This is a genomic window from Pseudomonas cremoricolorata (genome assembly GCF_000759535.1).
GTDB lineage: Bacteria > Pseudomonadota > Gammaproteobacteria > Pseudomonadales > Pseudomonadaceae > Aquipseudomonas > Aquipseudomonas cremoricolorata_A.
In genome coordinates this window covers 4,343,667-4,401,337 of the sequence record NZ_CP009455.1, presented here as the reverse complement: position 1 = coordinate 4,401,337, position 57,671 = coordinate 4,343,667, and the positions used below count along the sequence as shown (strand labels likewise).

Here is a 57,671-nt window from a genome sequence, read left to right as displayed (position 1 = left end):
CCCAAGCTCGATGGCTTGGCGGTCAGCCTGCTCTACCGCGACGGCCAGCTGGTGCAAGGCGCCACCCGCGGCGACGGCAGTACCGGCGAAGACATCAGCAGCAACGTGCGCACCATCCGCAACGTGCCGCTCAAGCTGCATGGCCGCGGCTGGCCGCAGGTGCTGGAAGTGCGTGGCGAGGTGTTCATCAGCAAGGCTGGCTTCGAGCGCCTCAACGCCGCCCAGGCCGAAGTCGGCGGCAAGACCTTCGCCAACCCGCGCAACGCTGCCGCCGGCAGCCTGCGCCAGCTCGACTCGAAGATCACCGCCAGCCGCCCGCTGGAGTTCTGCTGCTACGGCGTCGGTCAGATCTCCAAGCCCATCGCCCTTAGCCATATCGACACCCTGCAGCAGCTCAAGGCCTGGGGCCTGCCGATCAGTCGCGAGCTCAGGCACGCCGCCGGCGTCGAAGAGTGCCTGGCCTACTACCGCGACATCGGTGAGCGACGCAATGCGCTGGCCTACGAAATCGATGGCGTGGTGTTCAAGGTCAACAGCCTGGCCTCGCAGCGCGAACTGGGCTTTCGTGCCCGCGAACCGCGCTGGGCCATCGCCCACAAGTTTCCGGCGCTCGAAGAGCTCACCGAAGTGCTCGACGTCGAGTTCCAGGTGGGCCGCACTGGCGCGGTCACGCCGGTAGCGCGCCTGCGCCCGGTCAAAGTGGCAGGGGTCACGGTGTCCAACGCCACCTTGCACAACATGGATGAAATCGCCCGCCTGGATGTGCACATCGGCGACACGGTAATCATCCGCCGTGCCGGTGATGTCATCCCGCAAGTCATGCAGGTGGTGCTCGAACGCCGCCCGGACGACGCTCGCGCGGTGCAGATTCCCCACCAGTGCCCGGTGTGCGGTTCCCACGTCGAGCGCACTCAACTGGTCAAGCGCAGCAAGGGCAGGACGACCATCAGCGAAGGCGCGGTGTACCGCTGCGTCGGCCGGCTGAGCTGCGCGGCGCAGCTCAAGCAGGCGATCATCCACTATGTGTCGCGGCGGGCCATGGACATCGACGGCATCGGCGAGAAGAGCGTCGAGCAGTTGGTTGACGAAGGGCTGATTCGTTCCCCGGCCGACCTCTATCAGTTGACCTTCGACCAGGTAGTGGCGCTGGAAGGCTTTGCCGAGGTCTCGAGCAATAAGCTGCTCGAGGCGATCAAGGCCAGCCAGAAGCCGACCCTGGCGCGCTTCATCTATGCCCTGGGCATTCCCGATGTCGGCGAGGAAACCGCCAAGGTGCTGGCCCGCTCGCTTGGGAGTCTGGCGCGGGTGCAGGCGGCGCTGCCGCAGGTGCTCACCTACCTGCCGGACATCGGCCTGGAAGTGGCCCACGAAATCCACAACTTCTTCCAGGACCCGCACAACCAGCAGGTCATTGAACAGTTGCTCGCCAGTGGTATGCAGTTGCAGGACGAAGGCGAGCTGGCGGCCGAGTTCGCTGCCAGCACCACGCTCGCCGGGCTGATCGCTAAGCTCGACATCGCCTCGGTCGGCCCCACCGGGGCGGAAAAGCTGGTCGCCAAGCTCGGCTCCCTCGACGCCATCATCGCCGCCGACGGCATCGATTTGCGCCAGGCCCTGTCAGCCAAACCCGCCGAGGCGGTACGGGAATTCTTCAAGGACCCCGAGCACCAGCAACTGGCGCGCGCCATCGAGGCCCAACTGCTGGACTTCGGCATGCACTGGAGCAGCGAGAAAAAGACCGCCGCAGGCCTGCCACTGGCCGGCCAGACGTGGGTGCTGACCGGCAGCCTCGAGCGCATGAGCCGCGACATCGCCAAGGATCATCTCGAAGGGCTTGGCGCCAAGGTCGCAGGCTCGGTATCGAGCAAGACCCACTGCGTGGTCGCCGGCCCCGGCGCCGGCTCCAAGCTGACCAAGGCCAATGAACTGGGCCTGAAGGTGCTCGATGAAGACGCCTTCATCACCTTCCTTGGCGAGCACAGCATCACCCTCTGACCCGGCTGCGCAGACAAGTCATTGAGAAATGATGGTTTTTTCTTAAGACAGAGGTTGTAACTTCGCCTCAGAGCGGTACAATGGCGCGGTTCGTCACATGGCGAACCGCGTAGTGGTGGCCCCACCGGTCCCCCCGCAATGATTACCCGTTAACCTGGTCAGATCCGGAAGGAAGCAGCCATAGCGGGAACATCGTGTGCCGGGGTGTGGCTGGTGGGGCTGCCTCCATTCTACAAGTCCTTAATTCTAAAGGGCTTTTCTCTCTCAAAATCTCGAAGCGGACCAGTGCTGTAGTACACCTGAGTGGTGTGCCGTGGCTTCATTCTATCGTCCATCCTTTTGGGTTCTGTACGGACCGGAAACATCGCTGACACGTGTGCGGGGACATGGTTGACGCATTATCGTCTGCCGTCGGGTTTGGTGAAATCAATCGTTCTCAGTTTGTGATGGCAGAAGAACACGTCGAAGTGATCAGCGCCTTTCGTGCTCGGCCGTAAAGCCACGATGTGACCCGCCAATGACTTGGCAATACGGAATGACTGTTTCTTGAAGCGGAACTGACTCTCGTAGGGCCAGGGTGCGCCATTGTCAACATTGATCCGGAACGTCATGCCATAGCGGCTGAACACTTCTGTCAGATGCTCTTGAACCAGCGGTGCGCGCTGATGAGCGCAGGCTTGAATCGCCAAGTTGAAGCGCGAATGGTCATATATCACTGTCAACGGGTGGCAGGTTCCCTGACCTGTCTGGAAGTGCCCTTTGAAATCCATCTGCCAGAGATCGTTGGGCGCAGCGTGTTCGAAGCGTTTCCAGTGGGTGGCTGCGGTGCTGGCTTGCGGTGATATCAGCCCGTGCCGATGCAGGACGCTGGTAACCGTACTGGGCGAGATACGCTGGTCCAGCATGTAACTGATCTTGTGACCGCCCCATCCCGGATGGGCTTTGCGCAACATAACGACCTCTGCTTCAAGAGCTGGGTGCGTTTGCTTTGGGCTGCTGGCAGTCTTGCGAGACTTCTCCTTCAAACCCGTCTCGCCCTCCTGCGCAATGCGCCTTAGCCACTTGTACCCGGTTTGCGGGGTGATGCCGTAGTTGCGGCATAACGCTCTGATGTTGGCGCTGGGATGGCGCGCCAGGGCAATGAACTCTTCTCTCAGGCTCATGGTGTCTCTCGTGTTCCAAGGCATGGTCGAATTTCCCGGCAATGTGAGTGCCGAAAGTGTCAACCATGTCTCCGCACACCTGTCCACCATGTGTCCGGTCCGTACAGGTGCCACGGGCAGATACATGACTACCATGCGCGAGCTAATTGATAACGATATCGTATGACCATTAGACTCTCTCGCTCCGACTACAAGCGAGCGAATATGATGGGCAGCCCGGTAGAAATGCATTTCACTACAGCGCGTGACCTGCTGGAGCACCTTTCTCCATTGAACTCTTTTTGGGATGACGGTGCACACATATTCCGAGGGCAGGCCAGCGATCAATTCAAACTTACTCCAGCAGTATGTCGCCGTGGCCCAGGATCGTTTGCTAATGGGTCTCCAAGAAAGATCTTTTCAGATACCGTTGGGAGGCAGGTCCACTACGAATTGGAGGTACTCAGTCGATTCCTTGAAGGCTGCGATAGATCAGGGCTGGCTGTACCGGGCTACACAAAGGAAATCAAGCGACGCCTTGCCCGCGATCGCGACATGTTTTTGAGTGCTGCCATACCATGGCCGCAGGACGACATGCATGAAATCATGGCTGTAGCCCAGCATTACGATGTGCCTACCCGCCTGCTTGATTGGACGGAAAGGAGCTTGGTTGCATGTTACTTCGCCGCATCGTCAGCTAATTTCGAAGTGAATAGTCATTTTGACAGAATTGCGATATGGGCACTTAACACGCGTCACTCTAAAGACTGGCAATCGGTTTCGATTATTAGAACCCCGGGCGGAACGAGCGGTAACCAAGCAGCACAATCAGGTTTGTTCACCACTCACAAAGTCAAAGGCTCCAGATTTTACGACCCCTATCAACCAGAAGCGCTTGAAGAGGTGGATGAAATTTATGGTGAAAGTGGAGGAGTGGACACCCTGTTCAAAATGACACTACCTGTCACAGAAGCCCACAAGCTGCTTGAGCTTTGCTCAAAACTTGGGATTGAAGCATCAACACTATTCCCTGGATATCATGGTGTAGCCAAAAGCGTTAGGGATTCTCCGATCAAGTCAGCACAGGCCATCTGACCTGTGCTGAAATAGCCCCTCGTCCAACTGCCTTCTACAAGCCCGCCATCCCATGAGTCAGATGAGCTTTTCCGATTTCGAGTACGCCGGTAAGCGCAAGCAAACCCGTCGCGAGCGTTTCCTGGCTGAGATGGAGCAGGTGGTGCCGTGGAGCGGTTTGGTGGCGTTGATCGAGCCGCATTACCCGAAGGCTGGCGGTGGCCGCAAGCCGTATCCACTAGACACCATGCTGCGTATTCACCTGCTGCAGAACTGGTTCTCGTTGAGCGATCCAGCCATGGAAGAGGCGCTGTACGAGATCACTTCGATGCGCCAGTTTGCTCGTCTGACGCTCAGCGCTCCGATCCCCGAAGACACGACGATCATGAATTTCCGACACCTGCTGGAAAAGCATCAGTTGGCGGCGGGCATTCTGGAAACCATCAACAATTACCTGCGAGACAAAGGCTTGTCGTTGCGCCAGGGCACCATTGTCGACGCGACCATCATCCACGCACCCACTTCGACCAAGAACAAGGATGGCAAGCGCGATCCTGAAATGCATCAGACGAAGAAAGGTAATCAGTATTTCTTCGGCATGAAGGCGCATATCGGTGCCGATGCTGAGTCGGGCCTGGTGCACCACGTCCACGGTACAGCGGCGAATGTGGCCGATGTAACGGAGGTCGCTCACCTGTTGCATGGCGACGAAAATGTTATCTGTGCCGATGCGGGTTATACCGGCGTGGAGAAGCGACCGGAGCATGAAGGGCGGCCGGTGATCTGGCAGGTCGCAGCCCGCCGCAGTACCTACAAGCACTTGAGCAAACGCAGCGTGCTCTACAAAGCCAGACGCAAGATCGAGAAGCTCAAAGCGCAGACGCGAGCGAAAGTCGAACATCCATTTCGTGTGATCAAGCGTCAGTTCGGCTATGTGAAAACCCGCTTCCGTGGCTTGGCCAAGAACACGGCGCAACTGACCACGCTGTTTGCCCTGTCGAATCTGTGGATGGTGCGCCGGCAATTATTGCCGGCTACGGGAGAGATGCGCCCGTGAGGGCAGAAAACCAAGGCTATGCCTTGGTTTTCCAATAATCAGCGACTGAAAATCGGGCTTTTCGGCATCCCTCAACCGCTCACTTCCGGCTGATGAGCAACTTGTTCGGAGTTTCCTTAGAGACTGGGCGAATCTAGAGGTTGGGATAAGGCCAACGCCAGCCTACTACAATGAGTACCATGGGAACGAGTAATTGCCCACTCTCGCGGGCACATAGTCTTTCAGATGGTATTTGTGTGTTCAGTATCTGCTTCACTGGCCACACTAGAAACTGCTTGGCATTGGGATGTTGCAGTGATAGCTTTGTGCCTTTACTCAAGCAAGGAAGGGACTCATGCGCATACTTATTGCCGCTGCCACTACTGTCATGCTGGGTGGTTGTGCCGCACCGCCCACTTTAGGAGAGGCGACACCAGTTGCAAGCAATCGACTGCTGGCCTTCAAGGCAGAAGAGCACGGCAAAGACGCGAGCGTCACAGTGCTCAGAGAAAGCGCGATTCCTTCAGCCCAGTGCTTTTTTGCCGTATATGTGGATGGTGTGCTTGCTGCAAGGCTCGACAACAACGAAAAAGCCAGTTTCTACCTGAAGCCGGGCAGGCATTTGATTGGCGTTGGCTCAGACCCAAAAGGTGCTGGAAACTGCTCAGGAAATAGTGGGTACAGACGAGAGGTGGCTACTTGGGTGCAGATTGGTGAAAGCCAAACATTCCGCATTGCATTCCAACCAATGTTGGACATTCGCCCATCGTCTTACTGACCATTTCCTTGCGCGTGCAGGGGGTGGTAGTTCGCACCGTTCGATGGTGAGGATGAAGACAAGGTTTTTGTGGGTTCGTTCCTCTCTACCTCGCTTTCGAATGATCTAGGGCTATTGAATCACCCCTGGTTTCCTAAACACTCTTCAAACTCAGAAAATAGCGTTTCTCATACTCTACTGGAGACATCTGCATAGCATTGCTATGTCGACGTTTGGGGTGATAGAACATCTCGATGTAATCGAAAATATAACTTCGGGCTTCGTTATGCGTTGCGTAGATCTTTCGTCGGATTAGCTCCCGCTTCAAAAGCTGGAAAAAGCTCTCGGCTATAGTATTGTCGTGGCCGTTTCACCGTCGGCTCACGCTGCTGATCACATTGTTGGCCTTCAGGAAGCTTTGCCAATCTGAGCTACTGAACTGACTGCCTTGGTCTGAGTGAATCATCACTTGCTGCTGTGGCTTGCTGGTCATCGTCTTGCTGACGCTGCTCTTGGGTTTTGATATACAGCTGGATCCAGGCCTAGAGGCTGTGAACGGACATGACTAGGCGCTGGGCAACATCGGCGACAGACTTGCCTTTCTCGGTCACCTGCTTGACCGCTTCGATCTTGAATTCTTCAGGGTAACGCTGACGACTCATGGCACCTGCTGTTTGGGCATCATCATGAGGGTTCGAGGCGTCTACGAAACCAGGGGCGATTCTCCCCATTGCATCTTCATCCAGCCGGCAACCCCTTGCCCGGCTTGTACGTTTGCGTGCGCCTGTTCTTACGCTCACTCACCGCCGCAACCTTCATCAAACGCCGAAACGTCGAACACGCCAGATGATTCTCTTCGGGGCACTGGGCCGCGTGCCGTAGGCCCTTGCTCATGGCTTGCAGTTGGCGAATGCGGGCATCCAGGGCGTCGGCCTTGGTGGACAGCAGGGCGCGGTCGACTTGCTGTTCGGCGAGCATCGCGGCGATTTCGTCCAGCGAGAAACCAGCGGCCTGGCCTAGAGCGATCAATGCCAGGCGTTCGATGACGGTGGCCGGGAACTGGCGGCGTTGGCCGTGCGCAGACAGCGCAGTGATCAGGCCTTTGTTGGCGTAGTAGCGCAGGGTCGAGGCGGGTACGCCGCTGCGGCGGGCGACGTCGGCAATGTCCATGGGCAGTCCTTGACTTGAAGTTGACTTCAACTTGCATGCTGCGCGGCAGGTTGCTTGTGGTCAATTGTCGGAGACGCTTATGAATACCCTATCGCTCATGTTCGCCAGCCTGCCGATCGGTGTCGGCGCCACCTTGCTCATGGATGCCTGGACCTGGCTGCTCAAACGCCGGGGCGTGCGCACCCTCGATTACGCCATGGTCGGGCGCTGGGTCGGGCATGTGCGGCGGGGGGTGTGGCGGCATGCTTCGATTGCCACTGTGGCGCCGGTGGCATACGAGGGTTTGGTCGGATGGTCGATTCACTACCTGGCGGGTGTGGTGTTCGCGCTGGTGTTCGTGCTGCTGGCCGGGGAGGGCTGGCTGATGGCGCCTACACTGTGGCCAGCGCTGGCGTTCGGGGTTTGTACGGTGCTGCTGCCACTGTGTCTGATGCAGCCAGCGTTGGGGGCGGGGCTGTTTGCCCGCCGCACGGCCACGCCGCTGCGCAATTGCCTGCGCAGTGTGGCGACGCATTCGTTGTTTGGGGTGGGCTTGTTCCTGGCCGCGTGGGTATTACGCGGGTGAATGGCGCTGTGAACTGCGTGACAGTTCACAGCGCGCTGGCTCACGTGTCCAGCGTTACAGCGTCCACTTCAGGCTGAACATCAGGTTGCGCGGATCGCCATAGGTGCCCATGCCGGTGCCGGTGGGAATACCCTGCCAGTACTTCTCGTCGGTCACGTTGTTGAGGTTGACACGGCCATCCCAGTGCTCGTCGAAGCGGTAGCCGGCCATCAGGCCCAGCACGGCATAGCTGTCCTGCACGGCGTGGCCGGTGCCGACGCGGTTGTAGGTGTCGCTCTGGGCGAATACGTCAGCGCCGACGCGCCATTTGCTCAGGTCACCGGTGAGGTTGTAGGTGGTGGCAGCCTTGAACAGGTGTTTGGGCTGTTCCGGGGCGAAGCGCTTGTCCTCGAAGGTGTTGTCCTTGGTGTATTGACTCAGCAACAGGGTGTAGGAGGCCGAGAAGTTCCAGTTCGGCGTGAGTGCGCCGCTGATCTCGGTATCGATGCCGCGGCTACGCACTTCGCCTGCTGCGGCATAGCAAGTGACCTGCGGGTTGCAGCCTGACACGCTCGATGCCAGGGCATAGGGACGGTTCTGTTGGGTCATGTCGAACAAGGCGACCGAAGCGTTCAGCGCGCCGTTGAAGTACTCACCTTTCAGGCCGATTTCGTAGCTGTCGCCGGTCATCGGGTCGAGCACATTGCCGGCCGAGTCCTGGACGTCCTGGGGCTTGTAGATCTCGGTGTAGCTGGCGTAGGCCGAATAGGTGTCGTTGAGGTCGTAGATCACGCCCGCGTAGGGGGTGAATTCGCCGGTTGCCTTGTAGCCCGAACCAGAGGTTTCGTTCTTAAATTCGAACCAGTTCACCCGCCCGCCCAGAATCACGTGCAGAGGGTCGATGGGGTTGAGGCGAACCACTGCGTAAGCCGCTTCTTCGGTGGTCGTGGTCTTGTTCGCATAAGGACTGAGCGCCTCAGGCTTCTTCACACTGCCCGGATCGAAGTTGTAGATATCGATTGGCGTCAGGCCCGAGTAGCCGCCACGGATGTGGTAGTCCTCTTTGCGTCGGCTCACACCTGCCTGGAATTCGTGCTCACGGCCCAGGGCGTCGAAGGCGCCGCTGAGCGAGGCGTCGACGTTGAACAGGTCGTCGTCGGTGAGGTAGTGCCCGGACGCTGTGCCCAGATCGTCCACCGAAGTGTAGGCCCAGGTGCTGTTGGTCGAGCCGAGGTAGTTGGAGAACGTGTCGGAATCGTTCCACATCTTCTGCAGGGCCAGCTTGGTTTTCCAGCCGTTGGCGAAGGTGTGGGTGATGTCGCCGAACAGCGTGTAGTTGTCCTGGTCCCAGTAGGCCCATTTGCCTGCGAGGTAGGTCGAGCGCGACAGGCCGAGGTTTTCGCCATTGGGGCCGCTGGGCAGGCCGCCCCAGTCCGAGGTCTTGTCCTGACGCTGTTTCGAGGCGCCGAGGGTGACGGTGGTCGCGGCGTCGAGGTCGGCTTCCAGCACGCCGTAGAAGGTCTGGTTCTTGCTCTCGCGTACATCGACGAAGCTGTGGTTGTCGGCATAGGCGGCCACCACGCGGCCACGCACGGTTCCGCTTGCGTTGAGCCTGTTGGACGCATCGACTTCGGTGCGGTAGCGATCCCAGCTGCCGGCGCTGGTGGTCACGCTCACCTGCGGGGTGTCGGTGGGCCGCTTGCGTACCAGGTTCAGCGTTGCCGACGGATCACCCGCACCGGTGGTCAAACCGGTCGCGCCGCGCACCACTTCGATGCGGTCGTAGATGGCCAGATCCGGCGAGGCCATGGTGTCGAGGGCGAAGGTGCTCAGCGAGCTGGGCAGGCCATCGAACATGACGTTGTCGATGCGAAAGCCGCGGGCGAGAAACTCCTGACGGTCCGAGCCGAACTTGCGCAGGGTGACGCCGGGGGCTGACTTCACGACGTCGTTGAGGTCGTTGAGCCCCTGGTCTTCGATGCGTTGGCGGGTGATGACGCTGACCGACTGCGGGGTCTGGCGAACCGACAGCGGCAGGCCCGCCGAGGTGCTCATCGCGCCTGTGGTGTACGAGCGGCTGCCTTCGGTGGTCGTCTGGTTCTTCAGGCTGTCGGCGTCGGCGGTGATGTTGCTGGCACCGAGTTCGACCACCTGCGCAGCGTGGAGCAGAGCGCTGGCGCTGGCCAGCGAGACGAACAGCGCCAGACGGCACAGGGGAAAACGATTCATGCTGGAAAATCCTCAGGCACAGCCCAAGCGGACCTACGCCGTGAACAGGGCGGGGTCGAGGTTCGACAGGAAAGAACATCCGTTTCAGGGGGGAGGGCACTGGGCCGTCAGTGCAGGCAGAAGGCTATGAGTTTGTGAAAAAAATGTAAATAAAAAGTTTTCGCATTCTCAGTTGTGTTTAGTTTCGCGTGGTCGATGGCTGTCTGATCGGCCGCGCGGGCCAACCCGGTGCCGCGCGGCATTGTGCAAGGTGCAATTCTTCCCCCGCTCCGCTAGCATTAGCCCTCTTTGCTCGCTCAGGTTCGACGTTTTTCATGAGTTATCAGGTCCTTGCACGAAAATGGCGTCCGCGCTCGTTCCGCGAAATGGTCGGCCAGACCCACGTGCTCAAGGCCTTGATCAACGCGCTCGACAACCAGCGCCTGCACCACGCCTACCTGTTCACCGGCACCCGCGGCGTCGGCAAGACCACCATCGCGCGCATCATCGCCAAGTGCCTGAACTGTGAAACCGGCATCACCTCGACGCCCTGCGGCACCTGCTCGGTGTGCCGGGAAATCGATGAAGGCCGCTTCGTCGACCTGATCGAGATCGACGCCGCCAGCCGCACCAAGGTCGAGGACACCCGCGAGCTGCTCGATAACGTGCAGTACGCGCCAAGCCGTGGACGCTTCAAGGTCTACCTGATCGACGAAGTGCACATGCTCTCGAGCCATTCGTTCAACGCATTGCTCAAGACCCTCGAAGAGCCGCCGCCGTACGTCAAGTTCATCCTGGCCACCACCGACCCGCAAAAGCTGCCGGCCACGATCCTGTCGCGCTGCCTGCAGTTCTCGCTGAAGAACATGACCCCCGAGCGGGTGGTCGAGCACCTGCAGCACGTGCTCGGCGCCGAGAACGTGCCGTTCGAAGACGACGCCCTGTGGCTACTGGGCCGCGCCGCCGATGGCTCGATGCGCGACGCCATGAGCCTGACCGACCAGGCCATCGCCTTTGGCGAGGGCAAGGTGCTGGCGGCCGACGTGCGGGCGATGCTCGGCACGCTCGACCACGGCCAGGTGTACGGCGTGCTGCAGGCCTTGCTCGAAGGCGATGCGCGGGCTCTGCTCGAAGCGGTGCGTGAGCTGGCCGAGCAAGGCCCGGACTGGAGCGGTGTGCTGGCGGAAATGCTCAACGTGCTGCACCGCGTCGCCATTGCCCAAGCGCTGCCCGAAGCCGTCGACAATGGCCAGGGCGACCGCGAGCGGGTGCTGGCACTGGCCCAGGCCTTGCCGGCAGAAGATGTCCAGTTCTATTACCAGATGGGCCTGATCGGCCGGCGTGACCTGCCACTGGCGCCCGAGCCACGCGGTGGCTTCGAGATGGTCCTGCTGCGCATGCTGGCGTTTCGTCCAGCCGACCATGACGATGCGCCCAGGCCCGTGCTAAAGCCAGTGGGGATCAGCCAGGCCACAGCTGATTCCGCGCAGCCGGTGGCAGCCCCGGTCGAGCCTGCACAGCCTGCGCCGACTGCCGTGCAGGCGTCGGTGCAATCGCCTGAGCCCGACGATCTTTCGGAAAGCAGCGCCGAGCCTGAACATCAGGCCGCGCCGTCCATCGACGTGCCTTGGCAGGTGTCGTCGACGCCTGAGCCTGTGCCCATGGCTGAACCGCGTCCGACACCCGTCGCGGCGCTAGCGACGCCCGAAGCAGCGTCGCTGCAGATCGACGATGACCAGCCCCCCTTCGACCCCTCGGCCTACGCGTCGGCCGGCATGGATCGCGATGGCGATATTCCGCCCGATGAAGACTACGAGGCCGCCTCGGCCGAGCCTGTGGCCTTCAGCTACCTCGATGAGCTGGCCGAACACGTCCAGGAAGAAGCGCCCGCGGCGCCGGCTGAACCTCTGCCCGCTGCGCAACCGGCCACCGGCCTTGCATTGGAGTGGCTGGAATTATTCCCGACGCTGCCGGTCTCGGGTATGACGGGCAATATCGCCGCCAACTGCACGCTGATCTCCAACGACAACGATCATTGGCTGCTGCACCTCGATCCGGCCCAGGGCGCGCTGTTCAACATTACCCAGCAGCGCCGGCTCAACGAGGCGCTGAACCAGCATTTCGGCCGTACCTTGAGCCTTGCCATCGAACTGGTGCGGCCCGAGCAGGAGACCCCGGCCCAGGCTGCGGCGCGCAAACGCGCCGAGCGTCAGCGTGAGGCAGAGGTCGCGATCGAGCAGGATCCGTTGATCCAGCAGATGATGCAGCGGTTTGGCGCCACCGTGCGGCAAGATACTATTACCCCGGTAGACGCCCAGATCAGCCCGGGCACTTGAACGAATATCCAGACGCCCGGTTCGCACCGGGCGGCAGCACACAGCCAATCGAGGTAGTTCCTATGATGAAAGGTGGCATGGCGGGTCTGATGAAGCAGGCCCAGCAAATGCAGGAAAAAATGGCCAAGGCCCAGGAAGAGCTGGCCAAGGCAGAAGTCACCGGTCAGTCCGGCGCCGGCTTGGTCAGCGTGGTGATGACCGGCCGTCATGACGTCAAGCGCATCAGCCTGGACGACAGCCTGATGCAGGAAGACAAGGAAGTGCTCGAGGACCTCATCGCCGCCGCCGTCAACGACGCCGTGCGCAAGGTCGAGCAGAACAACCAGGAGAAAATGGGCAACATGACCGCCGGCATGCAACTGCCGCCGGGCTTCAAGATGCCGTTCTGATTTTCATTCGTTTGCCACGGGGGAGCAGTAGCCGCAAGGCTGCCGCTCCCTCGCGCGTTTCACCACTCGTCCAGCGCAGGTCCGCCCCATGAGCTTCAGCCCCCTGATTCGCCAACTGATCGACGCCCTGCGCATTCTGCCGGGCGTGGGTCAGAAAACCGCCCAGCGCATGGCCTTGCAGCTGCTCGAGCGTGACCGCAGCGGCGGTACGCGCCTGGCCCAGGCGCTCGGCCAGGCCATGGAGGGCGTGGGCCATTGCCGTCAATGCCGCACGCTGACCGAGCAGGAGCTGTGCCCACAATGCGCGGACCCGCGCCGTGACGATACGCAACTGTGTGTGGTGGAAGGGCCGATGGACATGTTCGCCGTCGACCAGACCGGCTACCGCGGACGCTTCTTCGTACTAAAGGGGCATCTTTCACCCCTCGATGGCCTGGGGCCTGAGGCGATCGGCATTCCGCAACTGATGGCGCGCATCGAAGAGCAGGGCACCTTCACCGAGGTGATCCTGGCCACCAACCCCACCGTCGAAGGCGAAGCGACTGCGCACTACATTGCCCAGCTGCTCGCCGAGAAAGGCCTGAGCGCCACGCGTATCGCCCATGGCGTGCCGCTGGGTGGTGAGCTGGAGCTGGTCGATGGCGGCACCCTGGCGCATGCCTTTGCCGGGCGCAAGCCGATCGTGTATTGAGAGAACAGCAGGGCGCTGGGTAAACCTATTCCCTACCGGTTTGGCGTAGGAGCGGGTTTACCCGCGAAGGCCGGCGAGGCCGGTCCGAGCCACTGCGCCAAGAATGCTCAGTATTCGGCCAGCGAAAACTCGGTCAGGCAGAAGGTCGGCACGCCGGTGTCTTGAAGGCGCTGCGAGCCTTGCAGTTCGGGCAGGTCGATGATCGCCGCGGCCTCGAACACTTGGGCGCCGGTGCGACGAATCAGCTGGGTGGCTGCCAGCAGCGTGCCGCCGGTGGCGATCAGGTCATCGAAGATCACCACCGAATCACCCTCGCACAGGCTGTCGGCGTGCACTTCGAGGAAGGCCTCGCCGTATTCGGTCTGATAGCCCTCGGACAAGACATCCGCCGGCAGCTTGCCCTGTTTGCGGAACAGGATCAGCGGCTTGTTGAGCTGGTGGGCGATGATCGAGCCGATCAGAAAGCCGCGTGCATCCATCGCCCCGATGTGGCTGAACGGCGCTTCGACATAGCGTTCGATGAACTGATCGGCTACGTAGCGCAGGCCTCGCGGCGACTGGAACAGCGGGGTGATGTCGCGAAAGATGACGCCCGGTTTGGGAAAGTCAGGGACCGGGCGAATCAGGGCTTTGAGGTCGAAGGTGTCGCTGTGCATGTGGCGGGTATCCTGGAAAAACTGCGGCCAGTATACCCAAATCACCCGGCGATCAGGCGTCCATCGAGCCGCCGGCCAGGGCGCACAGCTGGATCGGGTCGAGGATATGCACCTCTTTGCCCTCGGCCTTGAGCAGGCCGTTCTGCTGGAAGCGGGTGAACACCCGCGACACGGTTTCCACTGCCAGGCCCAGGTAATTGCCGATCTCGTTGCGCGACATGCTCAGGCGGAACTGATTGGCCGAATAGCCGCGGGCGCGGAAGCGTGCCGACAGATTGACCAGGAAGGTGGCGATGCGCTCATCGGCGGTCTTTTTCGACAGCAGCAGCATCATCTGCTGGTCGTCGCGGATTTCCCGGCTCATGACCCGCATCAACTGGCGGCGCAATTGCGGCAATTGCACCGACAGTTCGTCGAGACGCTCGAAGGGGATTTCACACACCGAGGTGGTTTCCTGGGCCTGGGCTGACACCGGGTAGGCTTCGGTGTCCATGCCCGACAGGCCGACCAGCTCGCTGGGCAGGTGGAAGCCGGTGATCTGTTCCTCGCCGCTGTCGCTCAGGCTGAAGGTTTTCAGCGCGCCTGAGCGCACGGCATACACCGAGCCGAAATTATCCCCCTGGCGGAACAGGAACTCGCCTTTCTTCAGGGGACGACCGCGCTTGACGATTTCATCCAGTGCGTCCATGTCTTCCAGGTTCAGGGACAGGGGCAGGCACAGGGGGGCCAGACTGCAATCCTTGCAGTGGGCCTGGTTGTGGGGGCGCAGTTTTACTGGCTCGGACATTTTCTTTCGATCCTTGTGGAAAGCACACATAAGCCGTAAGGGTACCTCACGGTGTGGGCAGTAGCCAGCGTGCGCTGTTGTGGTGCGCCGCGACTGCAGGGGCACGCAGTGCAGTGCCGTGGGTGGAAACGCTTCTTCCATTGAATCCAGAACAGGCTGTCCATGCCTGATAGGTTTCGGTGCGGGTCATATCACCCGCGAGAAGCGCTGTTGCGAATGCTGAGCCAGGTAGGCGTCGAACACCATGCACACCGAGCGCACCAGCAGGCGTCCGGCCGGCAGGACTTCGATACGCTGCGCATCGACGCTGATCAGGCCGTCGCGCTGCAAGGTTTGCAAGGCCGGCCATTCAGCGACGAAGTAGCCGCGAAAATCGATGCCGAAGGCGCTTTCGATCTGCTCGAAGTCCAGCTCGAAATGGCAGATCAGCTGTTGGATCACCGCCCGGCGAATACGGTCGTCACGGTTGCAGACCAGGCCTCGTTGGGTCGCCAGTTGTGCGCTCGACAGGCTTTGCTGGTAGATCGCCAGGTCGCTGCTGTTCTGGCTGTAGAGGTCGCCGATCTGGCTGATGGCCGAGACGCCCAGGCCGATCAGGTCGCAGTGTCCGTGGGTGGTGTAGCCCTGGAAATTGCGCTGCAAGGTGCCTTCTTCCTGGGCAATGGCCAGCTCATCGTCGGGCAGGGCGAAGTGGTCCATGCCGATGTAGCGGTAGCCGGCGGCGGTCAGTTGCTCGATGGTGGTGTGCAGCATTTCCAGCTTGGCTGCCGGTGCCGGCAGTTCGCTGCTGTCGATGCGCCGCTGGGGCATGAAGCGCTCGGGCAGGTGCGCGTAGTTGAACACCGACAGGCGATCCGGTTGCAGCTGGATGACTTCTTCGACGGTGCGGGCAAAGCCCTCTGGGGTCTGCTTGGGCAGGCCATAGATCAGGTCGAGGTTGACCGAGCGGAACTGCAAGGTGCGCGCCGCTTCGATCAGGGTGCGGGTCTGCTCCAGGCTTTGCAGGCGATTGACTGCCCGTTGCACGGCAGGGTCGAGGTCCTGCACGCCGAGGCTGACGCGGTTGAATCCCAGCTCACGCAGCAGGCCCATGGTCGACCAGTCGGCCTCGCGCGGGTCGATTTCGATGCCGTAGTCGCCAGAGTCGTCGTCCAGCAGGGTGAAGTGCTGGCGCAGCGTGGCCATCAGCTGGCGCAATTCGACGTGGCTGAGGAAGGTCGGTGTGCCGCCACCGAAATGCAGTTGCTCGACGGTCTGGCGGCTGTCGAGGTGGCAGGCGATGAGCTGGATTTCCTGCTCCAGGCGTTGCAGGTACGGCTGGGCGCGGGCACGGTCCTTGGTGATGATCTTGTTGCAGGCGCAGTAGTAGCAGATGTTCGCGCAGAACGGCACGTGCACGTACAGCGACAGCGGGCGCACCGCCCGGCGGCTTTCGCGCAGGGCGTGTAGCAGGTCGAACGAGCCCACTTCGCTGTGCAGTTGCAAGGCGGTGGGGTAGGAGGTGTAGCGCGGGCCGCTGAGATCGTAGCGGCGGATCAGATCGGTATCCCAACGCAGATCGTCGAGCATGTGGGTAGTCCCTGGATAGAGCAGCGTGGGACCGAGTCTAGGGCGCAGGGGTGGCGGGGGTGTTGATTTGCATCAACGGCAAACGGCGCGTAGCACGCCAGCCGCTCAGTGGCCCATCAGCCAATGCTGATGGGGCCCGGGTAAAGTCCACAGGCCGAAGAGCACCACCAGCACACCGCCGGCCCGGCGCACCGAGCCCCTGTGCAACAGCGCCGCGACACGCTCGGCGGCAAGTCCGGTGCACAGCAGCAGTGGCCAGGTGCCGACGCCAAAGGCCAGCATCAGCAACGCGCTGTGGGTGGCATTGCCCTGGCTGGCTGCCCACAGCAGGGTGCTGTACACCAGGCCGCAGGGCAGCCAGCCCCACAGCGCGCCGAGCAACAGCGCCCGCGGTACGCTGCGCACTGGCAGCAGGCGCGTGGCCAGCGGCTGCAGGTGGCGCCAGAGGCCGCGGCCCAGCGCCTCGACACGGGTCAGCCCACTCCACCAGCCGGCCAGGTACAGGCCCATGGCAATCAGCAGCAACGCAGCCAGCACGCGCAGGGCCAGTGCCAGCGGGCTGCTGGCCACCGCCCAGCCGGCCAGGCCCAGCAGCAGGCCGGCACAGGCGTAGCTGAGCACCCGGCCGAGGTTGTAGGCCAGCAGCAGGCGCACCCGGCGCGCGCGCTGCTCGGGCGGGATGGCCAGGGTCAGCGCCCCCATTAGCCCGCCGCACATGCCCAGGCAATGGCCGCTGCCGAGCAGGCCAAGCACCAGTGCCGATCCCAGCAGGGGCAGCAGTTCACTCACGGCGCTGCGCATCCTGGTGAGCATCGGTGTGCTGTTGGGAATGAATCGCGGCCTGGTGCGCCGGGTCCTGGTCGTCGAAAAGAATGCTGTGCGCCGGGCTGTCGAGGTCGTCGTACTGGCCGCTGTCGACTGCCCAGAAAAAGATGTAGATCGCCACACCGACCAGCAGCACGGCAGCGGGGATCATGATGTACAGGGCAGGCATGGTCGGCAGGCTCGCAAGTAAAAGGGTGAAGCGGTCGCCCGCCACGGCGGGCTCATGGGGCCACCGCCAGTGGCATCGGGGTCGCGGACGGCACAGCAGGCTCGGGCGCCGAGCGGCTCAGACGCAAGGCATTGAGCACCACGATCAGTGAACTCAGCGACATGCCGATGGCGGCCCACACCGGGGTAATCCAGCCCAGCGCCGCGAAGGGTAGCATCAAGCCGTTGTAGAGGGTGGCCCAGAGCAGGTTCTGCACGATGTTGCGCCGCGTGCGGCGGGCCAGTTCGATGGCTTGGACCAGAGCGTCGAGACGGTTCGACAACAGCACCGCATCGGCGTTGGTCTTGGCAAGATCCGTGGCGCTGCCCATGGCGATGCTGATGTCCGCTGCGGCCAGCACTGGCACGTCGTTGACGCCGTCGCCGAGCATCAGCACCTTGTGCCCGGCGTTTTGCAGGGCCTTGAGTCGGGCCAGCTTGTCGTCGGGGCGCAGGCCGCCGATGGCCTGGTCGATGCCCAGTTGCGCGGCCACTTCGGCGACCATTGGCGAGCTGTCACCGGACAGCAGCACGGTGCGCCAGCCACGGGCCTTGCAGGCGGCGAGCAGGGCTGGGGCGTCGTCACGCAGACGGTCATCCAGCGCGAACCACGCCAGCGGACCGTACTGATCGCCCAGCAGCAGCCACTGCCCGCGGGTACTGGGCGCCGGGGGCACGTCGGCGCCGCTCAGGGCGCAGACGAACGCCGCCTGGCCGATGCGCAGGCGCCGCCCCTCGAGCTCGCCTTGCAGGCCCAGCCCTGGAGTGCTCTGCACCGCCTCGGCGGCCTGCGCGGCGTGGCCGAAGGCCCGCGCGATCGGGTGCTCGGAGCGGGTTTCCAGCGCCGCGGCCAAGGCCAGGCACTGATCGCTGTCGAGGGTGGCCAGCGGATGAATGCTGCGCAGGGTCAGGCGACCTTCGGTGAGGGTGCCGGTCTTGTCCAGCACCACCGTGTCGATCTGGTTCAGCCCCTCCAGCACATGCCCGCGGGTCACCAGCAAACCGAGTCGATGCAAGGTGCCGGTTGCTGCGGTCAGCGCGGTCGGGGTGGCCAGCGACAGTGCGCACGGGCAGGTCGCCACCAGCATGGCCAGGACGATCCAGAATGCGCGGCTCGCATCCAGTTGCCACCACAGCGCCCCGATCACCAGCGCGCCGATCAGCGAACACAGCAGAAACAGCCGCGCAGCGCGGTCGGCCAAGCGCGCCAGGCGTGGCTTTTCCGCCTGGGCGCGTTCCAGCAGGCGCACGATGGCCGACAGTCGGGTGGCCTGGCCGAGTGCCTCGACCTCGACGACCAGGCTGCTTTCCACATTCAACGTGCCGCCGGTGACCTGCTCGCCCTGGCGGCGCGGCAGCGGCAGGTATTCGCCGGTGAGCAGCGATTCGTCGACGCTCGAGCAACCCTCGACGATGCGTCCATCGGCCGGAATCACTGCCCCTGGCAGCACCTGCAGGCGTTCGCCGACCTGCACTTCGCTGAGCAACACCCGCTGCGCCTCGCCGTCGGCGGTCAGGCGCAGGCACGAGGCGGGCAGTACGTTGACCAGCTGCGCGGTGGCTGCCGCAGTACGCTGCCGCGCGCGACGTTCCAGGTAGCGGCCGGTGAGCAGAAACAGCGCGAACATGCCCACTGTGTCGAAATACAGCTCGCCGCTGCCGGTGATGGCGGTCCAGATGCCAGCGGCGAAGGCCAGGCCGATGGCCAGCGACACCGACACGTCCATGGTCAGCTGGCCGGTGCGCAGGTCTCGGGCGGCGCCCTTGAAGAACGGCGCGCAGCTGTAGAAAACGATGGGCGTTGTCAGAAACAGCGCCACCCAGCGCAGGATGGTGTGCAGCTCGGGAGAAAGGTCGGCATTGAATTCTGGCCAAGTGGCCATGGTCGCCATCATCGCCTGGAACCACAGCAGCCCCGCGACACCCAGGCGGCGCAACGCGCTGCGGTTTTCCGCGGCCAGGCGTTCGCTGGCCTGGTCGGGTTGGTAGGGATGGGCGGCGTAGCCGATGCGCCGCAGCTCGCCGAGCACCTGCGACAGCGGCAGTTCGGCATCGGCCCAGCTGATCCGCAAGCGATGGCTGGACAAGTTAAGCTGCGCCTCGGCCACCCCCGGTAACTGGCGCAGGCGCTTCTCGATCAGCCAGCCGCAAGCCGCGCAACTGACGCCCTCGACCATCAGCGTGGCCTCGGCCAGCTCGCCGCTGTGGCTGACGAAGCCGCGTTGCACGTCGTCGCGGTCGAACAGGCCCAGCTCATCCTGCACCTGTTGCGCCAGCGCCTGGGGGTTGGCGCTGCTCTGGCTGCGGTGCTGGTAGTAGTGTTCAAGTCCGCCGGCGACGATCGACTCGGCCACCGCCTGGCAGCCGGGGCAGCAGAACAGCCGTGGCTCGCCCAGCACGGCGGCGCTGAAGCGCGCTCCGGCAGGCACTGGCAAGGCGCAGTGATAGCAGGCTGCAGGCGCGCCGGCAGGTTCGGTCATGGGCGTTGCTCGGCGCCCTGCAAGGCTTCGTCGCCCAGCTCCAGGGTCACGCCGTGGGCGACGTCTTCTTCCTCGAACAGGCGCCAGACCTTGCCGTCCTGCTGCCCCAGCAGTTCAACGAAGCGACGGCCCGCGACCTGATCGTCCAACTGCCCGACATAACGCCCCGGTGCAACCCGGTTGAGCTGCACCTTGCGGTCGCGCTCAGGTTGGGTCGGCGAGATCAGGTTCATCTCCAGGCTCTGCGGGTCGCTGTCGCCGTCCAGGCGCAGCGCCACTTCGCCGGTCAGTTCGTCGAGGTCGAAACGCGCCTTGAGGTTCAGCGACTGGGCCAGCAGCTCGCGGTCCAGCGAGCGATTGATGCCCTTGCCGGCTTCGTAGTAGTTGTCAGTGACCAGGTTATCCGGGTTGCGCACGGCGATGCTGACCATGGTCAGGCTCAGGCACACCGAGCAGGTGAGGATCCCGATCAGGATCCACGGCCAGAGATGCTTGTACCAGGGACTGGCGGCTGTAGCGGGCATAGCGGGTTCCCTTAACGAATGGCTGGGCCGATGAAGCGGCTCTGGGCGTGGATCTGCATGTCGCTGTCGTCGGCGCTCTTGAGGGTGAAGGTAATCTCGTTGGTGGTCGAGGGCAGCGCCTCGGGGGCCACCGACAGCTGCACCGGCAGGCTGACGATGTCGCCGGCAGCGACGGCGATTTCCTGCCGGCCTTCAAGGCGCAGATCAGGCAGGCCGCTGGCCTCGAGCACATAGACGTGATCGTGCTGATCCTTGTTCATGACCTTGAGGCTGTAGACGTTCTCGATCCGCCCTTGGACGTTCTCGCGGTACAGCACGCGGTCCTTGCTGACGTCCAGGCCCACCAATGGGCGCAGGGCGAAGGCGGTGGCCAGGGCGCCGATCATCACCAGCAGCACCGCGGCGTAGCCGATCAGGCGCGGGCGCAGCATCTGCGTGCGCTGGCCGGAGAGGTTGTGTTCGGTGGTGTAGCTGACCAGCCCCTTGGGGTAATTCATCTTTTCCATCACGTTGTCACAGGCATCGATGCACGCGGCGCAACCGATGCAGTCGATCTGCAGGCCATCGCGGATGTCGATGCCGGTGGGGCAGACCTGCACGCACAGGGTGCAGTCGATGCATTCGCCCAGGCCCTGGGCCTGATAGTCGCTGCCTTTCTTGCGCGGGCCGCGGGCTTCACCGCGGCGCGGGTCGTAGGAAACGATCAGCGTGTCCTTGTCGAACATCACGCTCTGGAAGCGCGAGTACGGGCACATGTGCACGCACACCTGTTCGCGCAGCCAGCCGGCGTTGCCGTAGGTGGCCAGGGTAAAGAAGCCGACCCAGAAGTAGGCCCAGCCATCGGCCTGACCGGTGAACAGTTCGAACACCAGGTCACGGATGGGCGAGAAGTAACCGACGAAGGTCAGGCCGGTGACGAAGCCGATCAGCAGCCACAGGCTGTGCTTGGCAGACTTGCGCAGCAGCTTGTTGGCGCTCATCGGTGCCTTGTCGAGCTTGATGCGCTGGTTGCGGTCGCCCTCGGTGACCTTCTCGCACCACATGAAGATCCACGTCCATACGCTCTGCGGGCAGGTGTAGCCACACCATACTCGGCCGGCGTACACAGTGATGAAGAACAGGCCGAAGGCGGCGACGATGAGGATGCCTGACAGGAGGATGAAATCCTGCGGCCAGATGGTGGTGCCGAAGATGTAGAACTTGCGCTCGGGCAGGTTCCACCACACCGCCTGGTGACCGCCCCAGTTCAGCCACACGGTGCCGAAGTAAAGCAAGAACAGGCCTGCACCGGCGACCATGCGCAGGCGGCGGAACAGGCCAGTGAAGGCGCGGGTGTAGATTTTTTCCCGTGAAGCGTAGAGGTCGACCGTGACCGTCCCCTTGGCAGGTGGGGTGACGTCCTGTACTGGAATCTGCTTGCTCATCATCGTGTCCCACGGCGGTGGAATGGGTGCCGCGGCCGGTACCTGCCAGCCGCGGTCGAAATCGCGTGCGTGGAGTTCGAGGTCAAAGACCGGTGCGCTGCCGGCGACTTTTCGTACAACTCCTGGGGCGCCATGATACTCCCGCGATGACGGTGGATGACGGCGCTGCGACCTTTAGTCGCATTGGGATTAGCCTTTTATCGTGATATGGCGGATGTCAATTGACCCAGGTCAGGAAGCTGCCAGATCAGCCGGATCAGCTACCGGCGGCAACAGCGGCGCAGGTCTGAACACGCGCCTCATTGCCCTTGCTCGCTGGCCTCCGGGGTCGGGTGCGACAGGCTGTAGACGTAGGCCGCCAGCAGGTGCACGCGGTCGTCGCCCTGCAATTGCGCCTGGGCCGGCATCTCACCTTTGCGCCCGTAACGGATGGTCTGCTGCAACTGGGCGAAGCTCGAACCGTAGATGAATGCCTCGGGCCGGGTCAGGTCGGGAGCGCCCATCATCGGCGTGCCTTTGCCCTGTGCGCCGTGGCAGGCCACGCAGGTAGTGGCGAACAACGTACGGCCGTTGTCGACATTGGCCTTGCTGTCGCCTGGCAGGGGGCGGCCGGCCAGTTCCTTGAGCACGAACGCCGAGACATCGGTCACGCCTTGCTCGCCGAGCACCTGCGCCCAACCGGGCATCACCCCCATACGGCCGTTCATGATGCTGGCCTTGATGGTGTCCGGCTCACCACCCCAGCGCCAGACGTCGTCGGTGAGGTTGGGAAAGCCATAGGCGCCCTTGGCATCCGAGCCGTGACACACCGCACAGTTGGAGGCGAACAGGCGGCCGCCCATCTTCAGCGCCTTGGGGTCCTTGGCCACCTCGGCCACTGGCATCGACGCGTACTTGGCGAACAGCGGGCCGTAACGCGCCTCGGCACGGGCCATTTCCTTTTCCCATTCGTGTACGCCGGTCCAGCCTTGCCCGCCGGTGGCGAATTCGGTCCTGGCCGCGTTATCCAGGTAGCTGTAGCCAGGCAGCAGGCCGCGCCATGTGCCCAGCCCCGGGTACAGCACCAGATAGCCGACGGCGAACAGCAAGGTGGCGATGAACAGCCAGAACCACCATTTTGGCAGTGGGTTGTCGTATTCCTCGATGCCGTCGAAGGCGTGCCCGACGGTCTCTTCGGTGGTATCGCCGCGCTGGCCCTTGCGCGTCGACAGCAGCAGCCAGGTCAGGGCGATGAGTGTGCCGAGGGTCAGCACGGTGATGTACAGGCTCCAGGCGGTGCTCATGACTGGTCACTCCTCGAACTGTCCTGCGCCTTGCGCTCGCGGGCCTGGTCGTCGTCAGCGAAGGGCAGGCGGGTGGCCTCGTCGAAGTCGTTCTTGCGCTTGGGGCTGAACACCCACAGGGCCAGGCCGATGAAGGCCACCAGCACCACCACGGTGCCCAGGCCACGAATCATTCCGATATCCATAGCGTCACCGTTTGCTCTTGATCAGCGTGCCCAGGCCTTGCAGATAGGCCACCAGGGCGTCCATTTCGGTCTTGCCCTTGACTGCCGAGGCCGCGCCGGCAATGTCGGCGTCGCTGTAGGGCACGCCGAGGGTGCGCAGCACCTGGAGTTTCTTCGCCGTGTCGCGGCCATCCAGGGTGTTCTCCACCAGCCACGGGTAGGCCGGCATCTTCGATTCCGGCACCACGTTGCGCGGGTTGTACAGGTGCGCGCGGTGCCAGTCGTCCGAGTAGCGCCCGCCGACCCGGGCAAGGTCGGGCCCGGTGCGTTTCGAGCCCCAGAGGAAGGGGTGATCCCACACGCTTTCGCCGGCCACCGAATAGTGGCCGTAGCGCTCGGTCTCGGCGCGGAACGGGCGGATCATCTGCGAGTGACAGCCGACGCAGCCTTCGCGGATGTAGATATCGCGGCCTTCGACTTCCAGCGCGGTGCGCGGCTTCATGCCTTCGACCGGCAGGTTGGTGACGTCCTGAAAGAACAGCGGGACGATCTGCGTCAGCCCGCCGATGCTCACGGCGATGACCATGAACAAGGCCAGCAGGCCGACGTTCTTCTCCAGCACTTCATGTTTCATCGCTGCGCCCCCACGGTGACGATGCGCGCGGCATCAGCGGCCTGCGCCGGGTTGGCGGCGCGCACGGTGCGCCAGGTGTTCCAGGCCATCAGCAGCATGCCCGAGGCGAAGATCGCCCCGCCCAGGGCGCGGACGATGTAGCCCGCGTGGCTGGCCTGCAAGGATTCGACGAACGAATAGGTGAGCGTGCCGTCGTCGTTGACCGCCCGCCACATCAGGCCCTGGGTGATGCCGTTGACCCACATCGAGGCGATGTACAGCACGGTGCCGATGGTCGCCAGCCAGAAGTGCGCGTTGATCAGGCCAACGCTGTTCATCTGCTCGCGGCCATACAGGCGCGGCAGCATGTGATAGACCGAGCCGATGGAAATCATCGCCACCCAGCCCAGGGCACCGGCGTGCACGTGGCCGATGGTCCAGTCGGTGTAGTGGGACAGCGCGTTGACGGTCTTGATCGCCATCATCGGGCCTTCGAAGGTCGACATGCCGTAGAACGCCAGCGACACCACCAGAAAGCGCAGGATCGGGTCGGTGCGCAGCTTATGCCAGGCGCCTGAGAGGGTCATCATGCCGTTGATCATGCCGCCCCAACTGGGCGCCAGGAGGATGATCGACATGACCATGCCCAGCGATTGTGCCCAGTCGGGCAGGGCGGTGTAGTGCAGGTGGTGGGGGCCTGCCCAGATGTACAGGGTGATCAGCGCCCAGAAATGCACGATCGACAGCCGATAGGAATAGATCGGCCGCTCGGCCTGCTTGGGCACGAAGTAGTACATCATGCCGAGAAAACCGGTGGTGAGGAAAAAGCCCACCGCATTGTGCCCGTACCACCACTGGATCATCGCATCGGTGGCGCCGGCATAGGCTGAATACGATTTGAACCAGCTCACTGGCAAGGACGCGTGATTGACGATGTGCAGCATCGCCGTGACCAGGATGAACGCCCCGTAGAACCAGTTGCCGACATAGATGTGCCGGGTCTTGCGCTTGACCAGCGTGCCGAAGAACACCAGCGCGTAGCTGACCCAGACGATGGCCAGCAGCACGGCGATGGGCAGCTCCAGTTCGGCGTATTCCTTGCTGGTGGTGTAGCCCAGAGGCAGGGTAATGAGCGCGCCGAGAATCACCGCCTGCCAGCCCCAGAAGGTGAACGCGGCCAGGCCGTCGGACACCAGGCGGGTCTGGCAGGTGCGCTGCACCACGTAGTAGCTGGTGCCGAACAGTGCACAGCCGCCGAAGGCGAAGATCACCAGGTTGGTGTGCAGCGGGCGCAGCCGCCCGAAGCTCAGCCAGGGCAGGTCGAAGTTGAGCTGGGGCCAGACCAGCTGCGAGGCGATGAAGACGCCCAGGCCCATGCCCAGGATGCCCCAGACCACCGTCATGATGGCGAACTGGCGCACGACCCGGTAGTTGTAGGCGGTCGTTGCAGGTGCAGTGCTCATGGCAAGGTTCCACGGTATTGATGTTCTTGTTGGTCGAAAATCGGCGCCAGTATCAGAAACCCATCGGCTTCTGGCAACGCACGCTGGCGCCGACCCGTGTCCCGCCCCCGGTCCGGCACGGATGCACCGGTATGGGGTGCTGGTGAGTGTACACAAACAAATAATTGTTATGTGTACCGTTTCTCTGTTTTTTCTGATCGAACGGTCAGCGTTTTTTTTTGCTGGCGCCGCGAATCGGCAGGCGTGCGAAAGCGCTAGGCGAACGAGGCCAAAGTCGCAGAGGGGCAGAAAGCAGAGAGGGGGGTGGTGCGGGGATGCCAGAAACGGAGCGTCCATGGCTTGAAGCACTGCGCGGGTGAACCGGTGCTCCGGTTCACCCGCGAACAACGTGCAGCAGACTCAGCGGGCGCTGGTCGCTTCGTCCTGTTCAGGTTGCGACAGGCTGTACACATAGGCGGCCAGCAGGTGCACCTTGTCGTTGCCTAGGATGTCGTGCTGGGCCGGCATCACGCCCGTACGGCCGTAACGGATGGTCTGCTGCAACTGGGCGAAGCTGGAGCCATAGATGAATGCCTGAGGTTGGGTCAGGTCCGGTGCGCCCACCAATGCCATACCTTTGCCCTCGGGGCCGTGGCAGGCCACACAGGTACTGGCGAAGATCTCCTTGCCCTTGGCGACATCGACCTTGGCGGTGTCCGGCAGGTTGCGGCCAGCCAGATGGCTCAGCACGAAGGCCGAGACATCCGCCACGCCCTGCTCGCCGATGGTCTCGGCCCAAGGCGGCATGACCCCGGTACGCCCGTTCATGATCGAGGTCTTGATGGTGTCCGGCTCGCCGCCCCAGCGCCAGCTGTGGTCGGTGAGGTTGGGGAAACCGTACGAGCCCTTGGCATCCGAGCCGTGGCACACCGAGCAGTTGGAGGCGAACAGGCGAGCGCCCATCTTCAACGCCTGCGGGTCCTTGGCCACCTCTTCAACCGGCATCGCCGCGTACTTGGCGAACAGCGGCCCGAACCTGGCGTCGGCCTGGTCCATTTCCTTTTGCCATTCGTTGACGCCGGTCCAGCCGTCCTTGTAACCCGGCAACAGGCCTTTGAAGTTGCCCAGGCCAGGGTAGAGGATCAGATAACCCACCGCGAACACCAAGGTGCCGACGAACAGCCAGAACCACCACTTGGGCAGCGGGTTGTCGTACTCCTCGATGCCGTCGAAGCTGTGGCCCATGGTCTGATCGGTGGTGTCGCTCTGGCCCTTGCGGGTCGAGAGCAGCAGCCAGGTCAGGCCGATCAGGCTGCCCAAGGTCAGTACGCTGATGTACGTACTCCAGAAAGTGGTCATTGCCCGTTACTCCTCATGGCAGGCTCCTGCACCTCAGGGGGCAGGTTGTCGTCGCCGAAGGGCAGCAGGCGCGCCTCGGCGAAATCACGGTCGCGGCGACGGTTGAACACCCACAGGGTGAGGCCGATGAACGCGATCATCACCACCAGGGTGCCGAGGCCGCGGATCATGCCGATGTCCAGTTCCATCGCGATTACCTCTTGTTCTTGATCGCAGTGCCGAGCACTTGCAGGTAGTCCACCAGGGCGTCCATTTCGCTCTTGCCCTTGACCGCGTCGCGGGCGCCGGCGATGTCGGCATCGGTATAGGGCACACCGAGGCTGCGCATCACTTCGAGCTTCTTCGCCGTGTCGCGGCCATCGAGGGTGTTCTCCACCAGCCACGGGTAGGCCGGCATCTTCGATTCCGGCACCACGTTGCGCGGGTTGTACAAGTGCGCGCGGTGCCAGTCATTCGAGTAGCGCTTGCCGACCCGGGCCAGGTCCGGCCCGGTGCGCTTGGAGCCCCACAGGAAGGGGTGGTCCCAGACGCTCTCACCGGCTACCGAGTAGTGGCCGTAGCGTTCGGTCTCGGCGCGGAACGGACGGATCATCTGCGAGTGGCAGCCGACGCAGCCTTCGCGGATGTAGATGTCGCGGCCTTCGAGTTGCAGCGCGGTGTAAGGCTTCATGCCCTCGACCGGGGTGTTGGTGACGTCCTGGAAGAACAGCGGGACGATCTGCGTCAGGCCGCCGACGCTGACGGCGAGGACCATCAGCAGGGCCAGCAGGCCGACGTTCTTTTCAATGGCTTCGTGTTTCATCAGGCGGTTCTCCTCAGGCCAGCTGGGCGTTGGCGGTGGCGGCTGCACTGGCCGGGGCGCGCACGGTGCGCCAGGTGTTCCAGGCCATCAGCAGCATGCCGGTGAGGAAGATCGCACCACCGATGAAGCGCACGATGAAGCCGGGGTGGCTGGCGACCAGGGTTTCCACGAACGAGTAGGTCAGCGTGCCGTCGCTGTTGACCGCGCGCCACATCAGGCCCTGGGCGATGCCGTTGACCCACATCGAGGCGATGTACAGCACGGTGCCGATGGTCGCCAGCCAGAAGTGCGCGTTGATCAGGCCGATGCTGTACATGCGCTCTTTGCCGAACACTTTGGGGAGGGTGTGGTACATGGCGCCGATGGAGATCATCGCCACCCAGCCCAGCGCACCGGCATGGACGTGGCCGATGGTCCAGTCGGTGTAGTGGGACAGCGCGTTGACGGTCTTGATCGCCATCATCGGGCCTTCGAAGGTCGACATGCCGTAGAAGGCCAGCGACACGACGAGGAAGCGCAAAATCGGGTCGCTGCGCAGTTTGTGCCAGGCCCCGGAGAGGGTCATCATGCCGTTGATCATGCCGCCCCAGCTCGGCGCCAGCAGCACCAGCGACATCACCATGCCCAGCGATTGCGCCCAGTCGGGCAGGGCGGTGTAGTGCAGGTGGTGAGGACCTGCCCAGATGTACAGGGTGATCAGTGCCCAGAAGTGCACGATCGACAGGCGATACGAATACACCGGCCGCTCGGCCTGCTTGGGCACGTAGTAGTACATCATCCCCAGGAAGCCTGCGGTGAGGAAGAAGCCCACGGCGTTGTGACCGTACCACCACTGCACCATGGCGTCGGTGGCACCGGCGTACACCGAGTACGACTTGGTCAGGCTCACCGGCACTTCCAGGTTGTTGACGATGTGCAGAATCGCCACGGTCAGGATGAAGGCGCCGAAGAACCAGTTGCCCACGTAGATGTGCTTGGTGGTGCGCTTCATCAGGGTGCCGAAGAAGACGATGGCGTAGGCCACCCAGACGATGGTGATGAGGATGTCGATCGGCCATTCCAGCTCGGCGTATTCCTTGGAACTGGTGTAGCCAAGCGGCAGCGAGATCGCCGCCAGAAGAATCACCAGCTGCCAGCCCCAGAAGGTGAACGCGGCCAGTTTCGGCGCGAACAGGGTGGTCTGGCAGGTGCGTTGCACCGAGTAGTAGGAGGTGGCGAATAGCGCGCAACCGCCGAAGGCGAAGATCACGGCGTTGGTGTGCAGCGGTCGCAGGCGGCCGAAGCTGGTCCACGGCAGGTCGAAGTTCAGGGCAGGCCAGACGAGCTGGGCGGCGATGAAGACGCCGAGCCCCATCCCGACGATGCCCCACACCACCGTCATGATGGAGAATTGGCGGACCACCTTGTAGTTGTAGGCGGCTCTGAGGGTTGTGTTCATGTATGGGTTCCCATCCACGGTTATAGGCAGGCTAAACAGCGAGGGAAGGATGGAAGATGGGCAATTGGCCGGTATTGACTGGGATCAATGGGCGCAGATCGGAAAAGTCCCAGGCTTGCGCTGCGATCTCCCGTCGGTACAGGGCTGCGGCGAGTTTGCCGGGGGGCTGATCCTGGCCCATGGCGCAGGTGCGCCGATGGACAGCGCATTCATGCAGAGCATGGCGCAAAGGCTGACAGGGCAAGGGGTGGCGGTGGTGCGCTTCGAGTTCCCCTACATGACCCAGCGGCGCATCGATGGCGGCAGGCGACCGCCCAATCCGCAGAAGGTTCTGCTGCAACACTGGCGTGAGGTGTATCAGCAGGTGCGACCATTGGTCGCGGGCCGTCTGGCAGTTGGCGGCAAGTCCATGGGCGGACGCATGGCCAGTTTGCTGGTCGATGAATTGGGCGCTGATGCGCTGGTGTGCCTGGGCTACCCGTTCTATGCCGCAGGCAAGCCGGAAAAACCGCGCACCGAGCACCTGGCGACCTTGCGCACGCGCAGCCTGATCATCCAGGGCGAGCGTGACGCGCTGGGCAATCGCCAGGCCGTCGAAGGCTATACCCTGGCGCCGGCCATCGAGCTGTGCTGGCTGCAGGCAGCCGACCACGACCTCAAACCGCTGAAAGCGTCAGGCGTTACCCATGAAGGGCATTTGCAGCGGGCCGCCGAGCGGGTGGGGGCATTCTTGCGAGGCTCGCCGTAGCGAGAGGGCGGGAGCGGCCAGGTGCCCCCGACGTGCAGCGATCAGTCGACGTATTCGCACAGGTAGGCGGTATCGACCTTGACCTGCAGCTGGAACTTGCTGTCGGCGGCGACCTGGAACTGGCTGCCGGCCTCGAAGGTTTCCCAGCTGTCGGCGCCTGGCAGCTTGACGGTCAGCGCGCCGGACACCACGTGCATGATTTCGCGCTTGGCGGTGCCGAATTCGTATTCGCCCGCCGCCATGACGCCGACAGTGGCAGGACCACTGGCGCTTTCGAAGGCGATCGACTTGACGGTGCCATCGAAGTACTCGTTGACCTTGAACATGGGGCGACTCCTGAAAAGGGGGGAGGAAAAATCGGCCCGCCAGTATGCCCAAGGCGCCTGCCAGCGTCATCTGCTTTCAGGCGCCCTGAATCGGCAGGCTCAACGGCAGCAGGCGTGCGGTATTGCGCGCATCTTCCAGGGCGCGGTGCTGCTGGCCGCTGAACTGCAGGCCCGCCAGGTGCAGCGCACCATTGAGGCCCATCGGCCGCTGCAACTGGCGGGCCTTGGCGAAGCGCTGCTTGAGGTTGATGTGCGGACGCTCGGTAAGCACGCTGTGAATCGCATGCAGGCGCCATTCCTGCAGCAGCTGCTGACGATCGTAGTCGCCCCAGCTGACCCACGCCTGCAAGCGTGCGGCGTGCTGCGCCAGCCACGGCTCGAAGGCGGCCCACACCTGATCGAACGGTGCGGCGCCGTCGACACTGGCCTGGCTGATGTGGGTCAGCTGGCGGCAGAACGGCGTCAGCTGCGGACGCCGCCTGGGGCGCACGAAGCGCTGGAAGTGGTCGACCTCGCGCCCTTCGCGGGTCACCAGGGTGGCGCCGATCTCGATGATTTCCATATCCGTGACCGGCCAGCCACCTTCGTCGGTGGTGGCCTCCAGGTCGATGACCAACCAATGGCCCATGGCAGGCTCCTTTGAATAATCGCTACAGCGTAGACAAGGTCGGCAGACAAGGCCTTGGTAGTGTTGTGCGGCGACGACAAAGCGCCTAGCGTGGGAGCCTGTGCTTCCGATCATCGCGTTGAGTGCTTGAGCTTGAGTTCATCGTCCCGAGTAAAGACCGCGCTGCATTGCGTATCGTTCGCCCTGTTCTGGGTGCTCGGCGCTGCCTGGGCAGACGAGGCCGTCGAGGTGCGCATCGGCGCGGCGCATTTCCCGCCTTACACTCAGCACCCCGAGCGCGGCGCCGACAGCGGCCTGCTGCAACAGTTGGCGCAGTCACTCAACCAGTGCCAGCAGCGCTTTCGTTTCATTCTGGTCCCCACCTCGATTCCACGGCGCTTCGCCGACTTGCAGCAAGGCCGCACCGACCTCGCGATCTTCGAAAACCCGGCCTGGGGCTGGCAGCAGATCGCCCACCAGCGCGTCGACATGGCTTTGGAAGACGCCGAGGTGTTCGTCGCCCGGCAACTGCCCGGACGCGGCCAGGCCTACTTCGATACCTTGGCCGACAAGCGCCTGGCGCTGTTCAGCGGTTATCACTACGCGTTCGCCGGCTTCAACGCCGAGCGGCGCTACCTGCTGCAACACTTCAACGCCAACCTCAGCTATTCCCACGAGAGCAATCTGGCGATGGTCGAGCGCGGGCGGGTCGATGTCGCCCTGGTGTCGCGCTCGTACCTGAGCGACTACCTGGCGCGCCACCCGCGCAGCACCGCGCGCCTGCTGGTGTCCGAGCGGGTCGATCAGGTGTATCGGCACTACGCCTTGCTGCGCCCGGCCGCGCCGATCAGCGCGGCGCAGTTCGCCGAGTTGCTCGAGCGCCTGCGCGCCGAGGGCGAACTCACGCGCATCTTCGCCCCGTACCAGATCGCCGTGCTCCCCAGGCCTTAAATTCCCGGGCGCTGGCGACGTTTCTGCAAGGTGTCCTTTTCCTGTCGAGCCTCGAGCATGCCTGCCACCGACCCGTCGCTGTCACTTCACCCGCCCCGTTGGCGCAGCCTGCAAGGGCGCCTGCAGCATGATCGGCTGAGCCTCAGCTGGGAGGGCCGGACGCTGATCGAGCTGCGCGTGTTGCCGGGCGACATCCCGCAATTGCAGGTGCTCGAGGTGTGCCACGAGCGCGCTCAGCACGCGCTGTGGGCGGCCTGCTACTGGATGTTCGCAAGCGATGTGCAGTGCCAGCGCCTGCTCTGGCGCCAGCCGGCCAGCGGCGGGCCGGGCCTGGCGGCGGCGCTCGACAGTGGCTTGCTGCTTGCAACCGAGCAGCCAGAACTGCTGCTGTGCGAGCGCGCGCTGTTCTGGCAATTGCCGCAGCCCTGGCTGGGCGCGGCGCAATGCCCGGCGTTTCCCCAGCTGATGCTGATGAGCGAGGGCAAGCGCCATCCGCGCCGGCCAGGCAAGCCTGTGGGCGAGGTGTATCGCCGCTTCGACACGCGCCTGGGGGCCTGGGTGTCGCTGCGCACGCTGGACATCGACCAAGACCTTGCGCGCTTCAACCGTTGGCAGAACAACCCGCGGGTGCTGGCCTTCTGGCAGGAGGGCGGCAGCCTCGAGCAACACCAGCAGTACCTGGCCAAGCTCGCCGCCGATCCCCATGCGCTGACCCTGATCGGCTGCTTCGACGACGAGCCGTTCGCCTACTTCGAGGCCTACTGGGCCAAGGAGGACCGCATCGCCCCGTTCTACCCGGCAGACGACTACGACCGCGGCATCCACATGCTGGTCGGCGAAGAGCACCAGCGCGGGCCGCATAAAGTCGCCAGCTGGATGTCGGCGCTGGTGCACTACCTGTTTCTCGATGACCCGCGCACCCAGCGCGTGGTGGCCGAGCCACGGGCCGACAACCAGCGCATGATCGAGTACATGCAGCGCCAGGGGTTTCACTGCGACAAGGAATTCGATTTTCCGCACAAGCGCGCGGCGTTGATGGTGCTTGGACGTGAGCGTTTCTTCGAGCGCTGCCAGTTGGCGTGAGGCGGGCGGGCAGGGCGCCCGGCACAGGCCGGGCATACCCTGGGTGGCATCAACCGTGGCGGTTGGCGGTCTTGCGGCAGTGGATCAGGGCGTCGCGAATCATGAAGTTGACCAGCGTCGGTGACACCCCCAGTTCCTTGGCGATGTCCTTCTGCGGCACGCCGTGCAGGCGGTACATCTCGAAGGCGTAGCGGGTGCGCTGAGGCAGTTCGTTGAGCGCTTCGGCGATGTGTTCGAGGGTGCTGAAGTTGATGTGGCTGGCTTCGGGCGAGGCATTGAGCAGCACCACGTTGAGGCCTTCTTCCTCGCTGCCGGAGTACTTCTGCTCCATGGCCTGCTTGCGGTAATGATCGATGGCCAGGTTGCGCACGATCTGGAACAGGTAGCTGAGCTGGGCCTTGAACGACGAGGTGATCTGCGGTGCCGACGCCAGACGGAAGAATGCGTCCTGCACCACATCTTCGGCGCGCGAACGGCAGCCGGTGATGCGCGCGGCGATCTTCACCAGAATGTTGCGGTTGTCGACGAAGGCTTGGAGCAGGGGTGAATCGCACTTACTTGTGGATAGTTGTTCCGCCATGGAAATCACCTGGTCTCAAGAAGGAGAAGGACGCGGCATCGATCCGGCGCGTCCCAAGACGGTCGACACGCTATTCAAGATGATAATGATTGTCAATTGCGAAAGTTAATTAGTTTCGAACTTTTTCGCTCTATCGCTCGCGTTCCTGGCTATGAGCCGTCAGCCGGCGCCCGGCCTGGCGCGCCGCCCAGGTAGTAATTTCTGCTCAGGGCCATCCGTTCCTCAGAGTACTTCTCACCGCCGCCCCACGCTGCGCCAGACCTGGCGCCCTGGCGCGGCGCGACCTACCCAGACTCTGGCAGGAACATTCCATGATGGACGCCTTCGAACTCCCGCTCACGCTGGTCCAGGCCCTGCGCCAACGCGCTGCGCGCACCCCCGAGCAGGTCGCCTTGCGCTTTCTGGCCGACGACCCCCGCGACCAGGCAGTGCTCAGCTACCGGGATCTCGATCAGCGCGCGCGCAGCATCGCTGCGGCCTTGCAGGCCCGCGCCGGCTTCGGCGAGCGGGCGGTGCTGCTGTTCCCAAGCGGCGCCGATTACGTGGCGGCGTTCTTCGGCTGCCTGTATGCCGGTGTCATCGCCGTGCCAGCCTACCCACCGGAATCTGCCCGCCAGCATCACCAGCAGCGCTTGCTGTCGATCATCGACGACGCCCAGCCGCGCCTGCTGCTGACCGTCGAGGCCCTGGCCAGCAGCCTCGGCGAGCTGGAGGCGCTGACCCGCATCGATGCGCCGCAGTTGCTGGCGGTCGACCACCTCGACCCGGCGCTTGCAGACACCTGGCAGGCGCCAGAGCTGGCGCCGCACGACATCGCCTTCCTGCAGTACACCTCAGGCTCCACCGCCTTGCCCAAGGGCGTACAGGTCAGCCATGGCAACCTGGTGGCCAACGAGCAACTGATTCGCCAGGGCTTTGGCATCGACCTCAACCCCGACGACGTGATCGTCAGTTGGTTGCCGCTGTACCACGACATGGGCCTGATCGGCGGGCTGCTGCAACCGATCTTCAGCGGCGTGCCCTGCGTGCTGATGTCGCCTGGCTATTTCCTCGCACGGCCGCAGCGCTGGTTGCAGGCGATCAGTGAATACGGCGGCACCATCAGCGGCGGCCCGGACTTCGCCTACCGCCTGTGCAGCGAGCGGGTCAGCGACGCCGCCCTGGCCGAGCTCGACCTGAGCCGCTGGCGGGTGGCCTATTCGGGCTCCGAGCCGATCCGCCACGACACCCTCCAAGCCTTTGCCGAGCGCTTCGTTGCCTGCAATTTCAGCGCGTCGAGCTTCTTCGCCAGCTATGGCCTGGCCGAGGCCACGCTGTTCGTCAGTGGCAGCCGCCGCAGCGCGGGCATCGCCGCGCTGGGCATCGAGGCCGAGGCGTTCGCCGCGCACCGGGTAGAGCCTGGCCAGGACAGCGTGCTGATGAGCTGCGGCTTCGCCCAGCCTGGGCACGCCGTACAGGTGGTCGACACGCAGAGCCTGCAACCTCTGGACGACAACCGGGTTGGTGAAATCTGGGCCGCCGGGCCGAGCATTGCCCTGGGCTACTGGCGCAACCCCGAGGCCAGCGCACGGACCTTCGTCGAGCGTGACGGCCAGACCTGGCTGCGCACCGGCGATCTGGGCTTTCTGCGCGGCGGCGAGCTGTTCGTCAGCGGGCGCTTGAAAGACCTGCTCATCGTGCGCGGGCAGAACCTCTACCCGCAGGACCTGGAACTGACCCTGGAAACCGAGGTGCCGGGCTTGCGCAAGGGCCGGGTGGCGGTGTTCGCCGTCGAGCACGATGGTGCGGAGGGGATCGGCGTGGCCGTGGAGGTGGGCCGTGGCATGCAGAAGAGCACTCCGGCCGACAGCCTGATCAAGCACATCCGCCAGGTGCTGGCCGAAGCCTGCAACCAGGCCCCGGCGGTGGTGCTGCTGCTCAATCCCGGTGGACTGCCGAAGACCTCCAGCGGCAAGCTGCAACGCTCGGCCTGCCGTCAGCGGCTGGGCGATGGCAGCCTTGATTGCTATGCACGCTTCCCACTGCCGGCCGAACCCGCCGCGTCAGCAGCCGTCGCTGCCGGCGACGTGCAGCAGCGCATCGCCGCGCTGTGGTGCGAACAGCTCAAGCTCGAGCGCGTGGCCGCCGATGACCACTTCCTGCTGCTGGGCGGCAACTCCATCGCCGCCGCGCAGCTGACCGCGCGGCTCAGCGATGAACTGGGCGTGACGTTGAGCCTGCGCACCCTGTTCGAAGCGCCGTTGCTGGCCGATTACAGCGCTGCGGTCGCCGCCGTGCTGAGCGCTGCCGCGCCGGCCAGCCAGGCCATCGTCCGTCAGCCGCGCGACCGCGCCCTGGCGCAGTCGCTGGCGCAGAATCGCCTGTGGCTGCTGTGGCAACTGCAGCCCGAGTCGGCGGCCTACAACATTCCCGCCGGGCTGAGCCTGCGCGGCGAACTGGACGTGGCCGCAGTGCAGGCTGCCTTCCAGATGCTGGTCGCGCGTCACGAGGCGTTGCGCACGCGGTTCAGCGAGGTCGACGGCCAGGCCCTACAACATATTCAGCCGGCGCAGCCGTTCAGCGTGCAGCAGCGCGACTGCCGCGAGCTTGCGCCGCAGCAGGTGCTGGCGCTGCGCGAAGAGGAGGCCCAGCAGCCGTTCGACCTGCGCCAGGGCCCGTTGCTGCGGGTGACCCTGGTGCGCCTGGACGATGAGCTGCATCAACTGTGGGTAACCCTGCATCACATCGTCGCCGACGGCTGGTCGCTGAACATTCTGCTCGATGAATTCGCCCGGTTGTACGCCGACCCTGGCGTAAAACTGCCGGCGTTGTCGCTGGGCAGCGCCGACCACGGCATTTGGCAACGCCAGTGGCTGGCCGAGGGCGAGGGCGCGCGGCAGCTGGCCTACTGGCAACAGCGGCTGGGCGATGCCCTGCCGGTGCTCGACCTGTACCCCGATCACCCGCGCAGTACCCTGCACAGCCAGCGCGCCGCGCGCCTGAGGGTGAAGGTGCCGGCGCCGCTGACCCGCGCCCTGCGCACCCTGGCGCAGACGCAGCAGGCCAGTCTGTTCATGGTCTTGCTGGCCGGCTGGCAGGCGCTGCTGCACCGCTATACCGGCCAGGCCGACATCCGCGTCGGCGTGCCCAACGCCAACCGACCGCTGTTGGCGACCCAGGGCCTGGTCGGCGTCTTCATCAACACCCAGGTGCTGCGCGCCGAACTCGACCCGCGCCTGCCGTTCGCCGCGCTGCTCGAGCAGGTGCGCCAGCGCACCCTCGAAGCCCAGGCGCATCAGGACTTGCCCTTCGAGCAACTGCTCGAGGCGCTGCCCGAGGCCCGCGAGCAAGGGCTGTTCCAGGTCATGTTCAACCATCAGCAGCGCGACCTCTCGGCGCTGCGGCGCTTGCCCGGATTGCTCGCCGAGGAACTGCCCTGGCACAGCCGCGAGGCCAAGTTCGACCTGCAACTGCACAGCGAGGAGGACCACCAGGGCCGCCTGACCCTGGCTTTCGACTACGCCGCCGAGCTGTTCGAGGCCAGCACGGTGCAGCGCATCAGCGCGCACCTGCTGGCCCTGCTCGAACAGGTGTGTGCCCAGCCGCAGGTGGCCATCGGCGAGGTGCAGTTGCTCGATAGCGACAGCCGACAGCAGTTGCTGACCTGGGGCCAGGCAGCGGCGACCCCCGCCACACGCTGGCTGCCCGAACAACTCAACGAGCAGGCGCGGCTGTGTGGCGAGCGCATCGCCCTGCACTGGGACGGCGGTAGCCTGAGCTACGCCAGCCTGCACCAGCAGGCCAACCGCCTGGCGCATTACCTGCGTGACAAGGGCGTCGGCCCTGATACCTGCGTGGCGATTGCGCTTGAGCGTTCGCCGCAGTTGCTGGTCGGCCTGCTGGCGATCGTCAAGGCCGGGGGCGCCTATGTGCCGCTGGATGTCGATTATCCGGCCGAACGCCTGGCCTTCATGCTTGGCGACTGCGGCGCCGCGCTGCTGCTCAGCCACAGCGGCCTGCTGGCGCGCCTGCCGCAGTGCGAAGGGGTCAGCGCCATCGCCCTCGATCAACTGCACCTGGACAACTGGCCGAGCCAGCCGCCGCGGGTCACGCTGCACGGCGACAACCTGGCCTATGTGATCTACACCTCCGGCTCCACCGGCCAGCCCAAGGGCGTCGGCAACACCCATGCGGCAGTGGCCGAACGCTTGCAGTGGATGCAGGCTCACTACGGCCTCACCGCTGCCGATGTGCTGTTGCAAAAGGCGCCGATCAGCTTCGACGTGTCGGTCTGGGAATGCTTCTGGCCGCTGCTCAGCGGCTGCTCGCTGGTGCTCGCAGCACCCGGCGAACACCGTGATCCGCAGCGCATCGCAGCGCTGGTGCAGCAGTTCGGCGTGACCACCGTGCACTTCGTGCCGCCGCTGTTGCAGGTGTTCGTGCACGAACCCCAGGCGGCCGCCTGCACGAGCCTGAAACGCATCTTCAGCGGCGGCGAGGCACTGCCCGCGGCGCTGCGCGACCGGGCCTTGCAGCTGTGGCCGCAAGCGCTGCTGGACAACCGCTATGGCCCCACCGAAACCGCGATCAATGTCACCCACTGGCGCTGCCAGGCCAGCGACGATGGGTTGTCGCCGATCGGTCGGCCGTTGGGCAACGTCATCTGCCAGGTGCTCGATGATGAGCTGCAACCGAGCGCCCCGGGTGTGCCCGGCGAGCTGTGCCTGGGTGGCCTGGGCCTGGCCCGCGGTTACCTCGGCCGGCCAGGGCTGACCGCCGAGCGCTTCGTGCCACGTGCCGATGGCCACGGCGAGCGCCTGTACCGCAGCGGCGACCGCGCGCGCTGGAACGTCCAGCATCAGGCCCTGGAATACCTCGGCCGCCTCGATCAGCAGGTGAAAGTGCGCGGTTTTCGCGTCGAGCCGGAAGAAGTGCAGGCCTGCCTGCTGGCCCAGGAGGGCGTCGAGCAGGCGGTGGTGCTGATCCATGCCGATGCGGTGGGCGCGCAGTTGCTGGGTTACTACAGTGGCCGCGAGCAGAGCGAGCGGCTGCTCGCCACCCTGGCCGCGCAATTGCCGGCGTACATGGTGCCGGCGCAACTGCTGCACGTGGCGCAGATGCCGCTGGGGCCGAGCGGCAAGATCGACCGCCGCGCACTGCCGGCACCGACCTGGCAGCAGCGTCAGCACGTTGCTCCGCGCACTGGCCTGGAAATCCAGGTGGCGGCGATCTGGTGCGAGGTGCTCGGCCTGGCGCAGGTCGGCCTGCACGACGACTTCTTCGCCCTGGGCGGGCACTCGCTGCTGGCCACGCAGATCGTCTCGCGCTGCCGTCAGGCCTGTGACGTCGAACTGCCGCTCAAGACCCTGTTCGACGCCAGCGAGCTGGGCGCCTTCTGCGCTGAAATCGCCAGGGCCCAGGCCGCCGGTGAGCGCAACCGCCAAGGCCCGATCGCACGCATCGACCGCCGTCAGGCGGTGCCGCTGTCGCATTCCCAGCAACGCATGTGGGTGCTCTGGCACATGCAGCCGGACAGCCCGGCGTACAACGTCGGTGGCATGGCCCGGCTGCGCGGTGCGCTGCACGTCGATGCCTTCGAGCGCGCCTTGCAGGCACTGCTGGCGCGCCACGAAGCACTGCGCACCACCTTCCCCAGCATCGACGGCAAACCGTTGCAGTGCGTCGCCGCCGACAGCGGCGTGCAACTGGGCTGGCATGATTTCAGCGCCCTGGCAGCGCCTGCGCGCAGCGAAGCCCTGCAGCGCCTGGCCGATGAACAGGCGCACTTGCCTTTCGATCTGGAGCGCGGGCCGCTGCTGCGCGCCTGCCTGGTCAAGAGCGCCGAGCGCGAGCACCATGTCGTGCTGACCCTGCACCACATCGTCACCGAAGGCTGGGCCATGGACATCTTTGCCCGCGAGTTGGGCGAGCTGTACGAGGCCTTCGTCGACGAGCGCGAATCGCCCCTGCCAGCGCTGGCCGTGCAGTATCTGGACTACAGCGTGTGGCAGCGCCAGTGGCTGGAAAGCGGCGAGGGCCAGCGCCAGCTCGATTACTGGAAGCAGCGGCTGGGCGATGAACATCCGCTGCTGAGCCTGCCCAGCGACCGCCCGCGCCCGGCGGTGCAAAGCCACCGCGGCGGGCTGTATCGCTTCGACCTCGACCCGGCGCTGGCTGCCCGCGTGCATGCCTTCAACGCCGAGCACGGCCTGACCCTGTTCATGACCATGACCGCGACCCTGGCGATCTTGCTGCACCGCCACAGCGGGCAGCGTGACCTGCGCATCGGCGCGCCGGTGGCCAACCGCATCCGCCCGGAAAGCGAAGGGTTGATCGGCGCTTTTCTCAACACCCAGGTGCTGCGCTGCGAACTCGACGGGCAAATGCCAGCCATGGCCCTGCTCGAGCAGGTTCGCCAGACCATCATCGAAGGCCAGTCGCACCAGGACCTGCCCTTCGAGCAGTTGGTCGATGCCTTGCAACCTCCACGCAGCAGCGCCTACAACCCGCTGTTCCAGGTGATGTGCAACGTGCAGCGCTGGGCCTTCCAGCAAAGCCGCGAGCTGTCGGGCATGCAGGTCGATTACCTGGTCAACGATGCCAGTGCGACCAAGTTCGACCTGTACCTGGAAGTCACCGACCTCGACGGCCGCCTTGGCTGCTGCCTGACCTACAGCCGCGACCTGTTCGACGAACCGCGCATCGCGCGCATGGCCGAGCACTGGCAACAGCTGCTGGGCGGCCTGCTGGACGCTCCCGGGCAGCGCCTGAGTGAGCTGCCGATGCTCGGCGCCGCTGAGCGGCAAGAACTGTTCGCACACCTGCAAGGCGAGCGTCACCTGAGCCTCGATCACACCGTGCATGGCCTGTTCGCCGCCCAGGCGGCGCGCACCCCGACTGCGCGCGCGCTGACCTTCGCCGGCCAGCACCTGAGCTATGCCGAGCTGGACCAACAGTCCAATCGCCTGGCCCACGCCCTGCGCCAGCGTGGGGTCGGCCCGCAGGTACGGGTGGGCCTGGCGCTGGAGCGCTCGCTGGAGATAGTGGTGGGGCTGCTGGCGATCCTCAAGGCCGGTGGCGCCTATGTGCCGCTTGACCCCGAATACCCGCTCGAGCGCCTGCACTACATGATCGGCGACAGCCGTCTGGGCCTGCTGGTGGCCCAGCGCGCGCTGCTGCAACGCCTTGGCGAGCTGCCGGCAGGTGTTGCCACCTGGAGCCTTGAGGACGACTCCCCGGCGTTGGCCGAGCACAGCAGCGAAGCGCCGCAGGTGGCGAGCCTGGCGCAACATCAGGCGTACCTGATCTACACCTCCGGCTCCACTGGCCAGCCCAAGGGCGTGGTGGTCAGCCATGGCGAAATCGCCATGCACTGCCTGGCGGTGATCGAAGCCTTCGACATGCGCAGTGACGACTGCGAGCTGCATTTCTATTCGATCAACTTCGATGCCGCCAGCGAGCGGCTGCTGGTGCCGCTGCTGTGTGGTGCGCGGGTGGTGCTGCGCGCCCAGGGGCAGTGGGACGCCGAACACATCTGCCAACTGGTGCGCGAGCAGCAGGTCAACGTGCTCGGCTTCACCCCAAGCTATGGCAGCCAACTTGCCCAGCATTTGCAAAGCCAAGGCGAGCGCTTGCCGGTGCGCCTGGTGATTACCGGCGGTGAAGCGTTGCACGCTGACCACGTGCAGCGCCTGCGCGAGGCGTTCTCCCCGCAGCAACTGTTCAACGCCTACGGCCCGACCGAAACCGTGGTGATGCCGCTGGCCTGCCGAGTGGCCGATGGCTTGCCTGCGCAGGAATCGAGTGTGCCCATTGGTCGCCTGATCGGCGCGCGCACCGGCTACGTGCTCGATGAAGACCTCGCGCTGTTGCCCCAAGGCGGTATCGGCGAGCTGTACATCGGTGGCGCCGGTCTGGCCCAGGGTTATCACGACCGCCCAGGGCTTAGCGCCGAACGCTTCGTCGCCGACCCGTTCGGCGCCCCCGGCGGGCGCCTGTACCGCACCGGTGACCTGGTGCGCCAGCGCAGCGACGGCCTGGTGGAATATGTTGGCCGCGCCGACCAACAGGTGAAGATTCGCGGGTTCCGCATCGAACTGGGCGAAATCGAAAGCCGCCTGCAAGCCCACCCGGCGGTGGAAGAAGCCGTGGTGCTGGCCCTTGACCTGCCCGGTGGCAAGCAGTTGGTGGGTTACCTGCTCAGCGCGCAGGCCGAGGCCGAGCCTGCGGCGCAGCAGGCGCTGCGTGAAGCGGTCAAGGCCCAGGCCCGCCAGCACCTGCCCGACTACATGGTGCCGGCGCACTTGGTGCTACTGGCGCAGTGGCCGCTGATGGGCAACGGCAAGCTCGACCGCCGCGCCTTGCCGGCACCTGACCTGCAACTGGCACGCCAGCAGTACCAGGCGCCAGGCAACGCGCTGGAAACGCAGCTGGCGCAGGTCTGGAGCGAGGTGCTGCAAGTGCCGCAGGTGGGTGTGCAGGACAACTTCTTCGAGCTGGGCGGTGATTCGATCCTGTCGATCCAGGTGGTCAGCCGTGCGCGGCAACTGGGCTTGCAGTTCACCCCGCGTGACCTGTTCCAGCACCAGTCGATTCAGACGCTCGCCGCAGTGGTCAGCCTGGGCGCCGCGCCGAGCCAGATCGAGCAGGGTCCACGCCAGGGCGGCAGCGCCCTGACACCGATCCAGCAATGGTTCTTCGACAGCGACGTTCCTGCGCCGCAGCACTGGAACCAGGCGCTGCTGCTGGGTGTGCGCGAGCCGTTGCAGGCTGCGGCGCTGGAGCAGGCGCTGCATGCGCTGGTGCTCCACCACGACAGCCTGCGGCTGCGCTTCAGCGCGGCGGCCGGGCGCTGGCAGGCGCACTATGCCGACCCTGTCGAGCAGCGCGAACACAGCCTGTTGTGGACGGCCAGCGTGGCTGACCTGGACGACTGCCAGGCGCTGTACAGCGACGTGCAGCGCAGCCTCGATCTTGCCCAGGGGCCGCTGCTGCGCGGGCTGCTGGTGAGCGATGCCAGCGGCGCGCAGCGGCTGTTGCTGGCGATTCATCACCTGGTGGTCGATGGCGTGTCGTGGCGCGTGCTGCTGGAAGACTTGCAAGCGCTGTACCGCGGCCACAGCCTGAACGCCAAGACCCACGCCATGGGCGATTGGGCCGCGCGCCTGGCGCATTACGCCAGCAGTGATTCGCTGCGTGACGAGGCGGGCTGGTGGCAGCGTGAGCTGAGCACGGTGAGCCGCGAGCTGCCGTGCGATCACCCCCAGGGCGGCAACCTCCAGCGCCACGCGCGCTCCTTGAGCTGCGAGCTGGGCGTCGAGCACACCCGGCAACTGCTGCAACAGGCGCCGGCCGCCTACCGCACCCAGGTCAACGACCTGCTGCTCACCGCCCTGGCGCGCACCCTGTGCCAGTGGAGCGGCAGCGATGAGGTGCTGGTGCAACTGGAAGGCCATGGCCGTGAGGGCCTGTTCGACGACATCGACCTGACCCGCAGCGTCGGCTGGTTCACCAACGCCTACCCGCTGCGCCTGAGCCCGCTGCCAGGCAACGACGCGGCCGCCCGCAGCGAGTCGCTTAAGCGCATCAAGGAGCACCTGCGCCAGGTGCCGCACAAGGGCCTGGGCTTTGGCGTGCTGCGCTACCTGGCCGAGCCGAGCACCCGCGAACGCATGGCCGCCTTGCCCCAGGCGCGCATCACCTTCAATTACCTCGGCCAGTTCGACCAGCAGTTCGACGACGCCGCGCTGTGGCAGCCGGTGGATGGCCCCAGCGGCCTGGCCCATGATCTGGACGCGCCCTTGCCCAACTGGCTGAGCGTCGACGGCCAGGTGTATGGCGGTGCCCTGCAACTGCGCTGGACCTTCAGCGCCGAGCGCTACGACCAGGCCACCATCGCCGAGCTGGCGGCGGCCTACCGCAGTGAGCTGCTGGCACTGATCGAGCACTGCCTGACCCCCGGCAACGGCAGCTTCACGCCGTCGGACTTCCCCCTGGCGCAGCTCAGCCAGGCGCAGATCGAACAGTTGCCGGTGCCCAGCGCCGAGATCGAGGACGTCTACCCGCTGACGCCGATGCAAGAGGGCATGCTCCTGCACACCCTGCTCGAACCGGGCACCGGCCTTTATTACATGCAGGACCGCTACCGCATCGACAGCGCTCTCGACCCGCAGCGCTTCGCCGCCGCCTGGCAGGCGGTGGTGGCCCGCCACGAAGCCTTGCGCGCCTCGTTCAGCTGGAACGCCGGCGAGGCGATGCTGCAGATCATCCACAAGCCCGGGCGCATCGAGGTCGACTACCAGGACTGGCGCGGCCTCGACCCGGCTGCTCAGGAAGTGCGTCTGCAAGCCCTGCACAAGGCTGAGCGCGAGGCCGGCTTCGCCTTGCTCGAACGGCCACCGTTCCACCTGCGCCTGCTGCGCGTCGATGAGCAGCGGTACTGGTTCATGATGAGCAACCACCACATCCTCATCGATGCCTGGTGCCGATCGCTGCTGATGAACGACTTCTTCGTGATCTATCAGGCGCTGGCTGAAGGCGCTCAGGCGCAACTGGCGCCGCCGCCGCGCTACCGCGACTACATCGCCTGGCTGCAGCGTCAGGGCCTGGACGATGCGCGGCAGTGGTGGCAGCGCAACCTGGCCGGCTTCGAGCGTGCCACCGCGATCCCAAGCGACCGCCCGCTGCGCCACGACCACGCCGGTGACGGCATGCGCGTCGGCGACTGCTACACCCGCCTTGAGGTGGCGCAGGGCGCACGCCTGCGCGAGCTGGCCCAGGCCCATCAGCTGACCGTCAACACCTTCGCCCAGGCGGCCTGGGCACTGGTGCTGGCGCGCTACAGCGGTGAGCGCGATGTGCTGTTCGGCGTCACCGTGGCCGGGCGCCCGGTGAGCCTGCCGCAGATGCAGCGCACCGTCGGCCTGTTCATCAACAGCGTCGCCTTGCGCGTGCAACTGCCCGCCGCCGGCGAGCGTTGCAGCGTGCGGTACTGGTTGCAGGGCCTGCTGGAACGCAACATGGAATTGCGCGAGTACGAATACCTGCCGCTGGTGGCGATTCAGGCGTGCAGCGAACTGCCCAAGGGCCAGCCGCTGTTCGACAGCCTGTTCGTGTTCGAGAACGCGCCGGTCGAAAGCGCTGTGCTCGACCATGCCCAGCAGTTCAACGCCAGTTCCGACTCCGGGCGTACCCACACCAACTTCCCCCTGACGGCGGTGTGCTACCCAGGCGACGACCTGGGCCTGCACCTGTCGTTCGACCAGCGCTATTTCGACACGCCGACCGTCGAGCGGCTGCTGGCCGAATTCAAGCGCCTGCTGCTGGCGCTGGTCGAGCAGTTCGACGGCGACATGGCCGCTTTGGCGCTGCTTGGCGAGCAAGAGCGGCAGTTCCTACTCGACGACTGCAACCGCAGCACCCGCGACTACCCGCTGCACCGAAGCTACGTGGAATTGTTCGAGGCGCAGGTCGCGGCGCATCCGCAGCGCACCGTGGCGCGCTGCCTGGAGGCCAGCTTCGACTACGCTGGGCTGAACCTTGCGGCCAACCGCCTGGGCCATGCCCTGCGCGAGGCGGGGGTACAGCCCGATCAGCCGGTAGCGCTGCTGGCCGAGCGCGGCTTGCCGTTGCTGGGCATGATCGTCGGCAGCTTCAAGGCCGGTGCCGGCTACTTGCCGCTCGACCCGAGCCTGCCGAGTGCGCGGCTGCAACGCATCGTCGAGCTCAGCCGCACGCCGCTGCTGGTGTGCACGGCCGCCTGCGCCGCGCAGGCCGAGGCGCTGCTCGACCAACTCGATGCGCCGGTGCGGCCAAGGCTGCTGGTGTGGGAGCAGGTGCAGGCCAGCGCAGTCGCCAGCCATAACCCGGGCATCTACAGCGGCCCGCAGCACTTGGCTTACGTGATCTACACCTCCGGCTCCACCGGCTTGCCCAAAGGGGTGATGGTCGAGCAGCGCGGCATGCTCAACAACCAGCTGAGCAAGGTGCCGTACCTGGGCCTGGATGAGCACGATGTGATCGCCCAGACCGCCTCGCAGAGCTTCGATATTTCCGTCTGGCAGTTCCTCGCCGCGCCGCTGTTCGGTGCCTGCGTAGAGATCGTGCCGAACGCCATCGCCCATGATCCGCAGGCGTTGCTGGCGCACGTCGAGGCCAGCGGCATCAGCGTGCTGGAGAGCGTGCCGTCACTGATCCAGGGCATGCTCGCGGGCACCGGGCAGGCGCTCGGGCGGCTGCGCTGGATGTTGCCGACCGGCGAAGCGATGCCGCCGGAGCTGGCGGCGCAATGGTTGCAGCGCTACCCGCAGGTGGGCCTGGTGAATGCCTATGGCCCGGCGGAATGCTCGGATGACGTGGCGTTCTTCCGCGTCGATGCGGCCTCGACCCAGGGCAGCTACCTGCCAATCGGCACGCCGACCGACAACAACCGCCTGTACCTGTACGGCGAGGAGCTGCAACTGGTGCCGCTGGGCAGCGTTGGCGAGCTGTGCGTGGCCGGCACCGGGGTGGGTCGTGGTTATGTCGGTGACCCGCAACGCACCGCACTGGCCTTCGTGCCCCATGCCGACGGCGCTCCGGGTGAGCGGCTGTACCGCACGGGTGACCTGGCGCGGCGCCGCGCCGATGGCGTACTGGAGTACGTCGGGCGCATCGACCATCAGGTGAAGATCCGCGGTTATCGCATCGAGCTGGGCGAAATCGAAGCGCGCCTGCACGAGCAGCCCGAACTGCACGATGCCGCCGTTGGTGTGCAGCAGGGCGGCAACGGTGCGCACCTGGTCGGTTATCTGGTGGCCGCCCAGGGCGTCAGCGCCGACGACTCCCTGCTCGATCGACTCAAGCAACGCCTGCGCGCCGAACTGCCCGAGTACATGGTGCCGCTGCACTTCGCCTGGCTGGAACAGTTGCCGCATAACGCCAACGGCAAACTCGACCGCAAGGCGCTGCCGGCCATCGACATCGGCGGCCAGCTGCGCGGCGAGTATCTGCCACCGCGCGACGAGCTGGAGCAGCGCCTGGCCGAAATCTGGGCCGATGTGCTCAAGCTCGAGCGGGTCGGGGTGCGCGATCACTTCTTCGAACTGGGCGGGCATTCGTTGCTGGCCACGCAGATCGCTTCGCGGGTGCAACAGCATTTGCAGCTCAACCTGCCGCTGCGGGCCATGTTCGAGTGCAGCACCGTGGAGGCCCTTGCCGAATACGTCAGAGGTTTGCAAGGCAGCGTACTGGATGACGACAAGGTCGAGCGCCTCAGTGACCTGATGGCCGAGCTGGAGGCGCTGTAACAGGCAAGGGGTGCGTCTAGCGCTTGCCGAGGATGCGTTCGAGCATCTGCGGCTGGGGCGCGCCCTGCTGGCGCTGCATGCGGCCTTGTTCGTCGAGGTAGAAGATCGCCGGGGTGGCTTGCAGGCCCATGCCCTGCATCAAGGCCATGTTGCCGGCCAGTTGCTGCTTGACCGCCTCAGGGATCGGTTCGAGCGCCTTGAGCGCGCTGCCTTTGCCGGCGGCTTCGTGCTGATGCAGCGCCTTGGCCGGGTCTTTGGCCGCGAGCAGCGCCGCTGACTTGCCGGGGCTGTCGGCGCGGATGATGCCGACCATGATGTGGCGCAACTGCACCTTGCCGGACTCGACCCAGGGCCGTGCCTGTTCCCAGAACAGGTTGCAGTACGGGCAGTTGGGGTCGCTGAAGACGTAGACGATGCGTGGGGCGTCAGCCTTGCCGTCGGCGATCCAGGCACTGTCCTGCATCTTGCCCCAGAGCACCTTGCCCATCGGCTCGTGCACCAGCCGTTGCAACGGCTCGGCGCTCAGGTCGTCGCCCTTGGCATCGAACAGGTTGCCCACCAGTACATGCTTGCCGCCGGCGGTGAGGTACAGCGCCAGGGCGTTGCCCTGATACTCGGCGGCGTACCCGCGCAGGCCGTCGGGCGCATCGAACTGGCCCTTGATCACCGCGCCTTTGGCCTCGATCTGTTGGATGGCGGCGGGCAGCGATTCAGCCTGGGCCAGTGGGGCGCCGAGCAGCGCGAGGGTGATGAGTGCAGCAGAACGCATATCAGTTTCCTTGGATTGCGGCGGGAGCGTCGAGGCCTTGGAGGGCGTGGTGCAGGCTGGCGCGTGACAGCTCGCCCAGGTGACTGCCGACCAGGCGGCCTTCGGCGGTGTAGAACAGGGTGGTGGGCAGGGCCAGCGAGCCAACCTGCTGGGCCAGGCGGCCGCCACTGTCGAACAGTACGTGGGACAGGTTCAGCCCGGTGGTGGTCATGAAGGTGCTGACGTTGGCCGCGCTTTCGCCCTGGTTGACGAACAGGAAGGTCACGTTTGGGTAGTCGTGCTGGGCCTGCTGCAGCACTGGCATTTCCCGCCGGCACGGCGGGCACCAGGTGGCCCACAGGTTGATCACCAGCGGTCGGCCACGGTAGTCGTGCAAGGCCACCGGCTCGCCCTGAGCATCGCGCAGGGTCAGTTCGGGCAATTCGGTGCCCTTGCTGTACAGGTGGCTACCCAGGCTGGCCAGGCCCCAGAACAGCACGCCGCAGCTCAGCGCCCAGCCCAGCGGCCGGCGCAGGGCAGGGCGCCGGTAGGCGTACCAGAGGGCGCCTGCGGTGAGGCCGAGCAGGCCGCTCCAGAGCACGAAGCCGCCGTCGCGGATGTCGATGATCTGCAACGGCTCGTTGCGGTACAGCGGCCAGTAGGCCAGCACGAAGCCTGCGCGGGCGCCGAGCAGGCCGAGCAGGAACAGGTTGAACAGCGCCGATTCCGGGTTCTCGCCACCGCGCCGTGCGACCCACCAGCCGACCAGGCTGGCCAGGCCCAGGGCAGCGAGCAGCAGCAGGTGATTGAGGGCCATGGTCAGTGGCCCGAGGGTGACGGTCAGCATCAGCCTTGGCTCCGGGTTGCGCTCCAATGCTCGAGCAGGGTGGTGGCGTCGACTTCGCCGGTGATGCGCTGCGCGCGGCGCTCGTTGCCGTCAGGGCCAAGCCACAGCAGGCTGGGCGGGCCGGGCACCTGATAGCGTTGCAGCAGCGCGCGGCTGTCAGGCGAGTCGGCGCTGACATCCAGTCGCAGCAGGCGCACCTCGCTCAGTGCGGCTTGGACGTCAGCGCGGGCAAAGACGTTCTTTTCCATCACCTTGCAGGCCACGCACCAGTCGGCAGAATAGTCGAGCATCACCCACTGGCCCGCCTTGCGTGCGGCGTCGAGCTCGCCTTGCAATGCGGCCGGCGAGCGCACATCGATGAAGCCTGCATCGGTGCTGACCACTGCGGCCCCGCGGGTGCCGGCAAAGGGCTGCAGCGGCTGCCACGGATCACTGCCGCCAGCGGCCGCGCCGATCATCATCAGGCTTGCCCACAGCCCTGCGAGCAGCGCCAGCACGCGCAGCCCGGTGTGGCTCGCCAGCGCCCACCAGGCGCTCCAGGCCAGGCTTGCCAGCCACGCCCCGGCCAGGCCCAGCAGCAGTGGCTCGGGCAGCAAGGTGCGTGCGATGTACAGCGCCATGCCGAGGAAAACGAAACCGAACAGCGCCTTGATCCGTTCCATCCACGCGCCGGGCCGTGGCAGAAAGCGGTTGCCCACGGTCACCAGCAACAGCAGCGGCAGACCCATGCCCAGGCCCAGGCTGAACAGCACCAGCGCGCCTTGCAGCACGTCACCGCTTTGCGCGATGTACAGCAGCGCACCGGCCAACGGCGCGGTCATGCAGGGGCCGAGCAGCAGACCCGACAGCGCGCCGAGCAGCGCTGCGCCATACAGACTGCCGCCCTGGGCGCCACGACCAGCACGGTCGAGGCGATCGCGCAGCGCAGCCGGCAATTGCAGTTCGAAGGCCCCGAACATCGGCAAGGCCAGCAGCACGAACAACCCGGCCAGCGCGGCCAGTAGCCACGGTTGCTGCAACCAGGCCTGCAGGCTGCCGCCCAACAGCGCGGCGACCACGCCCAGCCCGGCATATACCAGCGCCATGCTCAGCACGTAGCTGCCGGCCAGCAGCCAGCCGCGCCGAGGCGTCGCCCCCTGGCCCAGCACAAGCCCTGCGAGAATCGGCAGCATCGGCAGCGAGCACGGCGTGAAGGCCAGCAGCAGGCCAAGACCGAAGAACGCCAGCAGGCTCCAGCCCAGGCTCGCGCCTGCCAGGGAACCTGCCAACGCCTGATCGCTGGCCTGCGCCCCCGCGCCAGGCGCCGTGCCGCCGAGGTCGATGACGCTGGTTTGCGGCGGGTAGCACAACCCCGCATCGGCGCAGCCCTGCCAGCCCAGGCGCAGTTGCCCTTGGGCATCGGCTGGAATCAGCAGTTGCAGGTGCTCGCGGTAGATCGGGCTGTCGCCGAAGAACTCGTCGTGATGGTTCAGCGGCGTCGGCAGCACCGGCTGCTGCTCGGCGCTCAGGCCGTCGAACTTCAGGCGCTTCTGGTACAGGTAGTAACCCGGCTGGATCTGCACATCGATGCGCAGCTGACCGTCTTCCAAACGCTCATGGCTGACCCGAAACGCCTGATCGACCGGCAGGAAATCGGCCTTGGCGGCAAACGGGTTGGCGCTGAGCAGCGGGCTCAACAGCAGACTGAACAACAACAACAGGACGCGCATCGACAGGCCTTGGTCAAAGTGAGAGTGCGCGTAGGCTGGGGGGGAGGGATTAACGTGGGGTTAATGGGGGGTTGATGTGGGTCAAGGGGAGGGGCGGTGCGGCCCAATTATTCGATTTCAGAGAGCACCTTTCCGAACGACTGGGGCATGAGAGCCAACGACTCTCTACAGGTCATAGCGCCGTTTCCATCCCCGGAACTACGAGGGTCTTCCTGGCCGCAGCCGCTTGGCTTTGTCCTGGTCTGTAGATATGTGGACCGGCATCGACACCTATTCGCGCCTGTTGCATCGCAGGTTTCGCCTTGCGGCGACCCCCTTTTTAGGGAAAAAGGGGGAAAACCCTGTGCTCCACTAGCCGGCCCTACACTGCGCTTCGCTCCGTTTCGGGTCCCCTGCGTTCCGGCACTCTTCGGGCCAGCGCGGGCAAGGGTTGCTGCGCAACCCTAACACCTCGCGTCCTCGGCTACGCCTCGGGTGCGCTGCGCGCACGGCCCTACGAGTACCGGAACGAAGGCCGGCTACAGTCGCGATCGGTGTTGTCTGAGCGATCTGTGTACAAAAAGCGCTTTGCCCATGTGGTTGCGGGCAGTCAGGTAGATTTCGACAAGTTCACGACTCTAAATAGTCCGGCCGCAGCCGCTCACCATCGTGATTGACATTGACGCCAGCACTCAATCCTCTGCAGCGACAGCTGCGATGCCCCAGGCGCGCTAAGGCTCTTGTACCTCAATCCTCCAGGCGACACAGATCGCGACTGTAGCCGGCCGGAGCGGAGGTGTTCGAAGGGGCGTGCGCGTCAGCGCACCCGAGGCGTAGCCGAGGACGCGAGGTGTTAGGGTTGCGCAGCAACCCTTGCCCGCGGCGCCCCGTAGAGCACCGGAGCGCAGGGGACCCGGAACGGAGCGAAGCGCAGTGCAGGGCCGGCTAGTGGAGCATGGGGTTTTGCCTACTTTTTCCCAAAAAAGTAGGTCGCCGCCAGGCGAAACCGGGCCGTCAGCACAACTACACAGTCATCGACCCTGCACGTTCAAAGCCGACAACTCTCAACCCCGCCACCTCACAAATCATCAAAATACCGCTCATGCCAATCCACCAACGGCTGCGGCGAATTGAGCTTCTGCCCGTAGATCACCGAGTACGACAACACGTTCTGCACATACTGCCGGGTCTCATCGAACGGAATCGACTCCACCCACACATCGAAGCTCAAATGCTTGGCCCCGCGCAGCCACTGTCGAACCCGGCCCGGCCCGGCGTTATAGGCCGCCGAAGCCAGCACGCGGTTGCCATTGAACTGGCTATGCACCTGACTCAGGTAGGCGGCGCCAAGCTGGATATTGGTGTCAGGGTTGAGCACCTGAGCCGGGGAGGCCAGCGGAATGCTGAACTTGCGCGCAGTTTCCTTGGCCGTGGCCGGCATCAGCTGCATCAGGCCGCTGGCGCCGACACCAGAACGGGCATCGTCCATGAACGCGCTTTCCTGGCGGGTGATGGCGAACACCCAGCTCGAATGCAGCCCGCGCACCTTGGCTTCACGCACCAGGGTGTCGCGGTGCGCCATCGGGAAGCGAATGTCCAGATCGTCCCAGTACTGCGCCTGGCTGATGGTGCGGATCGCCGGGAAGTACCAGCGCAGTTCATAGGCCAGGCGCGCCTGGGCGACCATTTCGTCGCGGTTGAAGTGGCGGCTGACGTGGTACCACTCGCGGCGACCGTCGACGATCTGCCCACGGGCATGGAATTCCAGGGCGCGGCGCACCCCTGGGGTGTTGCGCACCTTGTTGACCAGTTGCTGGCTCAGCACCAGCGGCTTGTTGTTCAACTGGTACGGGGTCTGCGCCCGGTCGGCGGCGAGGAAGCCATAGAAATCACGCTCGCGGGCCACGGTCTTGTACAGCGCCGGCACTTGCGGGTTGTTCGGCTGGGCCAGTTCCAGGCTGCGCGCCTGCCAGTAGCGCCAGCGGTTGCTGGCGGCCAGTTCCGGCGGCAGGCGGCGGGTCAGGTCGTAGGCGTCCTGCCAGCGGCCCAGGCGCAGCAGCAGGCGCATGCGCCATTCGCTGACCGTGTCGTCACGCAGGTCGGGGTCGTAGCCGGTCATCAGTTGCAGCGCGCGTGGATCGTAGCGGCGCGCCAGGGTCAGGCCGATCTCGCGGGCGATGGCGACTTTTTCGTCGCGCGAGAAGTGCATGCGCTGGGCGTAGTCGTCGAGCATCGCCATGGCCCGTTCCGGATCCTGCCGGGCCAAGCGCCGCAAACCTAGGCTGACGATGTCGGACATCGCCTCGGTGGCAGGCATGAAGCGCGACGGCTGGTTGAGCAGTTCGGGCTTTTGCGCCACCTCGATCAGCAGCTTGCCCTGGCTGTTGAGGGTGGCAAGGCCGTTGACCAGGCTGTTGGCGAGCGCGTAGTTACGGGTCTGCGCGGCGAGTTTCAGGCGCTCCCAGCGCTTGGCCTCGGTCAGCTGACCCTCGGCGGCCCACATGCCGAACAGCACATCGCAGGCGGCCGGCTGTGACTTGCCGACATGCCAGAGTTTTTCTGCCGTGGCCAAGCCCTCGGCGCGCTGGCCATGGCTGAGCTGGTACTGGCCGTTGAGGCAGTCGAGTTCGGTGAAGTTGAGCTTGGGGCTGTAGTAGCGGGCGAAGGTGTCCCATTCGCCACGTTCGGCCAGCCAGCGCAACCAGCGCAGTTTCATCCAGTTGGCCTGGGGCAGGTCGCCGTGGGCGGCGAGGAAGGCTTCGATTTCCTGGTTGCTGGCCGATTTCAGGCGCGCGGTCAGTTCGTCGTAGGCCAGGTACGGCGTCAGCGGATAATCGCTCAGGGCCTGGGCGTAACGCTGGTACGGGCCTTTGTCGCCCTTGGCCAGGGCGCGTTTGGCCTCATCGTAGTACTGGCGCTGCTGAGTAATGTCGGTGGCCTGGGCGGCGCTGGTGATGGCGGCGCCGAGCAGCAGGCAAGAGATGATCGGGAACAGGCGGCTGCGCATGATACGTCCGTGCAGTTGAACCATGGAAAAGTGGCGGCGTAGCCAGCACTGTGGGGTGACAGGCGCCTAGCTTAGCCGTTTGCCGGGGCTGGGTGAAAGCTCCGCACGGCTGCGTCCGGGTTCTGGACGGGCGGTGGGTGCGGCGGGCCGCGACTGCGCGTCCGGCGCGTGCCGCCTGGCGTCAAACCGGGTAGAATGCGCGCCCGCTTTCTGGAGACGACCATGACCCTTCTCAAATTCAGCGATGTGTCCCTCGCGTTCGGCGCCATGCCGCTGCTCGACAAGGTGTCCTGGCAAATCGCCCGTGGCGAGCGGGTGTGCATCATCGGCCGCAACGGCACCGGCAAGTCGAGCATGCTGCGCCTGGTCAAGGGCGAGCAAAAGCCCGACGACGGCGAGATCTGGCGCAGCCCGGGGCTCAAGATCGGCGAACTGCCGCAGGAATTGCCCGTGGCTGACGGGCGCAGCGTGTTCGATGTCGTCGCCGAGGGGCTCGATGGCGTCGGCGCGTTGCTCGCCCAGTACCATCACCTGAGCCAGAACATCCACAGCGACGCCGACCTGGACAAGCTCATGCACGTCCAGCACGAGCTCGAAGCGCGCGACGGCTGGCGCTTGCAGCAACTGGTCGACAGCACCCTGAGCCGCCTGCAACTGCCGGCCGACAAGACCCTCGCCGAGCTCTCCGGTGGCTGGCGGCGTCGCGTGCTGCTGGCCCAGGCGCTGGTTTCCGAGCCTGACCTGCTGCTGCTCGACGAGCCGACCAACCACCTCGACATCGGTGCCATCGCCTGGCTCGAAGAAGCCCTCAAGGGCTTCGGTGGCGCCGTGCTGTTCATCACCCACGACCGGTCCTTCCTGCAGAACCTCGCCACCCGCATCCTCGAGCTCGACCGCGGTGGGCTGATCGACTGGAACGGCGATTACGCCAGCTTCCTGGTGCATAAAGAGGCCGCGCTGGCCGCCGAGGAAACCGCCAACGCACTGTTCGACAAGCGCCTGGCCCAGGAAGAAGTGTGGATTCGCCAGGGCATCAAGGCCCGCCGCACCCGTAACGAAGGCCGCGTGCGTGCGCTCAAGGCGCTGCGCGTCGAGCGCGGCGAGCGCCGTGAGCGGCAGGGCAAGGCCAACATCCAGATCGAAGCGGCAGAAAAATCCGGCAAGCAGGTCATGCAGCTGGAAAACGTCAGCTTCGCTCACCCTGGTGGGCCGCTGCTGGTCAAAGACTTCTCCATGGTCCTGCAACGTCAGGACCGTATCGGCCTGCTGGGCGCCAACGGCACCGGCAAGACCACCCTGCTGAAGATGATGCTCGGCGACCTTGAGCCGGTCAGCGGCCGGGTCGATCGCGGGACCAAGCTGGAAGTGGCCTATTTCGATCAGCTGCGCCATCAGCTCGACCTGGAAAAGACCGTCATCGACAATCTTGCCGAAGGCCGCGACTTCATCGAGATCGACGGGCAGAGCCGGCACGTGCTGAGCTACCTGGGCGACTTCTTGTTCAGCCCGCAGCGTGCCCGCACCCCGGTCAAGGCGCTGTCCGGTGGTGAGCGCGCACGGCTGCTGCTGGCAAAACTGTTCAGCAAGCCGGCCAACCTGCTGGTGCTCGACGAACCGACCAACGACCTCGACGTCGAGACCCTCGAGCTGCTGGAGGAAGTGCTTTCCAACTACAAGGGTACGGTGCTGATGGTTAGCCACGACCGGGCCTTCCTCGACAACGTGGTCACCAGCACCCTGGTCTTCGAAGGCGAAGGGCGTGTGCGTGAGTACGTCGGCGGTTATGAAGACTGGATTCGCCAAGGCGGCTCGCCGCGCCTGCTGGGCGTGACCGAGAGCAAGGGTGGCAAGTCCGAGCTCAACAGCGCGGTGGTGGCGAAGGTTGCCGAGCCGGCGCCCGCTGCGGTTGCGGCGGTGGCCGAGGCCGATGGTAGCAAGAAGAAGCTCAGCTACAAGCTGCAGCGCGAGCTCGAGCAGTTGCCGCTGCAGATCGATGCGCTGGAGCAGAAAATGGCGGCCGTGCAGGCCGAGATCGCTGATGCGGGGTTCTACCAGCGGCCGATTGGCGAAACCACGGCGGTGCTGGTGCAACTGGAGCAGTTACAGGCTGAGCTCGATGGGCTGGTGGAGCGTTGGGCCGAACTGGAAGGCTGACGGCAGGAACGGTTGCTGGAGAAGCTGCGGCGCCCCGATGAGCGCCGCCCGATGATCACTCTGCTTTTTTCTGCAGACTCACGGCCAGAACATCGCATGGCGCACCGTGCAGTACGTCATTGGCTGTCGAGCCCAGCAGCAGCGCCAGGCCGTGGCGGCCGTGGCTGCCGACGACGATCAGATCGCACTGTTTCTCCTTTGCGAAATGATGAATTTCCTGGCGTGGCTGACCGTAGACGAGGTGAGAGGCGCCTTGCTTGATGTCAGGGTATTTGGCGAACAGGTGGGCCATGCGCTCCTTGGCCTGATCGAACTGCTGTTGCTGCAACTGCGACAGGTCCATCGGCACGTCACCGCCGAAGGCCATCGCCATCGGTTCGACGATGTGCACCAGCGACACCTTGGCGCCGTTCGGCCCGGCAATGGCCATGGCGCGTTTGATCACCGGGTCGCACTCTTCCGTCAGATCGACGGCGACCAGAAGATGGGTATAGGACATGAGCGGCGCTCCTGACAGTCGGGGTAATGGAAGTATGGTCGCTTTCGAGCCGCTTGCCGCAATCGGCACTGGCACGCTCATTCGCAACGCTTCAGGGGACGTACAGATATGACTTTCTGGCTAGTGGTGTCAATCCTCGGGCTGATCTTGAGCCCGCTGGCCTGGCTACGCCCTTCGCGCAAGCAGAGCCGGCAGATGGACCTGCGGCTTGAAGGGCGGCGGGCGGGCCTGGCCATGCAGCTGGCGCCGCAGCAGTGGCCGCACTGGCTGGAAAAGCAACCCCCCAGCCCCTGCCCGCAGTATCACCGTGGACGCCGCGCCGGGCGGCAGGATGCCTGGAGCTACTGGCAAGTCAGCCCCGGCGTGTGGTGGAACCAGTGGCGTGAGGAATGCAGCCAGGCGCACCTGCTGAGCGTGTTCGCCACCCTGCCTGAGAGCGTCTACAAGGTCGAAGCCGACCCGCGCATGATTGCCCTGTACTGGGGCGAGCGTGGCGACGAGGGCGTGGTGGAGTCCATCAAGCAGGCCCTCGATACCCTCGCCTGAAACATCTGGCTACCCAATAGTTAGACCCGCATAACGACATCGCGGGGCCGCAGCGTTCGCCGTCATCAATCATTGATCGAAACGGCGAACGCTGCGGCCCCGCGATGCGTTCTGCTTGCGCAGAAAGGCCAGGCAGGCCGGAAGCCACCAGACTATAGCCGTTGTTTGGCAACTGCAGGGTGTCGCTGCAGCGTTTGCCACATTGGCGTGGTCCCATGCTCTGTGTGAATGCCCGGTGATCAGCGTTGCGCAGGCGGGAACCGAACGGCTACAAACTGACTGCAAGGTCGCCATTTCCCCAGCGCGTCGGGCATTTGACAACCCTGCACATTTCGCAGAATCTGTGCCGACCCAAATCAAACGGGCGTATGAATTGAGCGTTTGTCTCTGAAGACGCTTGTACAGAATCCCGAACAGCCTGCTGGCGGGTGTGCCTGGTAAACGCGGCGTCATGGCCGCGGTTCTCCAGAGACCAGTGGGTACAGTTCAGCTTCCATATCGTGGAGATCAGTTGATGATTTACGAAGGTAAAGCCATCACGGTTAAGGCTCTTGAAAGCGGCATCGTCGAACTGCAGTTCGACCTCAAGGGTGAGTCCGTCAACAAGTTCAACCGTCTCACCCTCGAAGAATTGCGTCAGGCCATCGAGGCCATCAGTGCCGATGCCTCGGTCAAGGGCGTGATCGTCAGCAGCGGCAAGGACGTGTTCATCGTCGGCGCCGACATCACCGAGTTCGTCGACAACTTCAAGCTGCCCGAAGCTGAGCTGGTCGCCGGCAGCCTGCAGGCCAACCGCATCTTCAGCGCCTTCGAAGACCTCGCGGTGCCCACCGTCGCCGCGATCAATGGCATCGCCCTGGGCGGCGGTCTGGAAATGTGCCTGGCTGCCGACTACCGAGTCATGGCCAGCAGCGCCAAGATTGGCCTGCCGGAAGTCAAACTGGGCATCTACCCAGGCTTTGGCGGCACCGTGCGCCTGCCGCGCCTGATCGGCCCGGACAATGCCATCGAGTGGATTGCCGCCGGCAAGGAAAACGGCGCAGACGATGCCCTCAAGGTCGGCGCGGTAGACGCCGTGGTGGCGCCCGAACTGCTCCAGGCTGCGGCCCTCGATCTGGCCAAGCGCGCCATTTCCGGTGAGCTGGACTTCAAGGCCAAGCGCCAGCCCAAGCTCGACAAGCTCAAGCTCAATGCCATCGAGCAGATGATGGCGTTCGAAACCGCCAAGGGCTTCGTCGCAGGTCAGGCCGGGCCGAATTACCCGGCCCCGGTCGAGGCGATCAAGTCGATCCAGAAAGCGGCCAACTTCGGCCGTGACAAGGCCCTGGAAGTCGAGGCCGCAGGCTTCGCCAAGCTGGCCAAGACCTCGGTCGCCGAAAGCCTGATCGGCCTGTTCCTCAACGACCAGGAGCTCAAGCGCAAGGCCAAGGCCCACGACCAGATCGCCCGCGACGTGCAACAGGCGGCTGTGCTCGGTGCCGGTATCATGGGCGGCGGCATCGCCTACCAGTCGGCGGTCAAGGGTACGCCGATCCTGATGAAGGACATCCGCGAAGAAGCCATTCAGTTGGGGCTCAACGAAGCGTCCAAGCTGCTCGGCAATCGCGTGGAAAAAGGCCGCCTGACTCCAGCGAAGATGGCCGAAGCGCTCAATGCGATTCGCCCGGTGCTGTCGTATGGCGACTTCGCCAACGTCGACATCGTGGT

General features: G+C 64.7%; 42 protein-coding genes, 1 other RNA gene and 2 pseudogenes (2 of these 45 cut by a window edge). 16 read left to right on the top strand and 29 right to left on the bottom strand.

The features are described from left to right. Positions 1–1,995, top strand: partial view of an NAD-dependent DNA ligase LigA gene (gene ligA, locus LK03_RS19830; RefSeq protein WP_038414255.1) — the 3' portion only. Its footprint begins 360 nt before the window's first position; 1,995 of the gene's 2,355 nt are visible here — the last part of the coding sequence; its start codon lies beyond the left edge, outside the window; its stop codon occupies positions 1,993–1,995. Positions 1,996–2,117: 122 nt separating this feature from the next. After that, an RNA gene (gene ffs / locus LK03_RS22085) (signal recognition particle sRNA small type) lies at positions 2,118–2,214 on the top strand. Between the two features lie 353 nt (positions 2,215–2,567). On the opposite strand, the pseudogene LK03_RS19825 reads toward ffs, so the two are convergent. Further along, a pseudogene (locus tag LK03_RS19825) lies at positions 2,568–3,182 on the bottom strand (helix-turn-helix domain-containing protein); the annotation flags it as partial. Between the two features lie 138 nt (positions 3,183–3,320). Here LK03_RS19825 and LK03_RS22080 point away from each other — a divergent pair. The 3 genes from LK03_RS22080 (at position 3,321) to LK03_RS22255 (ending at position 6,025) form a co-directional block, all read left to right on the top strand. Next, positions 3,321–4,232, top strand: a complete 912-nt coding sequence (locus LK03_RS22080) for an FRG domain-containing protein (RefSeq protein ID WP_240478629.1) — start codon at positions 3,321–3,323, stop codon at positions 4,230–4,232. A gap of 52 nt (positions 4,233–4,284) precedes the next feature. Next, complete coding sequence (locus tag LK03_RS19820) at positions 4,285–5,268, top strand: IS5 family transposase (RefSeq protein WP_081951595.1); 984 nt, start codon at positions 4,285–4,287, stop codon at positions 5,266–5,268. Positions 5,269–5,602: 334 nt separating this feature from the next. Beyond that, on the top strand, positions 5,603–6,025 hold the full coding sequence (locus LK03_RS22255; protein WP_156109552.1) for a hypothetical protein: 423 nt from the start codon (positions 5,603–5,605) through the stop codon (positions 6,023–6,025). A 133-nt stretch (positions 6,026–6,158) separates the two neighbouring features. Here LK03_RS22255 and LK03_RS22625 read toward each other — a convergent pair. The 3 genes and pseudogenes from LK03_RS22625 to LK03_RS19805 form a co-directional block, all read right to left on the bottom strand. Continuing rightward, positions 6,159–6,488, bottom strand: a pseudogene (locus LK03_RS22625) (IS3 family transposase); the annotation flags it as partial. Between the two features lie 58 nt (positions 6,489–6,546). Then, positions 6,547–6,666 carry a transposase gene (locus LK03_RS22620; protein WP_240478628.1) on the bottom strand — a complete coding sequence of 40 codons (120 nt, stop codon included), beginning with the start codon at positions 6,664–6,666 and terminating at the stop codon, positions 6,547–6,549. A gap of 76 nt (positions 6,667–6,742) precedes the next feature. Next, complete coding sequence (locus LK03_RS19805; RefSeq protein WP_038414253.1) at positions 6,743–7,174, bottom strand: helix-turn-helix domain-containing protein; 432 nt, start codon at positions 7,172–7,174, stop codon at positions 6,743–6,745. 79 nt (positions 7,175–7,253) lie between these two features. Between LK03_RS19805 and LK03_RS19800 the strand changes: the two genes are divergently transcribed. After that, the gene (locus tag LK03_RS19800) at positions 7,254–7,739 is read left to right on the top strand and encodes a DUF2938 domain-containing protein (RefSeq protein ID WP_038414252.1); all 486 of its coding nucleotides are present in this window, start codon (positions 7,254–7,256) and stop codon (positions 7,737–7,739) included. Positions 7,740–7,793: 54 nt separating this feature from the next. Here the strand turns inward: LK03_RS19800 and LK03_RS19795 are convergent, their stop codons facing one another. Then, positions 7,794–9,947: a TonB-dependent siderophore receptor gene (locus LK03_RS19795; RefSeq protein WP_081951650.1), complete on the bottom strand. Its 2,154-nt coding sequence runs from the start codon at positions 9,945–9,947 to the stop codon at positions 7,794–7,796. Between the two features lie 314 nt (positions 9,948–10,261). Between LK03_RS19795 and dnaX the strand changes: the two genes are divergently transcribed. The 3 genes from dnaX (at position 10,262) to recR (ending at position 13,342) form a co-directional block, all read left to right on the top strand. Then, on the top strand, positions 10,262–12,262 hold the full coding sequence (gene dnaX, locus LK03_RS19790) for a DNA polymerase III subunit gamma/tau (protein ID WP_038414251.1): 2,001 nt from the start codon (positions 10,262–10,264) through the stop codon (positions 12,260–12,262). Positions 12,263–12,324: 62 nt separating this feature from the next. Further along, a complete protein-coding gene (locus LK03_RS19785) occupies positions 12,325–12,651 on the top strand; it encodes a YbaB/EbfC family nucleoid-associated protein (RefSeq protein ID WP_028693793.1) in 327 nt (108 codons plus the stop codon). An 88-nt stretch (positions 12,652–12,739) separates the two neighbouring features. Next, positions 12,740–13,342 carry a recombination mediator RecR gene (gene recR, locus LK03_RS19780; protein WP_038414250.1) on the top strand — a complete coding sequence of 201 codons (603 nt, stop codon included), beginning with the start codon at positions 12,740–12,742 and terminating at the stop codon, positions 13,340–13,342. A 107-nt stretch (positions 13,343–13,449) separates the two neighbouring features. Here recR and LK03_RS19775 read toward each other — a convergent pair whose 3' ends face one another. From LK03_RS19775 to ccoN (LK03_RS19700), 16 genes are all read right to left on the bottom strand, one after another. Further along, complete coding sequence (locus tag LK03_RS19775; protein ID WP_038414249.1) at positions 13,450–13,998, bottom strand: adenine phosphoribosyltransferase; 549 nt, start codon at positions 13,996–13,998, stop codon at positions 13,450–13,452. A gap of 52 nt (positions 13,999–14,050) precedes the next feature. Beyond that, positions 14,051–14,785: a Crp/Fnr family transcriptional regulator FnrA gene (fnrA, locus tag LK03_RS19770; RefSeq protein ID WP_028693790.1), complete on the bottom strand. Its 735-nt coding sequence runs from the start codon at positions 14,783–14,785 to the stop codon at positions 14,051–14,053. A gap of 186 nt (positions 14,786–14,971) precedes the next feature. Then, positions 14,972–16,354, bottom strand: a complete 1,383-nt coding sequence (gene hemN / locus LK03_RS19765; RefSeq protein WP_038414248.1) for an oxygen-independent coproporphyrinogen III oxidase — start codon at positions 16,352–16,354, stop codon at positions 14,972–14,974. 105 nt (positions 16,355–16,459) lie between these two features. Beyond that, entirely contained in the window at positions 16,460–17,143 is a 684-nt protein-coding gene (locus LK03_RS19760; RefSeq protein WP_038414847.1) for a sulfite exporter TauE/SafE family protein, read from the bottom strand. Next, complete coding sequence (gene ccoS / locus LK03_RS19755) at positions 17,136–17,348, bottom strand: cbb3-type cytochrome oxidase assembly protein CcoS (RefSeq protein ID WP_038414846.1); 213 nt, start codon at positions 17,346–17,348, stop codon at positions 17,136–17,138. The genes LK03_RS19760 and ccoS overlap by 8 nt, the downstream gene beginning before the upstream one ends. Before the next feature lie 52 nt (positions 17,349–17,400). Further along, positions 17,401–19,866, bottom strand: coding sequence for a heavy metal translocating P-type ATPase (locus tag LK03_RS19750; protein WP_038414247.1), 2,466 nt, complete (start codon positions 19,864–19,866; stop codon positions 17,401–17,403). Further along, the gene (locus tag LK03_RS19745) at positions 19,863–20,390 is read right to left on the bottom strand and encodes a FixH family protein (RefSeq protein WP_038414246.1); all 528 of its coding nucleotides are present in this window, start codon (positions 20,388–20,390) and stop codon (positions 19,863–19,865) included. Before LK03_RS19745 ends, LK03_RS19750 begins: the two co-directional genes overlap by 4 nt. Before the next feature lie 11 nt (positions 20,391–20,401). Beyond that, positions 20,402–21,814, bottom strand: a complete 1,413-nt coding sequence (ccoG, locus tag LK03_RS19740; RefSeq protein WP_038414244.1) for a cytochrome c oxidase accessory protein CcoG — start codon at positions 21,812–21,814, stop codon at positions 20,402–20,404. A 299-nt stretch (positions 21,815–22,113) separates the two neighbouring features. Next, positions 22,114–23,097, bottom strand: coding sequence for a cytochrome-c oxidase, cbb3-type subunit III (gene ccoP / locus LK03_RS19735; protein WP_038414243.1), 984 nt, complete (start codon positions 23,095–23,097; stop codon positions 22,114–22,116). Continuing rightward, on the bottom strand, positions 23,094–23,282 hold the full coding sequence (locus LK03_RS19730; protein WP_038414242.1) for a CcoQ/FixQ family Cbb3-type cytochrome c oxidase assembly chaperone: 189 nt from the start codon (positions 23,280–23,282) through the stop codon (positions 23,094–23,096). The genes ccoP (LK03_RS19735) and LK03_RS19730 overlap by 4 nt, the downstream gene beginning before the upstream one ends. Positions 23,283–23,286: 4 nt before the next feature. Then, positions 23,287–23,895, bottom strand: coding sequence for a cytochrome-c oxidase, cbb3-type subunit II (gene ccoO / locus LK03_RS19725; RefSeq protein WP_038414240.1), 609 nt, complete (start codon positions 23,893–23,895; stop codon positions 23,287–23,289). Beyond that, the gene (gene ccoN, locus LK03_RS19720) at positions 23,892–25,337 is read right to left on the bottom strand and encodes a cytochrome-c oxidase, cbb3-type subunit I (protein ID WP_038414238.1); all 1,446 of its coding nucleotides are present in this window, start codon (positions 25,335–25,337) and stop codon (positions 23,892–23,894) included. Before ccoN (LK03_RS19720) ends, ccoO (LK03_RS19725) begins: the two co-directional genes overlap by 4 nt. 399 nt (positions 25,338–25,736) lie before the next feature. Continuing rightward, complete coding sequence (ccoP, locus tag LK03_RS19715) at positions 25,737–26,675, bottom strand: cytochrome-c oxidase, cbb3-type subunit III (protein WP_038414237.1); 939 nt, start codon at positions 26,673–26,675, stop codon at positions 25,737–25,739. Continuing rightward, positions 26,672–26,863 (bottom strand): cbb3-type cytochrome oxidase subunit 3, encoded by a 192-nt coding sequence (locus tag LK03_RS19710; RefSeq protein WP_028693778.1) that lies wholly within the window; start codon positions 26,861–26,863, stop codon positions 26,672–26,674. The genes ccoP (LK03_RS19715) and LK03_RS19710 overlap by 4 nt, the downstream gene beginning before the upstream one ends. A 5-nt stretch (positions 26,864–26,868) precedes the next feature. Beyond that, positions 26,869–27,477, bottom strand: a complete 609-nt coding sequence (ccoO, locus tag LK03_RS19705) for a cytochrome-c oxidase, cbb3-type subunit II (RefSeq protein ID WP_038414236.1) — start codon at positions 27,475–27,477, stop codon at positions 26,869–26,871. A gap of 13 nt (positions 27,478–27,490) precedes the next feature. After that, the gene (gene ccoN, locus LK03_RS19700) at positions 27,491–28,915 is read right to left on the bottom strand and encodes a cytochrome-c oxidase, cbb3-type subunit I (protein WP_038414234.1); all 1,425 of its coding nucleotides are present in this window, start codon (positions 28,913–28,915) and stop codon (positions 27,491–27,493) included. A 49-nt stretch (positions 28,916–28,964) separates the two neighbouring features. Between ccoN (LK03_RS19700) and LK03_RS19695 the strand changes: the two genes are divergently transcribed. After that, a complete protein-coding gene (locus LK03_RS19695) occupies positions 28,965–29,663 on the top strand; it encodes an alpha/beta family hydrolase (RefSeq protein ID WP_038414233.1) in 699 nt (232 codons plus the stop codon). 41 nt (positions 29,664–29,704) lie between these two features. Here LK03_RS19695 and LK03_RS19690 read toward each other — a convergent pair whose 3' ends face one another. Together LK03_RS19690 and LK03_RS19685 are read right to left on the bottom strand one after the other, a co-directional pair. Then, positions 29,705–29,989, bottom strand: coding sequence for a pyrimidine/purine nucleoside phosphorylase (locus tag LK03_RS19690; RefSeq protein WP_028693774.1), 285 nt, complete (start codon positions 29,987–29,989; stop codon positions 29,705–29,707). Between the two features lie 76 nt (positions 29,990–30,065). Next, a complete protein-coding gene (locus LK03_RS19685; RefSeq protein ID WP_038414231.1) occupies positions 30,066–30,617 on the bottom strand; it encodes an exonuclease domain-containing protein in 552 nt (183 codons plus the stop codon). Between the two features lie 132 nt (positions 30,618–30,749). On the opposite strand from LK03_RS19685, the gene LK03_RS19680 reads away from it, so the two are divergent. Both LK03_RS19680 and LK03_RS19675 read left to right on the top strand, forming a co-directional pair. Further along, on the top strand, positions 30,750–31,547 hold the full coding sequence (locus tag LK03_RS19680) for a substrate-binding periplasmic protein (RefSeq protein ID WP_081951649.1): 798 nt from the start codon (positions 30,750–30,752) through the stop codon (positions 31,545–31,547). Positions 31,548–31,604: 57 nt separating this feature from the next. Then, positions 31,605–32,630, top strand: coding sequence for a GNAT family N-acetyltransferase (locus tag LK03_RS19675; protein WP_038414229.1), 1,026 nt, complete (start codon positions 31,605–31,607; stop codon positions 32,628–32,630). Between the two features lie 49 nt (positions 32,631–32,679). Here LK03_RS19675 and LK03_RS19670 read toward each other — a convergent pair whose 3' ends face one another. After that, positions 32,680–33,210, bottom strand: a complete 531-nt coding sequence (locus tag LK03_RS19670; RefSeq protein WP_038414228.1) for an RNA polymerase factor sigma-70 — start codon at positions 33,208–33,210, stop codon at positions 32,680–32,682. Between the two features lie 311 nt (positions 33,211–33,521). Here LK03_RS19670 and LK03_RS19665 point away from each other — a divergent pair, with 311 nt between their 5' ends. Then, positions 33,522–46,475, top strand: coding sequence for a non-ribosomal peptide synthase/polyketide synthase (locus LK03_RS19665; protein WP_038414227.1), 12,954 nt, complete (start codon positions 33,522–33,524; stop codon positions 46,473–46,475). A 16-nt stretch (positions 46,476–46,491) separates the two neighbouring features. On the opposite strand, the gene dsbG is transcribed toward LK03_RS19665, so the two are convergent. The 4 genes from dsbG to LK03_RS19645 form a co-directional block, all read right to left on the bottom strand. Further along, positions 46,492–47,244: a thiol:disulfide interchange protein DsbG gene (gene dsbG / locus LK03_RS19660; protein WP_038414222.1), complete on the bottom strand. Its 753-nt coding sequence runs from the start codon at positions 47,242–47,244 to the stop codon at positions 46,492–46,494. Between the two features lies 1 nt (position 47,245). After that, entirely contained in the window at positions 47,246–48,070 is an 825-nt protein-coding gene (locus tag LK03_RS19655) for a TlpA family protein disulfide reductase (RefSeq protein WP_038414221.1), read from the bottom strand. Then, positions 48,070–49,779, bottom strand: a complete 1,710-nt coding sequence (dsbD, locus tag LK03_RS19650; protein WP_038414219.1) for a protein-disulfide reductase DsbD — start codon at positions 49,777–49,779, stop codon at positions 48,070–48,072. Before dsbD ends, LK03_RS19655 begins: the two co-directional genes overlap by 1 nt. 1,057 nt (positions 49,780–50,836) lie before the next feature. Then, complete coding sequence (locus LK03_RS19645; protein WP_038414217.1) at positions 50,837–52,765, bottom strand: transglycosylase SLT domain-containing protein; 1,929 nt, start codon at positions 52,763–52,765, stop codon at positions 50,837–50,839. A 222-nt stretch (positions 52,766–52,987) separates the two neighbouring features. On the opposite strand from LK03_RS19645, the gene LK03_RS19640 reads away from it, so the two are divergent. Beyond that, complete coding sequence (locus tag LK03_RS19640; protein ID WP_038414213.1) at positions 52,988–54,919, top strand: ATP-binding cassette domain-containing protein; 1,932 nt, start codon at positions 52,988–52,990, stop codon at positions 54,917–54,919. 55 nt (positions 54,920–54,974) lie between these two features. Here LK03_RS19640 and LK03_RS19635 read toward each other — a convergent pair whose 3' ends face one another. Further along, on the bottom strand, positions 54,975–55,418 hold the full coding sequence (locus tag LK03_RS19635) for a universal stress protein (protein WP_038414211.1): 444 nt from the start codon (positions 55,416–55,418) through the stop codon (positions 54,975–54,977). A 108-nt stretch (positions 55,419–55,526) separates the two neighbouring features. Between LK03_RS19635 and LK03_RS19630 the strand changes: the two genes are divergently transcribed. Both LK03_RS19630 and fadB read left to right on the top strand, forming a co-directional pair. Then, positions 55,527–55,964, top strand: coding sequence for a hypothetical protein (locus LK03_RS19630; RefSeq protein ID WP_038414209.1), 438 nt, complete (start codon positions 55,527–55,529; stop codon positions 55,962–55,964). Positions 55,965–56,478: 514 nt separating this feature from the next. Beyond that, positions 56,479–57,671, top strand: the 5' portion of a protein-coding gene (gene fadB / locus LK03_RS19625; protein ID WP_038414208.1) for a fatty acid oxidation complex subunit alpha FadB. The gene runs 955 nt beyond the window's last position; 1,193 of the gene's 2,148 nt are visible here — the first part of the coding sequence; its start codon is at positions 56,479–56,481; its stop codon lies beyond the right edge, outside the window.

Excerpts from the sequence above, each read along its gene's own strand:
- LK03_RS22080 (WP_240478629.1), top strand. The coding sequence starts at position 3,321 with ATGACCATTAGACTCTCTCGCTCCGACTACAAGCGAGCGAATATGATG.
- LK03_RS19820 (WP_081951595.1), top strand. The coding sequence starts at position 4,285 with ATGAGTCAGATGAGCTTTTCCGATTTCGAGTACGCCGGTAAGCGCAAG.
- LK03_RS22255 (WP_156109552.1), top strand. The coding sequence starts at position 5,603 with ATGCGCATACTTATTGCCGCTGCCACTACTGTCATGCTGGGTGGTTGT.
- LK03_RS22620 (WP_240478628.1), bottom strand. The coding sequence starts at position 6,666 with ATGAGTCGTCAGCGTTACCCTGAAGAATTCAAGATCGAAGCGGTCAAG.
- LK03_RS19805 (WP_038414253.1), bottom strand. The coding sequence starts at position 7,174 with ATGGACATTGCCGACGTCGCCCGCCGCAGCGGCGTACCCGCCTCGACC.
- LK03_RS19800 (WP_038414252.1), top strand. The coding sequence starts at position 7,254 with ATGAATACCCTATCGCTCATGTTCGCCAGCCTGCCGATCGGTGTCGGC.
- LK03_RS19795 (WP_081951650.1), bottom strand. The coding sequence starts at position 9,947 with ATGAATCGTTTTCCCCTGTGCCGTCTGGCGCTGTTCGTCTCGCTGGCC.
- dnaX (WP_038414251.1), top strand. The coding sequence starts at position 10,262 with ATGAGTTATCAGGTCCTTGCACGAAAATGGCGTCCGCGCTCGTTCCGC.
- LK03_RS19785 (WP_028693793.1), top strand. The coding sequence starts at position 12,325 with ATGATGAAAGGTGGCATGGCGGGTCTGATGAAGCAGGCCCAGCAAATG.
- recR (WP_038414250.1), top strand. The coding sequence starts at position 12,740 with ATGAGCTTCAGCCCCCTGATTCGCCAACTGATCGACGCCCTGCGCATT.
- LK03_RS19775 (WP_038414249.1), bottom strand. The coding sequence starts at position 13,998 with ATGCACAGCGACACCTTCGACCTCAAAGCCCTGATTCGCCCGGTCCCT.
- fnrA (WP_028693790.1), bottom strand. The coding sequence starts at position 14,785 with ATGTCCGAGCCAGTAAAACTGCGCCCCCACAACCAGGCCCACTGCAAG.
- hemN (WP_038414248.1), bottom strand. The coding sequence starts at position 16,354 with ATGCTCGACGATCTGCGTTGGGATACCGATCTGATCCGCCGCTACGAT.
- ccoS (WP_038414846.1), bottom strand. The coding sequence starts at position 17,348 with ATGCCTGCCCTGTACATCATGATCCCCGCTGCCGTGCTGCTGGTCGGT.
- LK03_RS19750 (WP_038414247.1), bottom strand. The coding sequence starts at position 19,866 with ATGACCGAACCTGCCGGCGCGCCTGCAGCCTGCTATCACTGCGCCTTG.
- LK03_RS19745 (WP_038414246.1), bottom strand. The coding sequence starts at position 20,390 with ATGCCCGCTACAGCCGCCAGTCCCTGGTACAAGCATCTCTGGCCGTGG.
- ccoG (WP_038414244.1), bottom strand. The coding sequence starts at position 21,814 with ATGAGCAAGCAGATTCCAGTACAGGACGTCACCCCACCTGCCAAGGGG.
- ccoP (WP_038414243.1), bottom strand. The coding sequence starts at position 23,097 with ATGAGCACCGCCTGGAGCCTGTACATCACCGTGCTGACCCTCGGCACA.
- LK03_RS19730 (WP_038414242.1), bottom strand. The coding sequence starts at position 23,282 with ATGGATATCGGAATGATTCGTGGCCTGGGCACCGTGGTGGTGCTGGTG.
- ccoO (WP_038414240.1), bottom strand. The coding sequence starts at position 23,895 with ATGAAACATGAAGTGCTGGAGAAGAACGTCGGCCTGCTGGCCTTGTTC.
- ccoN (WP_038414238.1), bottom strand. The coding sequence starts at position 25,337 with ATGAGCACTGCACCTGCAACGACCGCCTACAACTACCGGGTCGTGCGC.
- ccoP (WP_038414237.1), bottom strand. The coding sequence starts at position 26,675 with ATGACCACTTTCTGGAGTACGTACATCAGCGTACTGACCTTGGGCAGC.
- LK03_RS19710 (WP_028693778.1), bottom strand. The coding sequence starts at position 26,863 with ATGGAACTGGACATCGGCATGATCCGCGGCCTCGGCACCCTGGTGGTG.
- ccoO (WP_038414236.1), bottom strand. The coding sequence starts at position 27,477 with ATGAAACACGAAGCCATTGAAAAGAACGTCGGCCTGCTGGCCCTGCTG.
- ccoN (WP_038414234.1), bottom strand. The coding sequence starts at position 28,915 with ATGAACACAACCCTCAGAGCCGCCTACAACTACAAGGTGGTCCGCCAA.
- LK03_RS19695 (WP_038414233.1), top strand. The coding sequence starts at position 28,965 with ATGGAAGATGGGCAATTGGCCGGTATTGACTGGGATCAATGGGCGCAG.
- LK03_RS19690 (WP_028693774.1), bottom strand. The coding sequence starts at position 29,989 with ATGTTCAAGGTCAACGAGTACTTCGATGGCACCGTCAAGTCGATCGCC.
- LK03_RS19685 (WP_038414231.1), bottom strand. The coding sequence starts at position 30,617 with ATGGGCCATTGGTTGGTCATCGACCTGGAGGCCACCACCGACGAAGGT.
- LK03_RS19675 (WP_038414229.1), top strand. The coding sequence starts at position 31,605 with ATGCCTGCCACCGACCCGTCGCTGTCACTTCACCCGCCCCGTTGGCGC.
- LK03_RS19670 (WP_038414228.1), bottom strand. The coding sequence starts at position 33,210 with ATGGCGGAACAACTATCCACAAGTAAGTGCGATTCACCCCTGCTCCAA.
- LK03_RS19665 (WP_038414227.1), top strand. The coding sequence starts at position 33,522 with ATGATGGACGCCTTCGAACTCCCGCTCACGCTGGTCCAGGCCCTGCGC.
- dsbG (WP_038414222.1), bottom strand. The coding sequence starts at position 47,244 with ATGCGTTCTGCTGCACTCATCACCCTCGCGCTGCTCGGCGCCCCACTG.
- LK03_RS19655 (WP_038414221.1), bottom strand. The coding sequence starts at position 48,070 with ATGCTGACCGTCACCCTCGGGCCACTGACCATGGCCCTCAATCACCTG.
- dsbD (WP_038414219.1), bottom strand. The coding sequence starts at position 49,779 with ATGCGCGTCCTGTTGTTGTTGTTCAGTCTGCTGTTGAGCCCGCTGCTC.
- LK03_RS19645 (WP_038414217.1), bottom strand. The coding sequence starts at position 52,765 with ATGCGCAGCCGCCTGTTCCCGATCATCTCTTGCCTGCTGCTCGGCGCC.
- LK03_RS19640 (WP_038414213.1), top strand. The coding sequence starts at position 52,988 with ATGACCCTTCTCAAATTCAGCGATGTGTCCCTCGCGTTCGGCGCCATG.
- LK03_RS19635 (WP_038414211.1), bottom strand. The coding sequence starts at position 55,418 with ATGTCCTATACCCATCTTCTGGTCGCCGTCGATCTGACGGAAGAGTGC.
- LK03_RS19630 (WP_038414209.1), top strand. The coding sequence starts at position 55,527 with ATGACTTTCTGGCTAGTGGTGTCAATCCTCGGGCTGATCTTGAGCCCG.